Genomic DNA, 57,671 nt, shown 5'->3' with positions numbered 1-57,671 from the left:
CTTGTGCGGGGAGGAATCAGACATGAACGGGCTGCGGTGAGTGTCGATGACTTTGCAACGATTGCAAATAATTCGGTCACAGGCGGCAAGGTGAACTATGATGAAACCTTATTTAATCTGGGTACCGTTTATCGAATTACGCCAGAACTCAGTGCATTTGCTAGTTTTTCTCAAGGCTTCTCACTTGCCGACATTGGACGAGTTTTAAGAGCCGCACCCAACAATTTCCAGTTCGAGCGAGTGCGACCTGAACCCCAAAAAGTGAATAACTATGAAATTGGTCTGCGTGGAGAATGGAGCAACGTTCAAGCCTCGATTTCGGGCTTCTATAGTACCTCAAACCTAGGGACTACATTCGCTGCCAGTTTTGTTGACATCATCCGTGCTCCTGAACAAATTTATGGCGTAGAAGCAACCTTAGATGTGCAGCCCAGCCGAAACTGGAATCTAGGACTAACTGCAAGTTTAGCAGAAGGTCGGATTGATGCGAACAATGATGGGGATTACGAAAACTTCCTAGATGGTTTTCGCATTCCACCTTTGAAGCTCACAGCTTATGTAGAAAATGAAACGCTTCCAGGCTGGCGCAATCGTTTACAACTGCTGTACTCTGGTACTCGCAACCAGTTCAACAATAGTAATGCGTTTGGTCGTCAGGCAGTCAACGATTACATCACTGTAGATTTTGTCAGTCAGATCAAAGTCGGAAGCGGCACTCTACAGGTTGCGATCGAGAACCTATTGAATGCAGATTACTTCCCAGTCGTTTCTCAATTGCAAACGAACGATACCCAATACTTAGCAGGGCGCGGGCGATCGCTCAGTGTGCGCTATGGTTTCACCTGGTAGCAAATTTTGATGCTAGAACGATTGAGTCATTGAACGCTCAGTCGTTCTAGCGACGAAGTGATGCAGGATTATTACGAAAAACATGTGCGATCGCGCTAGAGCTTACGATCGCGCAATATTTTTTGCTTTCTGGCTAATTGGAACACACATGGGCGTTCCTGCGATCGGATCGCTAAAGATCTGGCAGTCTAAATCAAATACCGCCCGTACAATCTCTGCGGTCATCACAGATTGAGGATCTCCGGCTGCAAAAATTCGCCCTGCTTGAACTGCGACGAGGTAATCTGCATACCGACAAGCCTGATTGAGATCATGAAGTACCATCACGATCGTTCTTCCTTCCTGCTGATTTAGGTCATACAGCAAATCTAAAATTTCAATCTGATGGGCTAAGTCTAAAAATGTTGTTGGCTCATCTAGCAGCAGAATTTCAGTATCTTGCGCGAGTGCCATTGCAATCCAAGCGCGTTGGCGTTGTCCACCGGAGAGCGTATCTAATGCACGATCGGCAAATTGGGTTAAATCCGTAATCTCTAATGCACGCTGAACAATCTTTTCATCCTGAGGAGACCACTGTTGCAGCCAATTTTGATACGGATAGCGTCCTTGAGCCACCAGATCTTTGACCGTGAGTCCTTCAGGAGCAACCGGATTTTGCGGCAGTAATCCTAGCTGTTGCGCGACTTCTTTTGTAGGTCGTTGAAAAATTGACTTGCTATCTAAGTACACTGCCCCGCTCACAGGCTTCAACAACCTGGCTAATCCACGTAGAAGCGTGGATTTACCACATCCGTTTGCGCCAATTAAAGCGGTGATCTTGCCAGTAGGAATCGCAAGAGTTAAATCCTGGACAATCACTGTTCCGTCATAAGCAAGAGAAAGATCGCGAGCTATCAGTGTCGCAGGATTTGACATGAGAAAAATTGTCATTAAATTGAACTAAGTCTGATTTAATCAGAATTTTGCTCTTTTGTGAACCCGGTCAATCAGGCAAGTGCTCGGAGCGCCTGATTATAATTTTACCCCTGTATACTTGCCATTAATTCTTAGCTATGGCAGCGCGCATGTGTCGAGTTATCACAAAAGCTCAAGAATAGAGCCTGTCCTGTTTGACATAGATATATTGTTTGATGTGGGTTGTAAGAGTCTGCGGCAAATTCATCGACTTCATGCTGAATCGTTCTAATTCGCGCTCATCCTCAGCAAGCGAGCAAATCGTGAGTGCGCTTGCTGGGTTAACGTTTCGCGATCGCCATATTCGACAATTTTTCCTTGTTCCAGCATCAAAATCTGATCTACGCGTTGGAGTGTGGGTAAGCGATGCGCAATAATGATTCCTGTCCGATGTTCAAGCAGTCGATCCATTGCTCCTTCAATCATTTTTTCAGTCTGCGGATCTAGCCGAGAAGACGCTTCATCTAGAATTACGAGACTAGGATTCTTCAGAAAAACACGCACTAATGCAAGTAACTGCGCCTGTCCTGCGGATAGACCTGTGCTATCTGCTCCCAATTGAGTGTTTAGCCCATCCGGCAGCGATCGTAACCATGGTGTTAATCCTAATAATTCAAGCGTTTCTAAAATGTAGGCATCTGAGATTTGATCATTGAAAAAAGTAAGATTATCCCGTACACTCGCTTGAAAGATCTGCACATCTTGTGTTACTAATCCGACTCGCGATCGCAGGTCTGAAAGTGAGAGATCAGCGATCACACAATCTCCCAAACGAATCTCACCGGATTGAATGTCATATAGTCTTAGCAGCAACCGAGCGATCGTACTTTTACCGCTGCCTGTATGCCCTAATATTCCAAGGATTTTCCCGGCTGGAAGGTGAAATGATAGATTGTGCAATGTCCAATTCTCAGACTCATATCGAAAGTAGACTTGCTTAAAAGAAATCGCACAAGCACCGGAACTTAAAACAGCCTGCCCACAATGTTTTAACACTGCCTCTATGTTGAGCAACTGATGAATCCGCTGAATACTTGCTTCAACCTGTTGGAGTTGCTCAAGTTCTTCTCGAATTCGTTCGATTGGCTTTGCGAGAAGGTTTGTATAGTGAAAAATGAGATAAGCTGTTCCGATCGTAATCGCATTTCTCGACCAAAGATAAGCAGAGAGAAATAGCGCGATCGCATTGCCAATCGTAAATAATCCCACGCTGGTAAACCATAGGACTGTGCTAGCAAATCTCGCTTTTTGATAAACCGGAAGCCAGCGTTGCAGCAGTTCATAAAAGCGAAACATCACATAATTCACAGCCCCATTTGCGCGAATGTCTTCTCGTCCAGCAATGTGTTCTCCAATCGTGCCATAGTACTCAGCACTAATTTGGCGATACTCTGCCCAGGGCGCGATCGCGATTGATCTTTGTGCCAATAGCGCAATCAGAGCCACGATCGCAAAAGCCGTCAAGCTCATTCCTGCTAGCTGATTCTCAAAACACAAAACAATGAGAATTCCAAACAGAAGTAGACTGTTACCGAGTACATGAATTACTAGCTCAGAAAAGAATTTAGAAAGTAGATTCACATCCCCATCAATTCTTTCAAGCATTTCTCCGGGCGTGTGTGCTTTGTGAAAAGATAGATCCAATCGCAGACAATGTTCTGCTAAATCCACTCGAAGTGCATTTGTTGCCGTCCATGCGACAATTTCGCTGAGAAAGGTTGCCGCGATCTCAGTGCCTTGCGTGAGAAGCGCGATCGCAATAAACGCGATCGTTGCAGTCAGTAAAGCTTGCTGCGATCCGCCTTGCACAGCAGTATCAATAAAGTAACCCAGAATTTGAGGATTGATGATTTGGAGTGCAATACTGGTGAGCAGTGCGATCGCTAATCCCAAAACGCGCTTCCATTGAGGCATGAGATAGTCAGCGAGCAGGAGTTTGTATTGTTGAAGAGCATTCTGCATCGTCGCACTAACGGAACAGCCAAAAAGAACACAGCATAGTCTACCGTGTTGAGATCGCGACAGAAAGATGATTTTGACTGCTAACGGGAGTTTTTTGGCTCCTAAACGGATTTTCTAAACCAGATTTAGGAGAACTGCCTTATACGAGTTATGCATTGAGTATGATCGCAATTGGGCTTTGTGTCTATTTCTCCCTCAGATTTTTTCGACTGCAATCGCCGCTACTTTGCAGTCTTTTTCTGACAAACTATTTGACAATAATTTGCATTTAACTCTACACTAACCTGTACAAATTCTGCTGACTGTTTCAAACCTACAGACGTTCACTGCGGTTTAGATTCATGCCTCTGCTCATTTCTGCTGATGATGTACCTCTCATTAGTCCAACGACCCGCGAATTAAGCCTTGACAATCCTGAATGTGGCAGGGTTTACCGATGGGATAGTAATTTATGCGAAGGACTCAATCTGTTAGTAGATGACTATCAACTGGTCGAGGATTTGGTTGTAGAGTATTCCGCCAGCGATCGCAGTGCTGAACCGGAGTTGGAATTGAGCTTTTGCTTACTGGGAACGAATCGAAATGAAGGAATTCGGGCTGGACAAAATTTTTTGAGTATCTCCTGGGATGTCTTTGATGGCAGCATGATGCGGTGGAAAGGGGGCGATCGCATTCTCAAGTTTGACATCCATTTTAGTTTGACATTCTTGCAGCGTTTGGTAGAAGAAGACTTTGGCTTGCTGCCGATCGATTTAGTGCAAGTCTTGCAAGAACCGAGCGATCGCGAGTTTTGGCAGATGGGGAAGACGACTCCTGAAATGCAGACGACACTGCGGCAAATTCTGGATTGTCCGTATCAGGGCGTAACGCGCAAAATGTATTTGGAAGCCAAAGCGATCGAACTGATTGCAATGCGTCTCGCAACACTAGGTGAGCCATTGAAGCCGATCCCCCAAGCTCCCCTCAAATCAGACGAGATTGACCGAATCTATTGGGCAAGAGATATTCTGCTAGAACAACTGAGTGATCCTCCTTCGCTGCTGGAGTTAGCTCGTCAAGTTGGGCTGAATGACTATAAATTGAAGTCCGGGTTTCGAAATTGTTTTGGTACAACGGTCTTGGGCTATTTGCAAGCGGAGCGGATGAAATTAGCGCGATCGCTGTTGATTGATTCTGCGATGCGGGTGAAGGATGTCGCAGAGGTTCTGGGATATTGCAAAGCAAGTCAGTTTTCAGACGTGTTCAAACGGCATTTTGGCAGCACTCCCAAAGTGTATCAGCAGCAGTGTGGAGTCGTCAGTCTAGCCCGCTGATCCGGATTTGGGTCGAAAATAATCCGAATTTGGGAGTTTTTTGCTTTCGGCATAAACTCCTACTTCGGTATGTTATTGAGAGTGATTCCTGCTAAAACGAGTTCAGGTGCAGCAGCGATCTGACATGTTCTTATGGTGTGAGTTATGAAGTTACAGTTATTGGCGATCGCTGGGTGGAGTGTTGTTTCAATCTTGGCAACACCTCAGTTTGTTCGTGCATCCGAGAAAATCGATCCGAATCCACGTCAACCTGCACAAAGTGTGATGGAGTGGATGGCTCAAATTGAAGCGGCGACGGTGCAGGTGAATGCGGTAAAACTAGAGCGCAGTGAGAATGAACTTGATATTATCCTCGAAACCGCAGAGGGGGAACCGTTTCAAATCGGTGCGATTCGTGCAGAGCGCGATCGCTTAATTGCTGAAATTCCGAATGCAATCTTGGCATTACCAGAAGGACAGAGCTTTCAAGCAGAAAACCCAACAGCAGATATTGCCTTGGTTCAGGTTATCCAAGAGAGTAATCAAATTCGAGTGTTCGTCATCGGTAAGAATGCTCTGCCTCAAACGCTCGTTACTTTGAGAACAGGACAGCAGAGCTATGCCCTGAACGAAGAAGAAGAATCCGAAGAAGAAGAAGTGGTCGTGACCGCCACTCGGACAGAGGAAGGGGTGCAGAATGTTCCGCGATCGGTCACAGTGGTCACTCGTGAACAAATTCAGGCACAGTCTAACGTCAATCGAGATTTGACTTCGATTCTTGGCACCTTAGTTCCGGGCTTAGGGGCAAGTTCCGAAGCTCAGCAAAGTTTTACGCAAACGCTGCGGGGCAGGCAGCCGCTCGTTTTGATTGATGGTGTGCCAATTAGCTCGAACATTGATAACGATACTTCTGTTGCGAACCTTCGCCGGATTGACATTGCCTCAATCGATCGAGTAGAAGTTGTGCGCGGACCTAGCGCAATCTATGGAGATGGCGCAGCCGGTGGTGTAATCAACATTATTACTCGACGCGCGGGTCAGAATCAGATTGTCTCGACTGCGGAAATTGGAGTGCGTTCTGTCGGCAATCTGCGATCCGGGAGTTTTGGCAACCTGCTTCAGTACGGCTTCTCTGGACAACAGGGTAAGGTCGATTTTGCAGCTTCGATTACTCGCGATAGTTTTGGGACACCATTTGATGCAGAAGGCGATCGTCCACCAATCTTTGCAGACTCCGAAGCGAATAGTACTTCGGTGAATCTATTTGGAAAATTAGGAGTTCAGATCGATCCACAACAGCGCTTCCAGATTACAGCGAACTACTTCAACGATGCCCAAAGCCAGAATGGAGACTACGATCTGACTGTCGGCGAGATCCCTGGGATTCAGAAGGCGCGGTTTCTAGATAGACCTGTTGAGTTTATTGATTCTACCGATCCATTTAATCGGGGAACGCTCTTTCAATTTGACTATCGCCACGATCGAGTGCTGAATAGTAAATTGCAGGCGCAAGTCTACTATCGAGAAACCAAAACCGCAGCCTCTCTGTTTGATAACCGCGTCTTTGATGCAGATAGTCCATTAGCACTTGGGCGATCGGTGGTCACATCAGAGCGATTTGGCGGACGATTGCAGCTAGAAACGCCCTTAGCTTCTAATCTAAGTCTGCTTTGGGGTGCAGACTACTCTAGCGAAGATAGCGAAGGAAATTACGATGTCTTTGATGTCGATGAGTTTGATAGCAGTGGCGGGAGAAGAGCGCGGAGAATTGGCTCAGCGATTCGGATTGCACCCTTTACGATTAAAAATCTGGGACTCTTTTCTCAACTTCAATGGGATGTGAGCGAAAAGCTTTCTCTCAGCGGTGGCGTGCGCTACGACAATTTTAATGTTTCTGTCGTCGATAATTGGATTGATGGCGAAACTGGATTTGCAGCCCAAGGTGGAGACAAGACGCTCAGTGATGTTGTGTTTAATGCAGGGATTGTCTATAAGCTCACTCCGCAAGTGAGTTTATTTACGAACTTTGCTCAAGGGTTTTCTCTTCCAAATCTGTCCCGAATTTTACAGCAACCCGCAGCAGGGTTTAATTTTGCTGAAGATGTAACGTTATCTGCACCGCAAAAAGTCGATAGCTATGAACTAGGAATTCGCGGTCGGTGGAGGAATGTTCAAGCCTCTCTGGCTGGATTTTATAGCTATTCGAGTTTAGGGACAACCGTCGAATTTACAGATATTGGCGACGAGTTTCGAGTGATTCGTTCTCCTCAGCGCAACTATGGGGTAGAACTCGCGGTGGATTGGCAGCCTAGCGATCGCTGGAAACTGGGTGGCACGTTGACCTGGAGTGAAGGAGAACGCGAAGATCCAGAAACACGAGAATTCTTTGCCATTACCGGATACGAAGTCTCGCCGCTAAAGCTCTCTGCTTATCTTGAGAATGAAACTTTACCCGGCTGGAACAATCGACTTCAGGCAGTCTATATCGGTCGCCGTAACCGCGCCTTTAATGCAGGCATTGATCCAGTTGGGATCGAGAGCTATCTAGTCGTTGATCTGATCAGCAGCCTCAAATTAGGCAATGGAACGCTGAGTTTGGGGGTGAAAAACCTCCTCAACAATCAATATCTCAATATTGGAAATCAACTCAGTGCAGGGTTTGATGATTCTTTTGGGGCTGCTTCTAGAGGACGAGCGTATACGCTAACCTATCGCTGGAGTTGGTAATGCGTCATATTCTGCGATCGCTGGGATTGTTTTTTCTGGTCGCAATGCTGATTGCCTGCCACCCTCATGTTCTGCACAATGCACCGCAGTCGGTAATTTCAAACAATTGTCGTAACGTCGAACATGAGGGTGGTCGGACTCAAATCTGTGGCAAACCTCAGAAGGTCGCCATTCTTGAACCCAAGTTACTGAGTATGGCGTTAGCACTCGGCGTTCAGCCGATTGCTTATGCTGATTACTATCTTGTACGATCGCCCCGGTTCGATAATCCGAGCCAGCAAATCCCCTATGCGGGTCAATTTGTGACCAGTCAACCGATCAACCTAGGCAATCGCGATACGCCTTCTCTAGAACTTCTGAAGTTACTCAAACCGGACTTGATTTTGGATGTCAGTTGGCGGAAAAATCCATTGCTGTCAACGATCGCGCCAACCATTTCGATCGACATCGAAAAGACTTGGCAAAGTAATCTCAAAATCGTCGCTCAAGCGCTCGATCGCGAGAAAAACGTTGAAGCTGTTTTAACTTCCCATCAGCAAGCCCTCGATCGAGTCCGAACTCAATTGTCTTCATTGGTTGAAACTCATCCCAAGGTTTTGAGTGTGATCACCAGTCCGACGATGGATCACATCAGTCTGGATTACGAAGGTAACGCGATCCAGTTGCTACAAGAAATCGGCTTTCAACCTGTGGCTCCCTCCACGATTGATCCCTCATCGGCAGAACGGAGCCAAATTGATTTAGAAACCCTCGCTCAAATTGATGCGGATATCATTTTTGTCAATAGTTGGCTACCTTGGGATGGTCGATCGACCTATAACGTCTCTTTCCAAAATCTCCAGCGCAGGTGGGCAAATCAACCTCTACTCCACGCTTCGCAAGCCTGGAAAGAAAAGCGCATTTACTTCGTAGACTATTACCTCTGGATTGGTACAACAATGCCACCCATCGCTAACTTTCTGATTTTGGAACAACTGCCATCTCTTTTGCTCACCCCGAATCCAAGTCTATGAATTAACGCTCTTTTTCTTCTGCAAAGCCGACAATTTGATTCACTAACGACTTCTCTGTGCGTACTTTTATTATTCTCTGGTTGGGTCAGCTTGTCTCAACGATCGGGACTTACATGACCGGATTTGCTCTCGAACTGTGGACTTGGGAACTCACTGGTTCTGCAACTCCTCTCGCTTTGATGGGCTTCTTTTTCCAAGCTCCTCGCATTCTGATTAACTTGGTTTCTGGCGTAATTGTCGATCGCTTTAACCGCAAATCTCTAATGATTCTCGGAGATACGATCGCTGTTCTCTCTAGCGTGTTTCTCCTTTTACTATCGCTCGCTCACATGTTGCAACTGTGGCATTTATATTTCACAACGGTCATCGTGAGTATTTTCAGCCAACTACAGGAACTCTCGTACTCTGCATCCATTAGCTTACTTGTGCCAGAGCAACAGTATACTCGCGTCAGTAGTATGGGTTCTGCATTGCACTATGGTTCCTTGATTATTGCACCCGCGATCGCAGCTAGTCTTTATCCAATCATCGGCATAAATGGCATTTTAGGAATAGATTGCTTCACGTTTTTGATCGCGCTCGCAACATTACTGCCGCGCCGAATTCCCCAACCCGAGCAAGCTGAGACTCCGGTTGATCTTTGGCAAGATCTGAGTGTGGGCTTTCGGCTTCTCTTGAGTCATCCTCCTTTAAGGAATTTACTACTGCTGACGTTGCCGTTTGGATTTGTGCATGACTTAGGGGAAAATCTCTATACACCAATGGTGCTAGCGAGAACAAGCGGGAGTGCAGCAGTTTTAGGACAAATTGGGATTTCAGCAGGAATTGGCGGAGTCACAGGTGCGATCGCAGTCACACTTTGGGGGGGCTTCCGGCAACCGATACGAGGCGTTCTCGTTTCGATGCTAGGCGCAGGATTGAGCAAAATGACCGTCGGGCTAGGGCGATCGGCGCAGGTTTGGCTCCCGGCGCAGTTCTGCTCGTCTAGTAACTTTCCACTGATGGAAAGCTCCGAAACAGCGATTTGGATGACCAATGTGAAACCAGGAGAGCAAGGCAGAGTGTTTGCTGCAAATTCATTGTTAGGGCAGTGTTTATCCGCGATCGCGGCACTGATTGCAGGACCACTCGGCGATCAGATTGTCGAACCTGCAATGACTTCTTCAACAGGTTTAGTTCGGTGGATGTTTGGTTCTAGCCCTGGATCAGGATTTGCTTTGATTTACACAAGTTGTTCACTAAGTATGATTGCGATCGCACTTTACGGCTTGCACACCCAGTTCAAGGAAGAAGATACTTGAACAGATCGTCGATCACCGCATTTGCCGCTAAAGGACCGCTGCCAATCCAGTAATCTAGAACCTCATAGACCTTTCCCTGCTGTACGGCATGCAGCTTTGACCAGAGCGGATCAGACAACAGGCGCTGGCGGGTTTTACCAATTTTAGAATCAGTCGGGTCAACAATCACAAAAATTGCATCTCCATCGGCTGCATCGAATTGTTCGTTAGAAATTCCGTATTGGATGGGACTGATCCCGCCTTTACGCTGTGTTGCTTCTGTATCAATATCCTGTGAGGCAGGACGAGCGAGGGCTGCGTCTTTGAGAATGCTGCCATTAAAGCCTGAAGTCGTATAGACCGTAATCATTTCAGGATAGAGGTAGACGATCGAGACTTTAGGCGGTTGCGCGTGATCGCCCATTTTCGCTTTGAATTCTGCTAAACGCTGATAGTAGGTCGCCATGACTTGTTCAGCTTGCTGCGATCGCCCCAACGTTCTAGCAACGAAGGTGAACATATCTTTCCACTCACCGCTATGGTTGAATTTGGTTAATACTGTTGGTGCAATGTAAGAAGCTTGGCGGTAAATGGAAGATTGGTAATCATACCCCAGAATTAAGTCAGGTTTCAACGCCAAAATCTTTTCTAGATTCGGTTCACCATTGCTTCCTACACTGAGAATTGAGCCTGCTTGTCGTTTGAGCTGAGGGGATGTTAAATCAACATCGACAGTAGCAATCGGTTGAATCCCTAACGCGATCGCACTCTCCAAACTCAGCGAACCGAGCGTAATCACTCGCTGAGGATGGAGCGGGACACAGGTTTCCCCTGCACTATGTTGGATTAGACGGCACTCTGATGCAGGTTGAGAAGCCGCCAAGGAGCCGCGAGCCTGTGACTGTATCGCAAAGCGATCGGAATTGCAAGCTACAGCCAATACGCTTATAACTAGCCCCAAGCATAAGTAAAAGATACAGTGACCCTGAGGAAAATGCTTCGCAACGCGGTTCATCCAATTCTCCTAGAATACAACAGACAATGAGCCTGTGACTGTGAACGGCTCGCCAACATACACACCTAGACGACTCTCATCTGAACCTGTGAAGTATTTTGTGTTGAACAAGTTGCGGAAGTTAATTGCCGCACGCCATTTATCTTGGTTGTAGAAGATAGCAGCATCTGTGCGAACATAGCTTGGAATTTCGTAAGTATTCGACAAATCACCAAAGCGATCGCCCACAAAATTCATCCCAAAACCAACCCCTAATCCCTTCAAACTGCCGCGCTGAAGTTCATAGGTCGTCCATAAATTCGCTGCATTTCTGGGCGTATTGTCCAAGCGTTTATCCTGGAAGCCTGACTCGTCCTCGCTCACAAACGCATTAGTATGCGCGTAGGAAGCAATCACCTTCCAGCCTGGGACAATCTCCCCAACTAGGTCAAATTCAATTCCTCGGCTGCGCTGTTCCCCAGTCTGTAGCTGGTCGTTCGGATCGCTAGAGGTGGGATCATCGGTAGTCACATTTTTCTTACGCAAATCATAAAATGCTAAGGTCGCTGTCAAATTACGAGCTAAATCAGCTTTAATGCCAGCTTCTAACTGTTGACCTATTTCCGGTTTAAATGGAGAGCCGTCCCCATTGCGATTTGTTCCAGAGTTTGCTTTGAATGCAGTCGTGTAAGAGGCATAGAGTGAAATCGCTGGAACCGGTTGATAGACGATCCCAAATCGAGGACTCAATCGACTGTCACGCTGCTCAAACTCTTGTCTTGGTTCTCCAAAGCCTTCGGTACTTCGGTTTTGAGTGTAGCTATCATAGCGCCCACCGATGAGCAGTTTCAAATTAGAAGCAAGTTCAACTTGATCTTGGACATAAATCCCTAGTTTGTTGATTGTGTCATCGCGGAAGAAGTTATAAAGTTCCTCTTTGGGATATTCCACACCATCGTAGGTGGGATCAAAAATATTGATTGTGCGGTAAGGATCACCGATCGCGAATTTTGGTTTATCCCTCTGTCGTCCGTAGTCTACGCCAACAAGTAGTTGATGATTGACTGAACCTGTCGAAAACCTAGCAATCAAATCCGTCTGAGTCGTGATTGTCTGATATTCCCCTGCAGCAAAATAGGTTGCAAGTTCTAGATCACCCGTTGCTTCATCGAATGAATTGCGGAGCGGAAAATATCGCTCTGGATTGACCCATTGAGCACGAAATGCGTTTCTTAAAGTCAATTGTTCATTAAACTGGTGGGTCAGCAGGTAGCCAACACTAAAATCATTGACACTAAACTCCTGAAAAGGTTCGCCCAGAAATCGACTGCGTGGTAAATCTGTGATCCCAGTCCCGATCGCTAAAAAGCCATCATCCGCAGTGCGACGTTCATTCCGATAGGTTGCGTTCAGCGTTAGCGTTGTGTTTTTCCCGAATGCTAACTGTACGACAGGAGAGAGAAACACCCCTTCACTCGACACAAAATCACGGAAGCTTCCTGCATCTTTGTAATAGCCATTGAATCGGTAAAGAGCTGTTTTGTCTGAGTTTAGCGCACCCGAAAAATCAGCCCCAACTCGAACAGCGCGATAGCTCCCTGCCGATCCCTCTAGCGAATAGTAGGGATTGCGGAGGGGTTGCTTGGAAACGAGATTGATGATTCCGCCCGGTTCTGCTTCTCCAAACAAGATTGAAGCTGGACCTTTCAACACTTCGACGCGCTCTAAATCAGCCGTTTCTAAAGCACCAAAGGTAAAGTATCGAATTCCATCTCGAAAGTAATTACCATCAAAAGCCGAAACTCTAAATCCTCGAATCTTTAAACTATTTTCAAACCCCTGATAAAGCCCTAAATTATTGACCCCACTCACGTTTTGAACTGCATTTCCTAAAGAGTTGCTCGTTGCATTTAACCCCTGATCTCTCAGGATTTCTTGCGGAATGACCTGAATCGATTGCGGAATATCGCGAATCGGGGTGTCTGTTTTAGTCGCAGTTGACGCATTCGGAGCGCGATAGCCGCTAGGCTGCTGATCTTCTGTAATCACGATTTCTTCTTCTAGCTCTTGTTCAGACTCTGGTTGCTGTGCTTGAATCTGTGATCGCCATTCCTGAACTGTAGTGGCAGGTTGCTGCCATTCCGATAACGTTTTAACCTCTGGCTCGACTGCAATTCCAGGAGTTGCGAGTAGAACTATACTTCCAGCCAAAAGAATTGATCGATAGTTTGCCATAACTCTGCCACCACACAATATTGATAGCTATTAACTAAGAACTATTCTCAACAGCATATCGGACGATCGGGGTTGTTTTGTAACCCTGATGAATGGTGAACGGAGTTTTTTTGAATGGTGGACGGAGTTTAGCTAGCACTGCATCGGTTCATGATGGATTGCCGATAGTCTCTAGGATTTACGCCAAACTTTTTGCGAAACGCGATCGCGAAATGGCTGCGATTGCTCAGTCCAACTGCTTTTGCTGCTTCTGTAATACTGAGATCCCCTGACTCTAGTAACTGGCGAGATCGCTCCATTCGATAGTCTTGCAAATAGCCAAAGACCGTCGTCCCAAACACCTGTCGAAAACCGACTTTCAGCTTACAGTCATTGATCCCAACTAGCCGAGCTAACTCAATCAGCGAGGGCGGATTCTCTAATCGAGCAATGAGCAGTTCTTTGGCATAGTGAATTTGCTCAATGTCGGCTGATTTTAACAACTTAGTCTCGCGCTCTGGACTAATCTCGACTGTCTGAGCAAGGTGCAACGCAATGAGTTCCCACACCTTGCCTTCTAAATACATCTGCTGAGTCAATCCCTGAAACGGACACTGCAAAATCTGTTGAAGGGTAGACTGCATCGCGGCTGTCGTCCGGCTGATTTGGCTGTAGTAAGGTTGTTCGATCGGTCGCAACCAATTTCTAATTTCGTCTGGAGTCTGCTTGGGCAGTCCCGACATCCGCTGGCAAAAAACAGAAGGATCAATGTGAATAATCACCTTCAGATTGCGTTGCTTTGCTTGAATATCTAGCACTTCACCTGGAGCCATGCCACTTCCACAAAAGAGGTACTGTCCCGCATTCGCACAGTCTGAATTCGATGCTGCGGTTCCAATCAGCGTATAGTTGAGTTCTAAAGGATGCTCGCGATCGCAAGTGATGATTCTCAAGTCTTCGTGGAAGCAGTCTTCTGCGATCGCGAGTTCAACGCCATCGCGAACCTGAATTTCTCGATAATATCCCTCTCCAACAGCACTACAGTACTGCCAAGTCCGATCTATCTCTCGCGATTGAGACGCTTCTAAGTCATCAGTCTGGGAGATTTCAGGACAGATAAGTTCCCAATAGTCTTGCTGTGAAAGGGTAACAGTCATAAGCTGCAATTCGCGATCGCAAAATTTGAAGGCATCTTACCACAAATGCAATTTATTCTCAATTGCTATTCTAGAACTTGATCGGCTTCCCGGAGGCCAGATGAATTGTCATTGTGCTTGCCTAATTTAGAGGGTCTTGGTATGGGCTGAGGGCAAATCTGCAAAGGTTCCCTCTAATTCGATCCTGCTCTCGTGGAGTAAAATAATGCGATCGGCACGTTCCATCACTAAGCGGCGATGAGATACAACCAGAATAGTAGGGTTCCACGTTGGTGAACTGAGCTGAAATAGCTTTGACCAAAGTTTTTGTTCCGTTTCTACATCTAGAGCACTGGATAGATCATCAAAGACAAGTAACTCAGGTTGCCGAATCAGCATTCTCGCCGCAGCAACGCGCTGAATCTGTCCCCCAGACAGGCGCATTCCTCTAGAGCCAATTTGGGTATCGAGTCCATCGGGCATCATTGCTAAATCTCGATCGAACATCGCAAGCGAGATCGCGGCTAACACTTCTGTATCATCTTTCTGTAGCCCCAGCAAAATATTCTCTCGTAAGCTGGTGCTAAAGAGTTGCGGCACTTGGGAGGTGTAAGCACTGCGAGGCGGGACAAAAAACTGAGCCGGATCAGAGATCGTCTGACCATTCCACAAAATCTCCCCTGATTGCATTGGTAACAGTCCCAATAGCACCTGCAATAGCGTTGTCTTGCCCGACCCAATCGATCCCGTGATCACTGTAAAACTGCCGCGTTGAAGCTCCAAAGAGATGTTAGTAATACCCACCTTGCTATTCGGATAGTGATAGCTCAAATTAATCGCTCGTAGTGCTTCTAAGCGATCGCAGGTTTCGTCCTGACGAGGAACAGGGAACTGCGATTTTCGTCCGGTCAGCGTTGGCAGATAGAGAGGATGGGGATCAACGAGCGTCTGAGCCTCTGCATTGACTAAAGCTTGCATCCGTTCAAACGACACTTCGCTCTGTTTTGAGAGCGCCACAAATCCGCCTAAAAAACCTAGAAAATAGGTGACGTAGGCTAAGTAGTAGACAAATAGCGCAAAGTCCCCAACGCTGAGTGTTTGGCTACTCCGCATCGATTGAGCAGCAAAGAATAAAATCGCACCTGTGCCTAAACTAATGAGATTATCAAAGCTAGAATCTAAGATCGCTGTAAGCAGTTGATCTTTGACGATCGATTGTCGGCGCTGATCGCAGAGTTGCCGAAAGTGAGCCAACACACTTTTTTCGGCTCCCGCTACCTGAATTGCTTGCACTGCGGTAAACATTTCACCAACCATGCCTGTTACTTGTTGGGTTGCCTGACGACTCGCGCGGCGGTAGCGTTTTATGCGATCGCTGACCCGATGTAGAATCACAGCAATCAACACCAAAGGCAGAAAGACAAATAGCGTAATGGTTGCATTCACACTTAAGAGCAACAGCAAAGAAGCGATCGCAAAAACTCCTTCCCCTAAAACCTCATTCGTGCCCACCACATTATCTTCAATCTGGCTAGCATCCTCTCGAAAGAAGCTCATCACTTCTCCCGGTGAAATTGTTTCCGCCCGAGCCATCGTTAAACTCTCAGCACCCGGGCGTTCTAGCACTTTCGTGAGAAGATTGTGCTGGATCAGACTGTTCATCGTGAAGCGATGTTGTGTTTTGGTGATGCGTCCGAGAATGATCGCAACAATTTGCGCAACCCCGATCGCTAAAAATAGCGCAATCCAACCTTGAGCAGAAAACACCGAAGGAGATTGCTGGGTGAGTTGATTAAAAAACTCTCGAATGACGAGTCCCGCCAGCACGGGGAGTCCTGCAATGCAGAGCCAGAGCAAAGTGTCAGTCCAGTACAGCCTTGGAGCATAGCGGATCAGTTTCCAGAGGAGCAACCCAATAGATGCGCGACGAAGTGTTGTCATGAATTTCCTCCTCTTGACGATCGTTCCACTTTAAATGAGAATAAGTTGCATCAATTTCAGCTTGTTGCTGCGAAGTCTATTGCCAAAGTTTATGACAAAACATACTCTCTTTGTGTGCAAATCCTGCCATCGTTCTGAAGAAGAACTCGCAGAAGATCAAGCTTGTGATGGCAAAATCTTGCTAGATACTTTGACAAATTTAGCAGCTCAACAGTTCGCGCCAGAAGACCTAGAAATCAAATCCGTTGGGTGTTTGTGGGCTTGTAGTCGCGGTTGCGTTACTGCTTTTGCTCATCCGGAAAAACAAACTTACTTACTCATCGATCTACCACCCGACGAAGAATATGCTTCCGCATTACTCCAGTTCACTCAGATGTATATCAGCAATCGCAAAGGTGCATTCATCTGGGATAAACTCCCAGAGCAGTTAGAATCTGCGATGTTTGCCTGTATTCCTGCTCTATCGGCAACCGAGCAAAATGCAGATGAAGAGGATGACTTGAGCTAATTGCGCAAGCAGAGGACTACGATCGCTGGCTAGGAGAAACTGCTTGCAACGCATCATCACGACCAGAGAACTTCACAGTGCTCGAACCATTGCCCTGTTCATTGTGCCAAAAACGTTTCATCAGGATTTACAAATTGAGTGTTTTGAGTCAACAGCAGACGATGAAATTCGATCGCTGGATTCGCTCCCTACTGCTCTTTGCCCTCACCGCTTTGCTCACATGGGGCTGTAGCAGAACTATTCTCACCACCCTGCCTCTCACATTGCCCTCAATCCATTGCCAACCGACAGCACCAAGTACAGACTGCGATCGACCTCGCAAAATTGCTGTACTTAGTCCCTATGGATTAGATCTGCTGTTGTCTCTGGGAGAACAGCCTGCTGCCTATGCAGGCGTTTCTGCAAGTCGGCAGCCGTTCAATCATCCCATTGAGCAAGTTCCTTATCTCGGTCGGTATGTGACGACTCAGCCAATCAATTTGGGCGATCGTGCTTCTCCTGCTCTAGAAGCACTCGCTTTACTCAAGCCAGATCTGATTGTGGGTGAAACGTGGCAAGGAAGCCAAGGAAGAGACAAATTGTTTTCTCAAATTGCGCCGACTCTCTTGCTCGATGATCAACAAGGAGGTTGGCAGGCAAGCCTTCAACAACTTGCAAGCATTCTCGATCGCTCCAATATGATTCAGCAAATCATGGCTGCCCGAAACGAGCGAATCACCCAAGCTCGCCAGAAATTAGCTGAGATTGCCAATGCTCATCCCCGTGTATTACTCTTGAGTTCTGGTGATCTAACAAGTAACTTTTATGCGTTTGGGCAAGAGCGCAGCATCTATTCCGATTTGCTAGAAACATTGGGATTTAAGATGGTTCGCTTAGATGAATCGTTGCTAGCAACAAAAGATGCATTTCAGCTTCCTGCTGAAGTGTTACCGCAGCTAGACCCTGATATTCTGATCGTTCTAGGCTGGGATAAAAACGATGCGGACAATCGTCCCTTAAACTGGCAACAGCTTCAACAACAGTGGAACCAAATTCCACTGTTAAAAGCAATGCCGATTTCCCAATCTGGGCGAGTCTATTTTATGGATGCCCACTTAACAATGCTGCGGGGTTCCCTTGCAGAAGCACAGATTCTCAATGACTTGCTTCAACAGTTAGCACCGAATACTTGAAAATCTCAGGTTATTTCTTGCGATCGCGAATCAGCAGATAGAGGAAAAAGGGCGCACCGATCGCGGCTGTCACGACTCCACAGGGAAGCTCGATCGGGGCGAACAGTGTTCTCCCCACAAAATCAGCCAACACCACTAACACCCCCCCAAGCAGTGCAGAAATTGGAAGTAATTCTTCATGTCGATTGCCGACAATCTGCCGTCCTACATGAGGAGCAATCAACCCCACAAATCCGATTGTTCCCGCAGTTGCCACTGATGCCCCCGCTAATCCCACCGCTACAATGACAAGTAAACCCCGCTGCCATTCAACTCGACTGCCTAATCCTTTCGCAATGTCTTCTCCTAAGTTCAACACATTGAGATGTCTTGCTAATCCAAATGCCGCTGGAACAAATACAATGATCCAAGGCAAGAGTGAAAAAACTTGCTCCCAAGTGCGACCGTAGACACTTCCGGCAAGCCACACTAAAGCTTGACTAACATCGTAAATCGAGCCAAAGGTGATGAGTAAACTGGTGAAGGCACTGGCGATCGCAGACAGTCCAATTCCCATCAAAATCAATAAAATCGGCGAACTTCCTTTGTTCCAAGCCAGCCCATAGATCAATGCTGCCATCACTGCCGCACCTACAAATGCAGAGAATGGGAGCGCGTAGATCGGCGCATCTGGAAACAAGACAATCACCGAAACAGCGGCTAGACTTGCCCCAGTATTGATTCCAATCATGCTAGGGTCAGCGAGTGGATTACGGGTTAAGCCTTGAAAAATAGCACCTGAAAGAGCAAGCGCCACCCCAACCATGAAAGCAACCAGCGTTCGAGGTAAGCGCAAAGTGTGAATCACAAACGCATGATCCGGGTTGCCTGTATCAATACCAAACAAGGTTCTTACAATGTCGAATCCTGCGATCGGGTATTCTCCTCGCCCAACATTGAGGATAATCGCTGCAAATCCAATGACAGCAAGCAGAAGCCCGATTGCAGGCACTCGTCGATCGAGGCGAAAAGATAGTACGGGAGAACGCCACTCATTCATTTTTTCACCTTCGTTTTTGCGAGATAGACAAAAAATGGTGCGCCTACAATAGCAGTCATCACACCCACCGGAAGCTCTTGAGGCTTCAGTAATACTCGTGCTGCAATATCCGAGACTAATAGCAGAATCGCACCGAGTACGGCTGAATAAGGCAAAATCCAGCGATAATCTGTTTTGATAAAGAATCGAACCATGTGAGGTACAACTAAGCCAACAAAGCCAATTGGACCTGCGATCGCCACTGAACTTCCAGCCAAGAGAACAATGCTTATTGCGGTCAATCCTTTAATCCAAAGCGTCTGTTGACCCAAGCTCGTTGCGACTTCCTCTCCTAAACTAATCGTTGTGATCTGCCGACCCAGTAAGAATGCAATCAGCAATCCAGCACCTAAGAACGGCAAGACCTGTAAAAACAGGTCAAAATCCCGTCCTGCGAGTGATCCTGCTAGCCAAAATCGAATCTCTTCAAACGTGCGCTGACTCACAATCAAAATGGCAGTCGTGATGGAAGAAATCAAGGCAGACAGCGCGGCTCCAGCGACCGTCAAATTTAAAGGAGTTGCACCGCCGCGTCCCAAGGTTCCTAACAGATAAACAAGTATCGCCGCGATCGCGGCTCCTAAAAATGCTACCCCCGCATAAACTGTTAACGATGAGCTACCAAACAGAAACAAACTCATCACAACCGCTAAAGCACCGCCTGCTTCAATCCCCAGGATTCCGGTTTCGGCGAGTGGGTTGCGGGTTAGACCTTGCATCAATGCACCGGAGACCGCCAGAGCAGCACCGACGCAAAGCGCAATCAGCGATCGTGGCAATCGCACCGTCTGGATTACCAGATGATCAAAGGAGTTATCAAAGGTCGTGAACGATGCCAAAATCGTCGGCAGTGGAATGTCTCTTGCACCCAGTGTGACACTGTAAATCAAAACAATGAGCAGAACGATTGAGCCTAAACCGAGTCCCAATAACAGCGAAATGGGGGATTTAGAAGCTTTAGGGAGAGTAGCAGTCATCGTAAAAGAGGACTCTTAATGCGAATAAATCCTAATTGTATCTGTTTATGGGCAAAAAGCAAGGGCGCTTAGAGTCTCAATTTTGCAATTCTAGAGATGTTGAATTCATGACATTAAGAGAGAAATCCATTCTCTTGGAATGGACTACTTCCAGAACGCCAAATTGGATGATAAATCGACTGGACTTACGCATACTTCCAGTCATCACAGGATTACAGAACAGGAGGTAGCAATGAGTGAAGATGACATTGTTAAGGCGATCGCACTTTGTCTCATTTTAGGATTCTGCTTGATGATCATGTCACAAGTTGCTTGATGGTGCGGCAGATCCAGAATAGTCAGCCCTAATATGTAAAAAATAACATTAAAGTTCTCAGTCAGTGTGTTGATTAGTGTTATAAGAGACTCATTCTACAGGGATGAGTTTTTCAATACAGCACGTCTGATAGGGTTTCTAGCATGACTGTTCGTAAGACTGAAAGCCGCTTGCCCACTAACTTTCAAGCAAGTGATTTAGGGGAGTCCGCTGTCGCGATCGATGGACGATCCGTTCTTGTATCATTTGTGACTGCGCCCTTAGCTGTCGATCGGGAGAACAGGTATATTGTCTTGGTCACTGATGCAGGGCTAGCCAGTGCAGTGCAATCTTTTGAATGGAGCTTTATCGAAAACGGAGGCACGCCTCAAACTCAAACTACCACGATCGGTGAAGTCAACTATCGCCCACAGACTGTCGGAACGTTAGTTGTGACAGTCCGATTGCTCGGCACAGGCAATACAGAGCAAGGCAGTTTGAGCTTGAATCAGACCGTCATTGTCTTGAATGCTGAACTCGAAACTCTGATTGCAGAAGCACAAAATCAGCCCGGAGCAGGTGCATCGAATCCAGAGGTGTTGCGGGAATTAATTAATGATTTAAGTCCTTACTATCAGGCAGTAACTTTAAAAACCTCTGAAAGCGGGGAGGGCTTTGAGAAGTTCGTCTTTAGCTTAGTTCATGATGGCGCGTTGCAGCGTCCAAGCTTAGCGCGACAACAGCAGTTAAATCAGTTAGCTGCTGCTTTGAATGGAACTGGGGATTTTGTAACGCTAGCAGCGTCGGGAGTTGGAGTGTGTGGGATTCGCTTAGCCCTCTTAGCAATGGTCTTACCTCAAACACCGGGAGGCTCGACTCCGATCTTACCCTGGACAGAGTTGCCTGACGTGCCGAATCAACGGGTGCTAGCAGATGAGCAATTACGGCAAGCATTAGCAAACTTAGAAGAAAATCGGCGGATTGATTTGTTTAACTTGGCTCGGTTTCCCAAGAGCAATATCATGCTTTGTGGTCGGATTTTGGAGACATTGCGCGATCGCTATTTTAGCGGCACAAACTTCAACGACGTTCTAACGGGTCTGTCTGGAACCCGTGCCCACTGGATCACGCGCCACTACCGAGAAGGACCACTCGTGAGATCCTGATAACTTCACCATCTGACGCAGTTCGACACAATGAGTAGCAGAATGTATGTGCAAGACTACAACAGGAACACAAACGGCAACCCAAGATCGATATCGCACGATCGAACGAGGTAGCTCTCCAGGCGGATCGGGCGGCAGTAGTCCACCCGATCCAGAAGCCAGTGCGCCCGCTCCCCTCTTTGGTATGCCTGACTATGTTCCTCAGTACACCTTCATTGCTCAAGCTTCGCCCCAAGACAATGGGTTTATCGAACTGGCGAATCGCTATCATGAAAACGCCGGACTCGCACCTAAAACCGTTACTTCGATCGAACATCTCTTAGATTTGTTGAATAATCCCAGTGAAACGGGAACGGGAATCATTAACCGGATCAGAATTGTGTCCCATATCTTTGTAGATAGCCAAAATCTGATCCAGCCCACGAATCTGCTGATTCCATTTGTAGAGAATGGAACTCGGCTCTCTCTAAAACGTCATTTTGAGGGATTTGCTCGCAATCGGATTGCTGCGCTAAAAGCCATGATGAGCTTTGAGGTAGCAGTCCCTCTTGTTGAGACGACTTACTATATGCATCGAGGAGCAGTTGCTCCGATTCTCAATCATTTAAGGTCGAGTCAGGCAACGATTATCAATCAAATTCCGACTGATGCCTCCGGAGAACCGAGCGGAGATTTTCTGGACTTTATCAAGATTGCAGCGAGTCAATGGGCACTGCAACAAAACGTCCTGACAAACGCAGCAGCAGTTACAGCCGCAAATAATGGCTATGACGTGTTACTCGCAGATGTGACGAGTCGATTGCAGAACAATCCTCTGAGCCAAGGTCAGTTAACGACCTTAAAAACTGCGATCGTGGGATTAGGCAATAGTGTGACTCTGAATTCTGCTCTACCTGCCCGACCTGCTGACTACGCGACGAATGTGACCGCAACCTTGGTATCGACAAATGGAAATGCCTTTCAGACCAAACTGATTCAAGCGAGGCAGCGGTTTAATCGCAATAGCAAAATCGATATTCGCGGCTGTCAGGTCGGTCGAGATCAAGATTTTTTACGGGCAATTCAACAGTTCTTTGGCACAAGTGACACTGTTCGACCGACTGTCTCAGGGCCGCGCTGGTTTCAACATTTTAATGAAATTGGTCACATTACCGGACTCACGAACAATGCCGGAGTCGTCGGACTCTACAACTCAGGGTTTTCGCCTTACAGCGCAACACAAGTCCGTCAACAGTTTGAAAATTGGGCAACTGCATTTGGCATTACACAAGCTCATCTGACATTTTGGCAAACGACTCTAGCATTAGGAGCATTAGCGTTCTGTCGTCTACAGTGGCAAGCTAATATCCCTGAAGCTCGAATTCCCATCCATCGCCTCAATCGAATTCGGTCTGCTGGATTTACAGATGTATTTGCTGCGATCGCGAATGTCTTGTTATTCAACACGAATTTGCCGAGTACTGCGCAGATCAGTGCGATGAATGCTCTGTTACCAAATCTTGCAGCGTGGATCACTCAACTGGATACAGCAATTCCTGGTACGGCGACTCCGGCTCAACTCGCAACGCGATTCACGGAATTCAAAGCAATCTATGAAGCAGTCGATCGGCGCTTTGGCAGTGGTGGTGGAGTCAGTGCAGCCCAACGAGTGATTCCGGCGACTGCGCCATCTCCGTTGACGGTAGCAATACTCAGTGGCTATCAAACCCAGTTAAAGACCTTTATTGATAGCAACACAAATTCTAAATTCCAACCTGTACAGCGCTATCTCACAACTGCGATCGCTCAAGTTCAGGGCAATCCAGCCAAGATGCGGTATTACTTGGGGCTGGGATTACCCTTTCTGCTGTATAACCCTGCGGCAACGAATGCGAATCACAATCTCTTAATTGCCTTAACCGATACATCTGGTGCGGCGGCAAATCGACGACAGAATGACGCGATTAAATATTGGATTCGCGCTCAATGGCAAGGCAATATTCCAAGCGGCTTAGGGGCAACGGCAACCTTTGCCCAGTCTCGTCACACCCCTTGGCTTGTCGAAAATCGACAGGCGACGACCGGACTCTCAACTCCGCCTTTTGTGGTCAGCCCTACGACCGAATATCACGCCAAAATTGTCATTGTTCCTGCCTAAAAGATTGCGCCCATGATTGTTTGAAAGTGAGAACTGAGATGCCCCAACAGGATGCCCTGCAATCGATTCTGACCGAGACCAGTTTAGCGATCGCGCCCCTGCGCTCAATCCGAACGCCAGACCAAGCGATCGCGTTTTTTCGGCAACTCGGATTTGAACTTCCAGCCGGGGCGGGAGGCAGTTCACTCACCGCATTAGCGACTCAGGCGGGAGAATTGGTCGAGGCAATTCGACAGTTACTCTCTGCGAGTGGAGAAGGAGCAGTCGCCAGTGCGATCGCGACTGTTTTTGCCAGACTCGGGACGACTGTTGATGCGATCGCTCAATTCAAAAATCAGGTGCAATCATCAGGGGGAGCATCGATTCCTAATATTGATGATTTGCCTCGGCGGCTGACAGATTTTTTGCTCTTAGACTATCTGATGCAGCAGAAGACGCAAGTCCATGAGGCACTGTTATTGTTGGGGCTAATTGAGCATGAACCAACGCCTGCTGCTGGACAAACCATGCGGCGGATTAACTGGGATAGGCTGGGAACGTTTTTTACTGACCCCATTCAGATCGCGAATGCAGTCTACGCTTGGGAGAGCGACTTTGATTCAGATAAGTTTTTAGCTCGGTTGGAGCGATTGATGCGATCGGCATCGCTACCGGGAGGACGATACACTCAATCTGATACCACGCGAACAGTGTTGGGCAATAGTTCAACAACCTTGCAGGATTTGCGGTTTCCACTGTTGCAGAAAGGATTTACAGCAGAGACTTACAGCCAGTTTGGAATTACGATCGCACCTGTCCAGGCGCAAGCAGGTAAGCCAAAAGGCGTGGCACTGTTGCCCTATTTACTCGGAGGAGCAGCGTTTGAGTTTGGGGTGTGCGATCGTGGTGAATTAGTGTTTGAGTCTACAGCCGATATCCAGGGCGTGGGATTGATTGTTCGTCCGCCGCTGAGTGTTGAAGGGATTCTCAATCTGGTTGGAGCTTTTCGCGCCGCCGTTACGATTCGAGAGAAGACCAGTCGTGCAGATGAAATTGTTTTAATCGGTTCGCCCGGAGGTACGCGATTAGCAGTACAAGGATTAGGGGTGTCCTGGTTTGCTCAAAATCCTCGTGGAGAGTTGGATCTGGGCATGGCAGCCGAGATTGGTGCTTTGCGATTGGTCGTGGCTGGGGGCGAAGGAGATGGGTTTCTCCAGCAGATTTTGTCGAGTTTGAATGTGCAGGCGGAAGCGAGTTTAGCCCTGGGCATCACGTTACTTTCAGGGTTTACCTTCCAGGGAGGCGCGAAACTCGCTCTAGAATTAGCTGTGCATTTGGATCTCGGCCCCCTGCAGATTCAGGGATTACGTTTGGCATTAGAACCAGCAGCAGATCGCTTTAAGGTGGAAGCGGGAGCAGTACTGAAGCTCAGCTTGGGACCCTTGCAGGCAGTCGTTGAGAATATTGGGGTGCAGGCGGCGCTGGTGTTCCGGCAAGGGAATTTAGGATCGACGGATTTAGCGATCGACTTTAAGCCTCCCAATGGTGTCGGATTGTCCGTTGATGCTGGCGTGGTGAAGGGTGGCGGGTATTTGTTCTTTGACTTCGATCGAGAGGAATACGCTGGCGCATTGGAATTAGTGTTCAGTGGATTTCTGACGCTTAAAGCGATCGGGTTAATCACGACTAAGATGCCTGATGGCTCAAAGGGATTCTCGCTCTTGATTATCATCACGGCGGAATTTGGGACAGGGTTACAACTAGGCTTTGGATTTACGTTGCTCGGAGTCGGCGGATTGTTAGGACTCAATCGCACGATGCAGTTGCAGCCGCTCGTTGAAGGTGTTCGGACTGGAGCGCTGAATAGCATTTTGTTCCCGCGAGATGTGATTGCTAATGCCCCGCGTATTCTTAGTGACTTACGAACGTTTTTCCCACCGCAGCAAGGTAAATTTTTGATTGGACCAATGGCGAAGCTCGGTTGGGGAACGCCGACGCTGATTTCTCTGTCCTTGGGCATCATTATCGAGATTCCGGGCAACATTGCGATTTTGGGGGTGTTGCGAGTCGCACTGCCGACGGAAGAAGCCGCGTTGCTGGTGTTGCAGGTTAGTTTTATTGGTGCGATCGAGTTTGATAAAAAGCGGATTTACTTCTTTGCCACTCTGTTTGAGTCGCGGATTCTGTTCTTGACGCTTGAAGGGGAAATGGGGCTACTCGTTGCCTATGGCGATGATCCCAACTTTGTCGTCAGTGTGGGCGGGTTCCATCCTCGGTTTAATCCACCCCCCTTGCCGTTCCCCAGTCCGAATCGAATTTCAGTCAATATCTTAAACGAATCGAATGCCCGGATTCGGGTGATGAACTATTTCGCAGTAACCAGCAACACGGTGCAGTTTGGGGCACGTGCGGAATTGTTCTTTGGCTTTAGTGCCTTTAGCGTGGAAGGTCATATTGGCTATGATGCGCTGATTCAGTTTTCGCCTTTTTACTTCATTATTGAAATTTCTGCTTCGGTATCGCTGAAGGTATTCGGAGCAGGCGTGTTCACGATTCGATTGCAGTTTTCTCTCGAAGGGCCAACGCCTTGGCGAGCGAGAGGAACGGGCTATCTCTCGATTCTGTTCTTTGAAATCTCGGCAGACTTTGATATTACCTGGGGTGAGAAAAAGGATACAACGCTGCCCCCTGTGCCTGCGATGCCGATTCTCAAGGCAGAGTTTGAAAAACTGCAAAATTGGCGCGCGATCTTACCGCCCGAAAACAATTTGTTCGTTTCTCTCCGCAAGCTCGATCCGTCTGTAGAACTCGTTTTACATCCAGTCGGTATGCTTCGGATTAGCCAGAAAGCCGTGCCGTTGGATGTGGCGATCGATAAAGTCGGCACTCAAAAAGTGAGCGATGCGAAACGCTTCTCGGTTGAAGTTGCAAGTGGGGGATTAGCCAAGACGGCAGATGTCACAGAACAATTTGCGATCGCACAATTCCAAAATCTAGATGATGCAAGTAAACTGTCTCGCCGCGCCTACGATCCGCTGACGGGCGGACTCGATCTCTCTGCTCCTGGAAAAGCACTGCGCTCTAGTAAACTGGTTCGACGACGAGTGCGCTACGAAGAAATCATCATTGATAGTAACTACAAACGGTTTATCCGCCGCTTCCGCATTTTTAACGGAGTGTTGTTTATACATTTCCTCGGCAGCAATAGCATCAGCCAATCCGTACTATCAAAGGCTTACCGCACTAAACTACAGCCTTTTAAGGACAAAGTTGCTGTTCGAGAAGAAGCGTTTGTTGTGGCATTTCAAGCGAACAATCAAGCCTTTCAAAGTACGGCTCAATTCAACAGTCAGACCCAAGCACTGGCTTATCTGCAACGGCAGGTCAACCAAAACCCTGATTTATACGATCGCTTACATGTGATTCCGCAGCACGAGGTGAACCGATGAGTGATGCCCTTTCTACCTATTCCTTTTTGCCCTGGTTACGGCAGGGCATCGCAAACTATATCCAGTCGGGCAGTTCCAAACTGCGAGCAGAAATCCCCGTGCAGTTGACCCTCAAAGGCGAAGGGATTAGTCCGTCCCCTTTGAGTGATTCTATTAACAAGTCGATTCAAGTTTATGGGCCTGGGGATGTCGTCGGAATTGAGAAACGAGCGATCGTCAAAGTCGAACCGCGTCATTGGATTACGAACTTTGAGCCGAACTATCTACCCTACATTGAGTTCTACGACGAAGATTTTCCCTGGCGCTACACTCCAGCGGCTCCTGATCTTGCTAAGCATCGCCTTACGCCCTGGATCATGCTCGTCGTATTGACAGAATCAGAATTTGAATCGGGGAAGAACATTCAAAATCGACCGCTCTCTTACATTGAGATTGCTCAAGCAGAGACAGTACTTCCTCGATTTGATCAACTCTGGGCGTGGGCGCATGTTCATGTCAATCGAGATCTAGGAGCAACAGGTGAAGGAATGTCATCGACCCAAACCGATGCCTTCTTAGCCAAGTTACAAACGGCGCTCAATGAGAATCCAGACTTTGGCTATTCGCGGATTCTCTGCCCACGCAAGCTTGCTGCTAATACGGCGTATCATGCCTTCTTGATGCCTGTCTTTGAGTCTGGTCGGCTTGCAGGGCTAGGGCTAGATCCAGCAAAAACACCTTCAGTCACAGCCTTTGCCGGAGCAAACTATAGCGGGCGGCTCGATCCCACCGCTTACCCGTACTATCATCGCTGGTATTTTCAGACGGGGAGTCAGGGAGATTTTGAATACTTAGTTCGGCTCTTGCAGCCGAAACCTGTGGATAAAAGCGTTGGTCGGCGAGACTTAGATGTGCAGAGACCCGGTGCTAACCTCCCCGGAATTCTCGATTTAGATGGCATTCTCAAACTCGGTGGAGCGTTACGAGTGCCCTTGGAGAGTTTGAACCCCGAAGAACAAGGAGAAGTGTTGACCTATGAAAACTGGGCACAGCCTTATCCTCACCCGTTTCAGTCGGCATTAGCTTCTTTGATCAACTTGGCGGATGACTATACTGTTCAATCCGCGCTGGATGCAAATCAACAGTTGCCCGTCCCTCCCACAACTCCGATCGAGCTAGAGCCATCGTCTGAACCTGTGCCGGAGACTGAAACAGATGCCGACCCGCTGATTACCCCACCCATCTACGGTCGCTGGCACGCGCTGACTCAACGATTGTTGAGCGATCGAGCATCAAACCCGCTCCCGAACTCAGAGAACTGGGTGCATGAGTTGAACCTCGATCCGCGTCATCGAGTCGCGGCTGGCTTTGGAACAGATGTTGTGCGAACCAATCAAGAAGACTACATGAATGCTGCTTGGGAGCAAGTCGGCGATGTGCTAGAAGCAAACCGACGGATTCGCTGGGCGCAATTAGCAAAAGAAGTGTCTTGGGTTTGGTATGACCGACATTTGCGCCCTTGGCGACAGGTGAGTTTGAACTCTGTACTTGTGTTTACAGCCCCGTTGCATCGTCGAGTCGTCGATCCAGAGCAAGGATTAACAGTTCATCACCAGTTGCAGACAAGTCGAGTCGTGCCTGCGCTGATGTCAACGCCGATGAGAAGAGTATTGCGATCGCGCGGTCGGATCATGAAATCACTGCCTTTCTCTGGAACGATTCAACCGACAACATTGCTCGATCGCGTAAACACAGGAGAAGTTAGCCCTGCTCCACCCAAACAAACGCCTAGTGGAGTTCTCACAGTCGATGAAGTCGCGGACATTGTTGAACCGGATGATATTCCAACCCCGATCAAAGATTTGCTGCGTCGCTTTCCTTGGTTGCCTTTGGTGGTGCTATTGTTGCTCTTTTTGCTCGCAATCCTCGTCTTGGGGCTGAGTGGACCTTTAGTGCTGGTTGCTGCGATCGCGTTTGGGGTGCTGTTCCGGTACTACGATCGCTTACAACGCTGGGCGCAAGGAGTCCAACAGTCGGTTGCGATTCGCGAAGCGGATCAAACCCCCGCATCCGTTGATGAGATTCCCCGCAATCCTAATTTTGAAATTGCAGAACCAGGATCAGAGATTCGACCGAAACTGGGTGATACAGATAGTCCAGAAGCCATCACATTTAAAGCCGCACTCAAAGACAGTTACGAACTGATCGAAGCCAGTCGCGAAGTCGGTCAAACGCCCTACCGAGGATCGGTTAATTTGCCGAACTTAGGAACCACGACTTTCGAGAAAATTAATCCCGAAGTTACGATTCCACGCCGTATAGAATCCACAATCTTCTTTCCAGAACGGCTCAAAGATCTCCTACCGCAACTCGCTGAAACCTTTATCGAGGCAATGGCATATCCAGAGATCGATCTGCCCATGTACAAGCCTTTAGTCAGCATTTCCTCAGAACTGTTCTTACCCAACATCAACAAAATTGAACAAAACAGTATCACGCTGCTCGAAACCAACCAAAAGTTTATCGAAGCTTACATGGTAGGGCTGAATCATGAGTTTGCTCGCGAACTCTTGTGGCGAGAATATCCCACCGATCAGCGCGGGAGCTATTTCCGTCAGTTTTGGGATGTGAGTAGTTTCTTGAATCCTGGCAATCTCAATGATGCAGCACTCAAAGAAAAGCTCCGTGACATTCCTCCGTTACACCGTTGGTCACAGACTTCTAAATTGGGCGATCACGATCACCGAGAAGCTCAGGGTGACAAGGAAGAAGAGGTTGTCCTAGTCATTCGGGGTGAACTACTCAAGAAATATCCTACGGCTGTGATCTATGCTCACAAAGCAGAATGGGCATTGAAGGATGATGGAACGATCGATCTTACGAAAGAACGTCGCCTTGTTTCCCTCAGCGATGCCGAACTTGCCAATCCGCCCCGCACTAAGGTGAAAACGCCGCTATACCAGGCACAAGTATCGCCTGATATTTATTTCTTTGGCTTTGACCTTACGGCTCTAGAGGCGCGAGGGGGTTCGGGAACTGAGCCGGGCGATCAGAACAAAGCAGGCTGGTTTTTTGTGATCAAAGAGCGACCTGGAGAACCACGCTTTGGTCTAGACATTGACCATTCTGGTGCGCCCAATGTTTGGAATCTCTGGAATGACCTCGCGTGGGAAGATGTGCAACCCGCTCCTCCTGGCTCATTTCTGGAGATTAACCGCAGTTTTACGCTGACGGCTCCTAACCCCGGTGCGGATGCCGAAGGACCTGCCCGACTCACTCAGCACAATGAAGATCGCGACATTCGATGGGATATAGATACGAATGCTGCCGATCTGGCTTACATCCTCTATCAAGTTCCGGTTTTAGTTGCAGTTCATGCAGCAGAAATGTTGTCAGCCCCTTAACTGTGAACCCATTCAACCCTTCAGAATCGTCTCTTTTAACAATCACTCAAGGAAGCCCCTATGCCAGAGTTTGAAGATTTTAGAACCGCTCTGAATCAGGCTCGCACCCAGAAGCAGCAGGCTCACTTAGACCTGTTCAAGAGCCAGGAGCGGCAACAGCAAATCCAGGCTGAACTGGATCAACTCGCCCAGATTTTTGATCCACAAAATCAGGAGCATGTGGCTCGGCAACAAAGGCTAAATCGGGCTGCAATCCAAGCTAGAGAAACGGTGCAAGCAAATCAGGAGCGCTACGATCGCAATTTTGAGCTAGAATCTTCAAGCTTTGAGCGGTTCAAAACCTTATTACTTGATCCACGCCAACAGGTAGAACGTCTCTCCGATGACTATCCGATTCTCCTGCTGCCCCTGCGCTTAGAAACTCGCTTCAAAACCATTACGACTAACAATACGACTCGTACAGAACTCTGGGTGCGAGTCTATCCCGATGATTGTGCGATCGACACGTTTGAACCTTTACTATCTCAATCCGAATTAAAAAACGCCCAAACGTATTGGACTCAAAGCTGGCAAGCGGGAGGACGCGAAGATCAAGAGCGAGCGGCTTGGCGCGGGTTAGTCAGCAGTCATGGGTCAGGGCGATCGCGCTGGATTCTCGATCGCTATCGCCCGATGAATCTGGATCAAAAACCAACATTCGACGCTGAAAACACGCCGGCTCTCATCTTGACCATTCCAACCGACAATCTGCCTCCAGAAGCAGACGCACTGAAGGTCTACTGGGAATCGGTATGGCGGCTCAATGGAGAAACTGAACAGACGCGAAATACCTTAAATGGAACAGTCGGCGCAGCGTGGGCGGAAGTTCTCATTCAACAATACATTCCCAATAACTTAAGCGTTACACCTCAGTCTCCCTTAACTAAGGAAAATGCTTTGGTCACTGTGGACTTTGTAGTCTTTCCAAACGCTGAAGATGTCGCAGTCAAACAACTATCCTGGAGTCAGGCTCCCAAAACTACAATTCTGCCTGATTGTTTCGTTCTGATTGGACAAGCTGGCGATATTCGTTTTGAACAAATTGGTCGTCCGATTCCTTCACCCTTAGTTGTCGGCCCCGATCCCAATGCACCTCCAGAACAACAGTTGCGCCAGGAAAATGGCGAACTATTGATCAGTGACGAAATGCGTTGGATGGTCGATTTTGAGCGAGCTGTCGAGTGGGGAATGGGCTTCAAAGTGCCCCTAGATGCTGAGCAGGCACGCAATGGTCTCGATCGCTTAACGGTACTGGGGCTAAAACTCAGTGCAGATGAAAAAGCAGGACAAACCCAACTCGAAACGCTCTTACAGCATCATCACTGGGGACGCAGTGGCTTGAGTATCCTGCCTCAAGGGACACCCACGAACAATACTGATCAGATAGGGGCTGGATTTAGTCGAGCAGAAGATGCTGATGCAAGCTATGACTCCGTGTTTGGCACAACGTCTACTGATGATCCGTTTGCTGAAACCGATATGTTTCGTAAACGAGATGGTCAGTGGTTAGCGGAAGCCCTTGGGATTGATCCGCAGATTTTGAGAACTGTGCCGAATTGCGATCGTACGGATCAAACAGAAGCTCGTGCGATGAATACCGCACTGTGGTCTGCAACCCTGGGCTATAGCCTGGAAACTATGCTGCATCCCGTATTAACAGATAGTGCTGTTGACGATACTCGCTGGTTTTTCAATCGCTTCGTCAGTGGGCGCGGCTCCATTCCTGCTCTACGAATTGGACGACAACCCTACGGAATCTTGCCTACTACTGCTTTTTCGCAAATTCAGTGGGTGTCTCCCGAACGCCTTCCGAAGCTATTAGGAACATCGAAGCTCGAAATTTCTCGCACGTTTTTGAGTCGCTTGTATGAGATTCTTCAGATTATGGATGCTGATTGGGCAGCGCAGGTTGCGAAGGTTTCCTGGGTTGGCAAACCGGGAGATGCTCACAAGACGCTTTTAGATATTGTTGGACTTCATGCTAGCTCTGTAGAATACTACCAGCGCTATGCCGAGAGCTTGCAGCAGTTGTTCAATCGACTCAATTTGCAAGGTGGGCTAGGCGGTCAGTTTTTTGCGGCGTTAATTGCAGCAGGCTATACCCAAAGCGGTCTAGATTTACTCCGAAAACTCGGATATCGCGGTGAGCAGACACCGGATGTATTACAGAAATTTTTCCTCTCCAGCCAAAACCTGATGAAAGGTGCAGTCATTGACGATCGCCCTTTATCAGAAGTCGATCCGATTCGGAGCTATACCGCCGATCGTAAAAACTACATTCAGTGGCTACAAGAAGCAGCATCGACTTCTCTAGAAACATTGCGCCAACAGCAAGGATTTCTCGACAACAAAGCTCCGAATGCCCTCTTATATCTGTTCTTGCGCCATGCGTTGCTCTTGGGTTATTGGGATGTGAGTTGGCGGCTACATCGCGGCGCAGAAGTGCTTTCAGCGAATGAATTAGAGCAACTGCGGCGAGAACCAAATTTTGTGCATGTCAAGACTCAGGCAAATACGAGTGAGAGTCGCTGGCAACTGCTCTATAAGACCGAGGCTCGGATTACGGGAGAAGGCGATCGCACGATCGCAGATTTCATTCCTCAAGCCCTCACGCAATTCGCCTTTGAAACTCGCTATCTCAACGACCAACTTCGCGCACTAGAACACTTAAAAGATGTCCCTACCGCAAGATTAGAGCGCCTCTTTGCTGAACATATCGACTGTTGTACCTATCGACTCGATGCCTGGAAGCTTGGTCTAGTCAATTTTCAATGGATGGAAATGCGGAGTCGGTCTGCACCAACGCCAACGCCAACACCTGCACCTCTTCCTATTCCTCGCTTTCAACAAGAAGCTGTAGCGTCTCAGCCCTCAAATCGTCGAGGTATTTATCTCGGAGCTTACGGCTGGCTCGAAAATATTCGACCTGAAAATAAAGTTCTCACCCCAAAAAACCTAAGTCCAGACCTTGCAAAGATCTTTGATCCCGCACCGGTGCAACAGCCCCCTGTAACGGCTCCTCAGCGGAAAGCGCCAGCCGCGCGGGTCGTTTCTCGATCGACAATTTTGCAAGACAACCAAAATGCTGGCTATATCCATGCACCTTCTCTCAATCATGCTGTGACCGCAGCAGTATTGCGGAATGGCTATCTGTCTACTGCTCAACCCGATCATCGCAAAACTTTAGCAGTAAATCTCTCATCTGAACGAGTACGAGTCGCGCTCGCTGTTCTAGAAGGGATTCGCGAGGGTCAAAGCTTAGGAGCACTACTCGGCTACCAACTAGAGCGAGGATTACACGATCGACATAACATGGCAGAAGTCGATCAATTTATTTTCAAATTACGCAAAGCATTTCCGCTTCGAGCCGATCGACTTTCACCCACTCGTACTGATCCAAACGTGCCGATTGAAGCGATCGAAGCTCGAAACGTCCTAGATGGGCTGAGTTTAGTGAATCACGTTAAACGTCAGACCAATCCTGCCCAACGAGTCTATCCTTTTGGCAAAGCTCTGCCCTCTGCTACTTCTGCTCAAGCGGCTGCGATCAATGCCGAAGTCGATCGACTCCTCAATCTCCATGATGCGGTTGCAGATCTCGCCCTAGCAGAAGGCGTTCACCAAGCGGTACAAGGCAATTACGATCGAGCCGCAGCAACACTAGACACCTATAGCAAGGGAAATTTTCCACCCGAACCCGAAGTTGTGCAAACTCCCCGCAGTGGTATTACGCTCACCCATCGTGTCGGGCTACAATTGCAACCGGGTTTGGATTCTACGACCTCGCCTATCGCTGGTTTGCCGATGACACCTCGCGCTCAGGCAGAACCCGCTTTGAATCATTGGTTAGCTCAGGTCTTACCCGAACCAGAGCGAGTTGCTTGTCGGATTAGCTACCGTCATCCCGTCACGAATGTCGTATCCGCGCCGATTACGGTCACACAGCAAGATCTGGGGTTGCAGCCGATCGATTTGCTTTACCTCAATCAAACTGATAGTCAAGCAGGCATGGGCGAGTTAGACGATCGCTTGCGCCGATGGCTGTTTGATCATCCACCGAGTGGAGCTTTACGACCGGATACAGCTATCACATTGCACTACACAGAACGAATAGAAAACAAAATTAGTTTCTTTGAGGTGTCTGCGCTGCTAAACCATCTGCGATCGCTGATTTTGCGATCGCAACCTCTCAAAGCCAGTGATGTGACTCCTCCGACCAGCACTCAAAGTCAAAGCACTGTCATTGATCAGCGTCCTCGCCTCGAACCGCTCGTCACTTCTCTGCAAAATGAACTCACGAATCAACTTCTGCCATTCCGAAACTTGCTTCAGGGGCTACTAGCCGATTTAGAAGGGAATCGATCGCAAATTCTTAGCCAAATCGATAGCCATTTGAACACCTTTGTAACCCGCATGGCTGCACTCAGCATCTATGGGTTACCGCAAACAGGCTGGGGGCTAGCCTACGATCAGAAACGCCAGATTTTTGAGTCTATCCTTGAGCAAGTGCGATCGCGGGTGAATCTCTGGCAAGAGCGACAGCAGCAGTTCACCTTGCAGTTAGCAGCTTATGATGCACTGCCGCCTGAAACTTCGGATCGCGATCGCATTGATGCCCTGATTGCTCTAGAACGGCTAGTTGCCAGTACACCTAGCTCCACCCTACCTGCTAGCTTAGCGGACTATCGAAGCGCGATCGTGAATCAGTCTACGCTCTTTGCTAATCAACTCAGTAACTTCCAGGCAATTCTAACCACGAGCGAAGTGAATCTCGCACCTCTGCTCAGTAGTCTTCAAGTGTCGATCGCAGACTTCGACGTTTTGCCTCTAGATCTCAGCGTTCCAGAACAGCAAATCATCGCGCTCACCGAAGATCTGCTGCGAATTGTCACAGCCGTTGCCCAAGATATTGTCCTGCGGCTACAAACGATTCAGACCCAATTCACGACCTATGACAACAGCGCCAATCCTGAAACCCGCTTAACTGCTGTTCAAGCTGTTGCTGCTGCTCTGTTCGGCGATGACTTTAAGCTCATTCCTGAATTTACGCTTGCTCCTGACGCTGGCGCGAGTTGGCAAAACGCAATGACAGCTAGCCTCAACCAGGATCTATTCAGTCACCTGAGTGCTGCTGGCATTGACTTCCCCGTCGATGACTGGCTATACGGCATTGCTCGTGTCCGTGAAAAGATGCGCCATTGGGAACAACTTGTTATGCTGAGCGGTGCGTTTGGTAAACCTGAACCCGAACTTCAGCCGATTCAACTCCCTTATCGTTCTGGCGATCCGTGGTTAGGCTTGCAATTTCCTGAAAATTTCCAACTCGGTGAACAGTTAAAAGGCGATCGCTTACTCTATAGCGCCTACTACACTGTGCCATTCAATCCCAATCAGCGCCAATGCGGACTGTTGCTCGATGAATGGACTGAAGTGATTCCGGGTGAGACAGAAACCACCGGAATTGCTTTCCACTACGATCGCCCCAACTGCGAACCGCCCCAAACCTGGTTATTCGTCACACCGCCACGAGCTACGGGCAATTGGCAATGGTCTGACCTGACTGGAGCCTTGATCGAAACCTTAGAGATGGCGAAAAAACGCGCCGTTGAACCCGATCAACTCGACGACACTGCCTATGCCCGATTTCTCCCTGCCACAATCATGGCAGCGACCCTCTACCAGATCTCGATTTCCGCCAACCTTGCTCTCAACAACAAAGTCCATGACTTTCTGCTAAACCGCGACTCATGAACAAATACACCATTGCCAATCTCTCTGAAGCCCTGAGCCGTCGCACCTTTCCCACGATTACCCTATGGAATCGGTTAGAAGGTCGCCCCCGCACTGCAAACTTCGATCGCGCGCTCAAAGCCGAGGTTCGCGATGCCTTGTGGATGCTGACTCGTCAATGGCAGCTTGGAGAATTTCAAGGAGACGATGCGGGTTCACCCGTTTTCGCCAAACTGCACGTTGCGACGACTCGACTGACTCGCTATCAAGCCAAAAATCATCCTCCCACCGACTTTGCCGATCAACATCCCCTAGAAGCCACGGTCGAACGTCGAGCGATCGCTTTAACCCAAGGACAACAACGCCTTTCTCTAGATTTGCGCCTCCTGATGGGGCGGCAATGGCTCAAACTCATTCGCACTCCGCCGTCTGGCACTGACTATCGTTCTGCTTATCAAACCCGATACCCGATCGACTTACCCGATCCAATGAGCCGGACAGATGCCCCGATTTGTGCCGACCTCAACACTTGGCAACAGGCTGCAGCAGTCGCAGGACGACGATTAGATGGCGGTCAGTTGTACCAATATTTAACAACGCCTGCTCCTGCGGGTGAGCCAACGCCTCAAGTTTCTGACGGCATTGCTGTTGCTCCGGGAGACGAGACTTTCCTAGCAGAGCAAGTGGTGAAATTTGTGCAATGGTTTCAGAAGCTCTATGATCAGCCGATCGCAGAAAACGATGCCTGGGATTCTGCACGCTTAGAATATCAATTTGCCTGCTCTGCACCTATTGCAACCAGTGAAACGACCTCTAGAGAACAAGTTCTTGTTGCTGATGAATACTACCAGGGACATCTCGATTGGTACAACTTCGACATTGATCCTGCTGCTGAAAGCCTACTGCCTAAGCCAGAGTCTACTGAACCGCCAGCACGACCTTCAGTTTTACAAACTGATACCCAAACACTGATCCCTAACCCGATTAGCTTTGCCGGAATGCCCAATACGCGCTGGTGGAGCTTTGAAGATCAAAAAACTAACTTTGGAGATATCAAGCCAGATACCACTGACATTGCCAAACTGATGGTGATGGAGTTCGGCTTGGTCTATGCCAATGACTGGTTTTTGATTCCCTATACTTTACCAGTTGGCAGTCTGGCTGAAGTACGTGGGCTAGTTGTCACGAATGTATTTGGAGAACGTACCTGGATCGATCCCTCTGGAGCAGGAACTGATAATGACTGGCAGCGTTGGAGCCTCTTTACGATTAGCCAAAAAGATTCTCCCGACACGCCCTCGATCGTGGGCAAAACTTTGTCAGACCAGCAACCTGCGAGCAATCAATTATTACTCTTGCCAACGGTACCCAAAATTCAAGAAAGCAGTCCGCTAGAGTCAGTCTTGCTCGTCCGCGATGAGATGGCGAATATGGTTTGGGGAGTTGAGAAAACAATTCCGACGGCTAGCGGCATCAGTCAATCTGGCGATGAAGCTGCGATCGCACTTCACAATGTCTATCAACGGCTTCTCGATCAACAACTCGCGGTTGATCCGGTTCCAACTCCTCTCGATCGAGCGAACATTCGGTATCTGGTCATGACCTCAGTCCCCGAAAACTGGATTCCTTTCATCCCCGTGCATCAATCAGGTGACTCTCGCCAGATTCAACTACAACGGGCTGCCCTGCCGCGAATTTTAGCAGGTGATCCCAACCCACCGCTGAAAGTCCGCCCCAGAACCAATCTACTGCGCCCCGGACTCGATCAAAAACAAGCCTACTATATTCATGAAGAAACAGTTCCAAGAGCGGGAGTGCGAGTGACGCAATCTTTCCAACGAACTCGCTGGCGTGATGGTCGGGTAGTGGTTTGGCTAGGCGCACGTAAACAAACTGGACGAGGCGAAGCTTCCAGTGGTCTAGCCTTTGATCGAATCGTTGAAGGACAACCTCCAAGCTAAATGAATCACCAAGGATCGTCAAATCGCATCTAGCATCATCAAGATTCATGTGCCTAGATTTTGGCAGAGCTGCTGTGGTAGCTGCTTCAGCGATCGCTGAAAGATTTCAGGATTATCCAATCCTTGCGCCACAATCAAACTGCCCTGAATTGTAATTACCATATCTTCTCCGCGCTGCTGAGCTGTCGTCAAATCCAGTCCTGCATCTACTAAAACCTGTGCCACTGCACGAATCCAAGCAGAATATCTAGCTTGAACACGATCGTGAAAAAGATCGCGCGCTGACCCTAATAGCAAAGTGGCGGTTATACAAGGCTGACGACCCGCTTCATAAAGTTCGCTCAAGCGATCGCACATTCGCTGTAGTTTTTCCAGAGCAGAATCATCCCCGTGCAATGTCGGTAATACATGCTCTGCCAACCATGCATCCAAATAATCCATCACCGCTTGCACCATCTCATCCTTGCCTCCAGGAAAATGGTGATACAAACTTGCCTTTCCTAACCCTGTCGCTTCAGAAATCCTCGCCAGTGTCGCTCCATCGTAGCCGTAATGCCGAAACAGTTGCAGCAAGCAGGGGATGTAAGTGTCTTTAGGCATGGTTTAGGTATGAAAAGTAACTTTAGAAAGATGCTATTGACATTATACCGAACGAACGGTACAGTTTGACTAGACCGAACGAACGGTACAAATCTTTCTCACTTCGAGGATCAATCATGATTAAGCTCTATGGGCACGAAATGTCTGGCAACAGCTACAAAGTCCGCCTTTTTCTGGAACTGCTCAGTGTTGAGTATGAATGGATCAAAGTAGATCTGATGAAAGCAGAACACAAATCGCCAGAGTATCTAGCACTCAACTCCTTTGGACAGGTTCCCTTGCTCATTGATCATGAAGTCAAGCTCGCAGATGCTCAGGCAATCTTAGTTTATTTAGCGCGGAAGTACGGTGATGAACAATGGTTGCCGCTCGACGCGTTGCCGTTAGCTCAGGTGATTCGGTGGTTATCTACAACTGCTGGAGAAGTCCGTCAGGGACCAGAAAATGCGAGGCTCTACCATCTGTTCGGCACGACAAGCATCAACATTGAACGCGCTGAGCAAAAATCAGACTATATCCTGACTCAACTGAATCAGCACTTAAGTACACGCACGTGGTTAGAGTTTGAACATCCCACGATCGCTGATATTGCTGTGTTTCCTTATGTTGCCTTGGCACGAGATGGAAAAATTGATTTGGATGCCTATCCTCATGTGCTGGCTTGGATTGATCGGGTGAAGCAATTGCCAGGTTATATCTCGATGGCTGGGCTATAGGCTGCTCAACTCAAGTCAAACAGGAGGAACACGATGGCAATCTCAGGCTGGACGCGCACTGAATCTCCTTTCCATGCAGGCGAATTAGCAATTCAAGCCCGTCTGGGAGTCCAGGAACAAATCGATCAACAAGGGCGGCGAATAATTCGAGAATTTCTTCCCGATCAACATCGCCAGTTCTTTGCTCAATTGCCTTACGTGATTGTAGGGACAGTCGATACAGCAGGCAATCCCTGGGCTTCTATATTGGTCGGAAATCCAGGGTTTCTCTCCACTCCCGACGATCGCACTTTGCACATTGCTGCAAAACCTCTGTTTGGCGATCCGTTAGCAACCACTCTTGCAAATGGCATCGATATTGGGTTACTAGGCATCGACTTATCAACTCGTCGCCGGAATCGATTAAACGGAATTGTGACTGCAACTGGAAAGGATAGCTTTGAGGTACAAGTTAGACAGAGCTTTGGTAATTGTCCTCAGTACATTCAAGTTCGTCGATCGCAATTTGCTGAGATTGATCCGACAGCACTCAAACCCGTCCATTCGATCATTCAGTTTGGAGAATCAGAACGATCGATGATCACAGCATCCGACACATTCTTTATTGCAACTGCTTATCAAGCACAATCCGCAGGATCTGCGAGTGGTGTTGATGTTTCCCATCGGGGCGGTAAACCAGGGTTTGTCAGGATTGATGACGATCGGACGCTCACGATTCCTGATTTTGCTGGCAACAATCACTTTAATACGCTTGGCAACCTAGAACTGAATCCTCGCGCAGGATTGGTGTTTGTAGATTTCGAGCAAGGTGATTTGATGTACTTGACAGGAAGTGCTGAGGTTATTTGGGAAGAGACTGAGATACGGGCTTATGAGGGGGCAGCGCGATTGTTACGCTTCCAACTTGAGCAGGGATATCGAGTGGAGGGTAGCCTTCCCTTGCGCTGGTCAGAGCCAGAGTTTTCGCCCTTTCTCGATCGCTAATTTCTCAGCAGTTTCAATCTATTCACCAAGACAAAGACAAATGGTTGCTCAAATCCGTCACAGTGCTTCAAAATGCCTTCAAACTACTTTCTCTCTTCGGCAAGATGTAAATGAGCTTCGGAAGTTTTAGACTATACGGCTTGCTATGTGAATATTGCGATGAAAGAGCCTAAAATCGATCGACAGCGTGAACATCAAGCGAATGAGCGAACCTTTCTCGCGTGGCTTCGCACCTCAATTGCACTGATCGGCTTTGGGTTTGCACTGGCTCGATTTGGGCTTTTTCTCACCCAGTTGAACCTGAGTTTGACTCAACAGAATACGCCCCCACATCCCTTGTTCAATTCGCAAAATTTGGGGCTAAGTCTAGTGGTTTTGGGAATCGTGACGATCGCGCTTGCTGCTTGGCGATATAACCAAGTTTTTTGGCAGATCGAGCGCGGTGATTATCGCCCAGATCGATCGCTGGTGTGGATTATGACCGGAGCAGTGATTCTGTTGGGTGGATTAAGCATTCCGCTGATTATGTGGCGAGATCGAGAACTGCCGCAAAAGCCTATCCCTCAGAAATTGCTGCAACCGAGAATGACTAGGCGGCAGTAGCTTATATTTTTTAATTAACCGTGATGAGATACTGCTGGCGTTCATCGCTCAATAGGTTTCAGAGAACAATTCTCTAGAGGCGTTGACAAATAGTTCGGGCTTCTAAATGAGTTGAAGAGTTAGCAAAGTATCCTTTGAACCAGCCACAGCTTGACTTCATTAAGCGATCGAGGTCTGAATCTAAGCGCCATACTTTCACTGTATTGTCATACCCCGCAGAAACCAATGTTTTACTATCAGCACTAAAACTGAGACTGAGAATCTGATTACTATGTCCTTCTAAGGTTCTCAGAAGCGATCCATCGGATACTTTCCAGAGATTAATCGTGTGGTCACTACTTGCCGATGCAAGCATCGTGCCATCGGGACTAAACTTGAGTCGTCTGACACTTCCACGATGCCCTCGAATTGTATTGATTACGGATTCCGTTTGAATATCCCAAATCTTAATTAGACTATCATCGCCTCCCGTTGCAAGTCGCTGACCATCCATGCTGAAATCGGCGGTGAGAACCTGATTACTATGTCGATCGAAGGTTTTGAGCATTGCCCCCGTTTCAACATCCCAAATTCTCGCAGTTAAAAGATTACAAGCGGCTACAATTCGCTTACCATCTTCACTCATGCCAAGGCTTCCAATGCCACACCGCTTTTTAGAATCATCTTGAATCGTTCTGACAAGCTGCCCAGTTCCAACATTCCACAGATTAATCTTCTTACCGTCTCCACCTCCTGTCGCTAAAAGCTTGCCATCAGAACTAAACCGAACACTACCAAAACGATGATCATCCTGTAGATTGCGAATGATTGTTCCCGTTTTAGCATCCCAAATCTTGACAGTGCGATCGGAACTCGCAGAAGCAATTTTTGTTCCATCTGGGCTGAATCGAACACTTCTCACAGCATCTTGATGTCCCTTCAACTCTTTGATCGGTCTTCCAGTCTCAACGTCCCAAAGCTTAATTGAATGGTCTCCTCCACCTGCTGCAAAGAATCTACTATCTGGACTCAGACTCACGCTGATCAAATTCTTCTGCGAAACCTCGAAAGACTTCGGTTCACTAACCTGTAGCTTCCAAAGTTTGACGACTCCATCGACACCTCCCGATGCTAAAAATTGTCCGTCTGGACTCCAACTCAATGCCCATACTCGCCCATAGTGCCCTTTGAGAATTTGAGGGTGAGTCGTTTCATCTTGAATGTCAACCAAATTCCGTTGCTTGATTGCTCCATCAGAATCTGCTGTTACGATCGACTTGCCATCGGGACTAAATCTCACATTCCAAACTGAACTCGAATTATCAATCTCTTTGATCAGGGAACCATCTGCGACTTTCCATAACCGCACCGATCCGCCTTGACTCGCTGAAACAAGCTGTTGTCCATCAGGGCTGAAATGAACGGCTCTCACGACATCAGGATGACCCGGCAATTGGAGGCGTGCTTTTCCAGTCTGCACATTCCATAATCGCACCGTTCGATCGGCACTGGCTGAAGCGAGAGATGTGCCATCGGGACTAAAGTTGATGCTCGTTACCCAACCCGTATGACCGGAGAGCGATCGCAAAAGCTGTCCATCCGAAACTCGCCATAGCTTGATCAATTTATCAGAACTACTCGTGGCGAGCATTTGACCATCAGGACTAAATCGCACACTTCTTACATTGTCTTGCTCAGTCTTTACGGTCTTGACCAGTTCCCCCGTTTCAACGTTCCAAAGTTTTACAATGCCATCTCGACTCGCGGAAGCCAGTAACTTTCCATCTGAACTAAAATGAACACTCCAGAGGCGATCTGCGTGTTCTAGTGTTCGTATCAGCTTTCCAGTTTGAGCTTCCCAGAGTTTCGCTGTGCCATCTTCACTCGCTGAAGCAATGATCTGACCATTTGGGCTGAAATTGAGTTCTAAAATGCCATTCGCATGTCCTTCTAGGCGATTGTATTCTCGAACTCCATCGACTGCTTGATGTAGTGTTGCAGTAATCTGTTGACGGATTTCTGGTTTGATCGATTGCGATCGCTCTAAAGTTTGAAGTTTATGCCCTGCTTGAATTGCCATGAGCAACGCCTCAAAAGGGCTGGATTCATAAACTCTTTGAGCTGAGAGATTGAGTTGCCTCAGTTCAGCTTCATTCAGTTCATGTCGTGCTTGCTGAACTTGGAAAGCAACCAGACCAGCCGTGAGCAACGATAAACCTAAAATGGCTGAACCAATTGCGATCGTACGTTTCGCTTTCTTCTGAGCAGCGTTTAGCGTCAGATTTGCTTCCGCGAGAATTTGACTCTCTTCTGCTTGGACAGAAAGCGCATATTGAACTGCTTGTTTTTCTAGATCTTGGCTTGCTGCTAGAAAGCGATAGTCTAAAACGCTTAAATCTTGATATTCTGACCATTCCAGCGCATCTTTTAAGGCTTGTCCTCGAAGTAATCGCGATTCATCCTGGCACTCAGAAGCAATCCACGCATTGAAAGCTTCTACGTAAGGGCGGCATTTCTGGAATTGTTTCTCAATCCACTCTAGATTGAAAACTTGAGCATAGATCTTGTTATAGACTCGCAATTTACCTTGCTGTTTAACAACTAATCCTGAAAGCTGGAGTTCTGTTTGTTCAGAGCTGCTGTCTGCGATGAGTTCTCCTTGCTGTAAGATTTGCTGGTAAATTCCTAAAAGGCGGCTGACTCGCTGTTCATTGCGAAACAAGCGATCGCGAATTGTCCTCAAATGTTCTGGTTCGTCCTGTGCTTCCCAGTTGTCAATAATTCGATCTTGAATCAAGCAGCTAATCGAATTAAATTCTGGATGCTGAGTCACAAGTTGGCAGATTTTCTGAGTGAGAAAAGGTTGCCCACCTGTCCAAGCGAGGATTTCTGCTAGTGCAGCTTCAGGATCTTCAAGATGAGACAGTCCTTGTGCTAGCGTTTGAGCTTCTTGAACCTGGAAACCATGAAGTGCGATCGCTCGTCCGATATTAAATGGCGTTTGCGTTTTATCTGCAATCAAGTCAGAAGGCGTTGCAACACCCAAAAGCGCAAACGTGAGCCGATGGTATTTAGGATGATCAACCCGACAATTGTAAAAGTATCGAATCAGCGCAAAGAAGTCATCAAGTGAGAAATCCTGACTGAGAACGCGATCGATTTCATCAATAAAAATCACAATATCAGTGCGAATCTCAGTCAGCAAAATTTCATCAATGAATAGATTGAGTCGCTGAATGGGAGAAAGGAGATCTTGCTGCGATCGCCACCAGTTTCGCCAATTTACTTTATTTCCTAATTGGCAACTACTGACGATCGCATTGACAATTCCCGCATACCACTTTTCAGCCGTCACTCCTTGCGTCCCGATTCCAGTCAAATCAATAAAAGCACAAGTAACCCCATCGGCTTGCAGTCGTTGCATCGTTTGAACTCGCAAGCTAGATTTACCCATTTGACGAGAGTTCAACACATAGCAAAACTCTCCAGCTTTTAGCGCGCGATAAAATTCCGCATCTGCTTCGCGTGTGACATAGCTTGTTGCTGTTGCTGGAAGACTTCCACCAACCTGGTATGCGTAGTGTCGAAGTTGCTCTGCCATAATCTCACCAGACCAATGCTGATTCAATCAATGTACTGTAGTTTTCTGGCACTGAGTTGGATCTCTGCAAAGACCCGACTTTATCCCATCTATTGATTCAATGACCTGACTTTATACAGCAGCCAACACTCGACCAAAGTAATCTCGATACAAATTGCACCAAGGTGTAACAAAATTGCCTCGTCTCTGAACTAACCCCATACTATGCAATTTGTAAATTTGCATTGAAGCGAGTTCCACCGCATTCGGCGAGAGAACAACCGTCTTAAATGCTTCCAATAGTTGCGGTAACTGCTGTAGAACTTCCAAATAATGCCGCAGATGAGCATTATAAACTCCTGACTCTGTAGCAGCTTCCTGCAACAATTGTTCTAATGTCACTCTCCCAGTTGCAACATAATACAGAGCTAACCGCACTAAATAAGGATGTCCGCCTACCGTTTGCATCAAAGCTTCAACCTGTGTTGGGTTCCAACTGAGTCCATGCAATTGTGCCAGAGATTGAATCTGTTCTCGATCGAACTCCGACAATTCTACCGGAACTCCTGCATTAAAGGGAGATTGATTGATATCTAAAGGAATATACGCCTCAGTCGAATGAGCAATCACTAATCGCAGACGTTTCCATAAATCGACAATCTTGCCTTTCTCGTGCCAACTTCTGAGCATTCCAAGGACATCTTCAACCACTGTAGAGTAAGGGAATAACCGATCGACTTCATCAATACCGAGAACTAACGGACAATCGATTTGAGGGAGTAAATATTCTTCAAAGTAAGCTGTGCAGTTATCATTACTTCCCAAAATCTCAGTATCCCAATAGTCATCTAAGCAATTTTTCAGTTTCAACTGCCGACCCACCATGCAGCATAGCCAGCGCAGAAACTTATCTAAATCAGTTAAAATTGCGCGATCGACACTGCTCAAATCCAGATACACAGCTTGACAATTATGATTCGCTGCATAGGATAAAATTCGAGTGAGCAGAGAGGTCTTACCCATTAAATTCGGAGCTTTGACTCGAATCAATGCTCCAGGATTGAGAACAGTCTCATAGCAGAGTAGCTCAACTCCCGTACGCTCAACATACATGGGCGAATCTAATGCCACTGCTCCTTCTGGAAACGGTAAATTTGGAGTAACTTCAATACTTCTACTCGGTTGAGATCTTCTCAGAGCTTCCTTAAAGTTCTTTTTCGTCACTCGCTCCCCAATCGCGATCGACAATTTTCTCCAAAGCTTATTGCCAATATCTTTATTCAAGTACTCTGCACTGTAACCGTAGCTTCTCGCCATATCATCATAGGTTTGTTCTTCCCACGAGGCTTGAAGTACTTTGATTTCAATATCACTTAAATGTTGATTGAAAGCACGAAACACAACATTATCTGCGATCGCTTTAGCGTCAGCCCACAACAGCTCTGATTCTAGCTCCATCATGTCAAGTTTCCCTCTTGTCATAGCTGTTCTTACGCTGACCTTATTTTAAATATGCACTCTGGATTTGACGATTACCCACTCGGCTAATCATTTTCATCTCCTGATTTAATCTGATTTTTCCAGTACAACCCGTCCAAAAAGCCTGATTTTACTCCCCTGGCACTCAACAAATCCTCAGCCGACAATAGCCAGTAACAAGGTCACCAAGCGCAAGCATATTTACAATTCGTTTGCCCTATAGACTTTGCGACACCTATTAATTTAATGAATGAGGACAATCACCATGAAACGTCATCTTTTAATTGCTTTGAGTTCTGTCGCTGCGCTCTCAATGTCTGCTGTTAGCGCGATCGCTGCCACTCCCAATCCTCAGCCGGGTTGCCCCGATGGTTGGGTTCCCCGTCCCCCCGAATTGAATCCTGCTCTCGGTGAATGTATGCCAGGTGAGATTGCGTCCCCTAGCGGAGGTGGAATTCTGAAAAAACAACTTCCTGATCTGAAAATTAGGGGATATCAGTTTTCTGAGCGCGCGCCGCAATCTGTTAGAGTACAAATTATCAATCAGGGTAATGCGATCGCGAAACCAAGTAACCTAAGACTGACGGTTACTCAAATCAAGGGAGTAAAAGTCAATCGAATGCTTGAAGTGCAGCTTCCCGCGTTTAAACCGCATCAATCCTCTAACTTTCTCGTGAATGCAAGTGAAATTTTGCCCAGTGATGTTGATCTCAAAGATACAACATTTCGCTTGAAAGCAGATGCAACACGGCTAGTCAATGAGTCCGACGAGTCTGATAACGTTGCTCTACATCATCCCTAGCTCAGTAAGCTCGCAAGATTTCTAAATCTACTCGTTTAGCTTGATGAGCAATCAGGTTGTATCTTTGCAAAACATTGAGCCATCAAGATACAACCTGACGACTGCATCCTCCACATTGCACAGTCGTGAAGGCTATTCATTTCGACAACACACTTTGATTCTGTAAGGTTACTGACCATGAAACGAATTGCGATCGCTACTTTAACAATGCTAGGTCTTGTATTTCCCCTTGCTAGTAAGACCTTAGCAAGCCCGATTGACGATCCAAATAATATTGATTGGGCATCGATTCGAGGCTATGACAGCAAGGATTTTAACGAATACTTCAACAAGAAAAAAGCAGAAGGATACCGAGTCGTTGATCTCGAAGTCGATGAAATCAATGGCAAAGCAAATTATGCTGCAATCTTTCAGAAAAATACAGATCAAAGAGGCTGGGCAAGCTTACGAGATTTGTCTGACGAAGAGTTCTCCAAACGCTGGAACGATTTCAAAGACAAAGGATTTCGGCTGATTGATCAAGAAGCTTATACCTTAAATGGAAAGCGTTTCTATGCAGGCGTTTGGGAAGAAAACAAAGGAAATTTAGGATGGGTTTCGTATCGGAATGTTGACGGAGAAGAATTTGGCAAGCGCTTCAAGCAGTACAGCGATCAAGGCTTCCGCATGATTGATACAGAAGCCTACTCCAGCGGTGGTAAAACGCTCTACAGTGCAATCTGGGTCAAGAATACAGACAATGTAAACTGGGTTGCGTTTCGTGATATGTCTGAATCCACCTATGCAGAGAAGTTTAAGTCTCTCAATGAGCAAGGCTATCGATCTCTAGATTTTGAATCCTATGTTCGCAATGGTGAGCAACAATATGCCGCGATTTGGGTGAAAAACAATGGGAGAGCCTGGGCATCTCGACGCGATATGACGGCAAATCAATACGCGAACTGGTGGAAAACCTACACCGATGAAGGCTACCGTTTAGTAGACTTTGAAGCCTACAACACCCCCCAAGGAACTCGCTATGCAGGCATCTGGCGGCAAAATGGCGAAAAACTTTCCTGGCAACCGAAAAAGGCTGTTGATAATGCAATTTCAGAATATCAAAAGCAATTCAATATTCCTGGAATTAGCGTCGCGATCGTACAAAACGGCAAACTGGTCTACACTCGTGGTTTTGGCTATGCAGATATCGAACAGCAGAAGGTTGCGCACTCTGGCACAGTTTTCCGAACCGCATCAGTGGCGAAACTCATTACAAGAGCTTTGACGTTGCGCTTGGACGACCAGAATGTGTTGTCGATCGACAAACTGACTCGAACCTATGTGCCCATTCTTCCCCAACATCACACTCACACTGTTCGCCAACTTTTAGAACATCAGTCAGGAATTCGGCACTATCGAGGCAGTAACCGCAAAAATTGCGAAGTTCCCAATAATTCAGCATGGAAGGATTCGAGCAACACTCAATACGCCACTTCAACTCAAGCGACTGAACTGTTCCGTGATGATCCGTTAATGTTCTCTCCGGGAGCTAAAACTTGCTATAGCACCCATGCTTATACAGTCGTAGGCGCGGCAATCGAAGGAGCATCTAAACAATCTTTTACAGGCATCTTCGATCGCGAAATTACTCAAGGATTAGGACTCTCTACTTTACGCCCTGAGCTGATTTCTCAAGCAAATCCGGATCGTGCCACTCTTTACCGCGACAAAACCAGTTCTGCTGCCAAAAACGTTCCCTCAACACGAGACAACATCAGTTGGAAAATAGGCGGCGGCGGACTCGAAACTTCCAGCGTCGATCTTGCTCGATTTGGCATGAGATTACTTCCTGGTCAGTCCTTCCTCTCCCAAAAATCTTATGATGACCTATGGAGAGGGCGCAAAACGATTCAGCATAGCGGTGCTCAGAATGGTGCAAATTCTTATCTCCGAGTTCATTCTGAAAAAGGAACAGTGATTGCAGTCCTCTCGAATCAATCACTTGAGCTTGGGGAGAATGATCCCAACCAAGATGAAGCAGGTGTAGGTAAGTTGACTGATGCAATTAGCAGCATTATCCTGAAGGATTAACAATCCAGAGAGCTGGTTGAGAAGAGAGATTTCACCCTCTCTTCTTATGCTTTGTCTAACGACTTGAGAGGCACGTATGCCATAGAAGCCGATAGAAAGGGCGCAGGGGGTAGAGATCGGAGATTTTGTCTACTTCAACAGAATACGATCGCTGTTGTTCGATCTGTTCGATCTGTTCGATCTGATTGTGCATCGTTTAAGTAGCTAGGCGGAATTAAACTTAAAACGCTCTAGTGCATATCCCCCAAATTGACTGCGGACTTCCATGCCTTGGATCACCGCCTTGGCTAAATCATACTCGTCTTCAAACATCCGTCCCGCAATCTCATGCGCTTTGAGTTGATGCCACTGACCTTCGATCAGATTGAGATGAGCACTGTAGGGCGGCAGAAAAAATAGCAATAATCCCTGAGTCTCCCATCGCTGCCAGTGGGGTTTGACGAGTTCGCATGTTTGAATCTTACAATTGTCCTGCACCACGACCGTTAACCATCCTGTTTCTGCCAAAGTCACCGCTGCTTTGTCCGCAATCCAGTCCATGACTTTGAGATAACTCTCGCCCTCAAACCCACCTTGGGCAAGGGCATAATCGAACTGCTGTTCAGGTTGCCACAGTCCCAGAATACTGATACTGCAAGTCAATCCCAATTTTTGGAAGCGACGAACGACCCAGTAAGTGCCGAGGTCAGACGGAACAGAATCAAACCCACAGCAAGGAATGATCCGCGTACCGCCGAGCGCTCAGCGCTCATGATAGCGATCGATTAACGTCCTGACCCAAGGCGTTTCTCCGGTGATATCGACATAATGGGTTTTGAACCGAACACAGGCATCAACGAGGGTATTGCCGTAAAGGGCAAACGGTCCAGCAGTAGTGAGGATCACTCGTGTTTGAGATAAGATCGCATCGATCTCTGACTGATCCTGACTGTCGGCAACCAGTACATCCACCGTTACACCCACTTCGTCTCGAACAACTTCTAGCTTCTGGCGATTTCGTCCCGCGATCGCCCAACGTAATTGCTCAGAAGAAAAATATTTTAGCAAAGTACTGCACCGTTTGTTTACCAACAAACCCACTCGCACCGTAGAGGACGACATCATAGGGGCGCTCAGACATGACAAAAATACTCTCAACCTAAGCAATTTTGGAGGGTTGAATAAACTCAGACCACTGATCTTGAATGGCATCTGTTGCAGCTTGTCCGACCGCACTCCAATCGTTCGGAGTCAGGAACGAATAGAGCTTGGATTTAACTTGAGAACGAAGTATTAACTCAGCAGGTTGTGACTGGTCTTCCTCAACTAACGCAGCGAAAAATGCTTGTTGCTCCTCGTTGAGTTGGGTTAACTGGTGACGAATTCGTCTTCTCGCTTCGGTGATGGCAGCTTCTGTACCACCCCCAAATTTGCTGCCTGCATCAAACTCTCAAGCTCAGTAAACAAGATTGACTGTAATCGCACTTTTTTCATTGCTTGTTTCCAAAGTGCGGGATCGACGGGTTTAGGATTGAGCGAATAAGCAGAGAAACCAGCGCCAATCGCACCACCACAAGTGTCCTCTGCCTCAATCATTTCTTGCAACACTTCAGAATCGTACAACACATCAAGCAGGTTGCCAGTTGCTTCGTATTGCTGCCGTAGTCGTTGGTCATCCATCGTGGAACCCCTGCTCTTGAATCACATGACTCCAAATTCAAAATAGCGCAGATCCTCTTTGTCTGGATCTTGTTCATAGTCTGGCATATTCTGACGCTGGTAAGATTCTTCTACCTCTGGCAACGAATGCAAGCCGACGCGCCCCTGATAGCCCAAACTAACGCTTCGCTGCCGAGCGAACAGCAACAGGGCGGAGCCAACACCCTTGAGATAGAGCGGGTCTTCTAGATTTTGTCGATTCCAGGGGGCAGAGGTAAGAGCTTCAACGTAAACGAGTCCATGGATAGGATTCGGCCAGGAACGATGCCACTGAGTTTCGAGCCACATCAGCCCTTGTGTGAGTCCTTCGTACTCGATCGCATAGGCTTCAAAGCGAGCGTCATTATTTGAGAGGCGCTTTTTCATCGCCCAACTCCAAAAAGCGTCCTCCTCATTTAATTCCAGCAGCATCCCGCGCCAAAGGTTCTCAAAATCGTCGAGATGACGAGATTGCACGATAGCCGGAACATCCTTCAAGTCGATAATGGGGCTTTTCACAGAGCGAAAGATCTGGTCGTCCTAGAACAGATTTTATTAAGAAGGCGGCACCCAGATTCGAACTGGGGGTGGAGGTTTTGCAGACCTCTGCCTTACCACTTGGCGATGCCGCCGAATTGCATCGCTACTATCATATCACTTTGTGCCGAATAAACGATCGCCTGCATCCCCAAGTCCCGGAATAATATATCCATGTTCATCTAATCCTTGATCGATCGCGGCTGTATAGATGGGAATCTCAGGATGATGCTCTTGAAAATGCCGAATTCCTTCCGGGGCTGCCAAAATGCAGAGAAACTTGATGGATTTAGGATTGGTTTGCTTGAGACGATCGACAGCAGCGATCGCAGAATTGCCCGTTGCCATCATCGGATCAACGACCAACATATCGCGCTCTTCGGTATCGTCAGGCACTTTGAAATAATATTCGATCGGCACAAGCGAATGCGGTTCGCGATAGATTCCGACATGCCCAACTCTTGCCGAGGGAATTAATTGCAGAATGCCATCGAGGATGCCTTGCCCTGCTCGCATAATCGAGACGACGACTAATTTTTTGTCGGCAGCTAAGACGGGAGCTTCCATTTCAGCCATGGGAGTTTGAATCGTTTCGTAGCGCAGCGGTAAGTCGCGAGTGACTTCGTAAGCCAGTAACATGCTGATTTCGGTCATCAGCGATCGAAATTTTGCTGTGCTGGTCGTTTCTCGTCGCATCAAACTAAGTTTGTGCTGAACTAAGGGATGCTCGATAATCGTTAAATTTTCAGCCATAGTCAAAAAACAGTTCCGTCACTAGAAATTTGAATCGGGGGAGTTCCGCCGGGGCGAAGAGCAGCGGCAATTTTGCGTCCGGCTGTCCAGGTTCCGCCTTGCAGAACTTTGACAAGTGGGAGAGACTCAGGCGTTAAACCAAGCTTTTTGCGAATCGTGGCGGCAATGAGATCGAGTAAACAAACCGTTAAAGCTCGCCATTCAACAATCAACTCGGAATCGGCAGCATGGGGAATCTCTGCCAGTTTGGGATCTTTGAGTTGAAGTAGCCCAAGATCGAGACATAAGCCGCCATTTCGGTATTCGGGCAGCCCGGTCATTTGATCGAGATCAATGATTTTCAGCCCTAAGTCTTGCAAGGGTTCGAGTAGAGAATAGGTCAACCATTGTGAGAGCTTGTGAAACGGAACGAGCTGATCTCCTGATAAAGATGAATGTTTCCACACGTCCCCTAAGTTCACGCCCTCGATCGATAATCTCCCTGACCAGATTTCGCCCAATCCGATCAGAACGGCATTCAACACAACGACCGCAGAGAGCTTGCCTTGGTCAGCGTGACCGATGAGATAATCAACCAGATTGCCAGGACGAGGCACATTACCAAACAGATCGGGGGATTGTTCGATCGTGTATCCCAACTTTTGTAGAAGCGCGGATCGTCCTTCCAAGCCGACCAAAGGATTTTCAGAACTGACTTGAAAAAACGCCCCGATCTGCTCAGGGGTAATCTGTTTCAGGGTTTCTGCATCCGCTTGATAAGCATGCTTCGAGAAAGCACCTTGGCAGAATGCATCAAATGAAGCGATCGCTAAACCTTCGGATCGCGCCCAAGTTTTCTGAGTCGTGGCTTCATGATATTTCCAGCGATCGCCTGCGCCTGCATCAAGCAACACGCTCGGAATCACGAGATCGAATTTTGCTTTTGCTTGCTCGATTTTAGACCGTGATTCGATCGCCTGTTCAAGCTGCTGGACACGAGGAATATTGCCGACTTCAAAGTGTCGCCATCGACTATGAAACGGCACATCCAAATCAGGATAATGTTCGCGAATCACCGCGATCACGTAATCGGCAACGGCATCAAGCTGCGTCAGATCGACTCGAAAATAAGGGAGTTGATCAGCCTGGGCTAGCTCGAAGAGTTCGTTGCAGCGCTCTCGAATCGCGGTGGGCGATCGCAAATATTCAACTCGATTAGTCACTCAGTCCTCGTCCTTTAATCTCAGCTAAGGCTTCTTCGGTGAGCACTTCACTTTCGGTGTAGTATCCTGCCGCTTTTTTTGCCTCGATTTCGACCATTGCATCCGCTGGAATCAATTCTTCTGGAATCGGCACGCGCGTCACAATTTCAATGCCCGATCGCGTCACAGCATCGTGTTTCATATCGCTCATCGAAATAAAGCGATCGATGCGCGTAATCCCTAACCAGTGCAGCACATCCGGCATCAGTTCTTGGAATCGCATATCCTGAACGCCTGCCACACATTCGGTGCGGGTGAAGTAAGCATCCGCGCGATCGCCGCCTTCTTGACGTTTCCGAGCGTTGTAAACCAAGAATTTAGTCACTTCGCCGAGGGCACGTCCTTCCTTACGCAGATAAACGATAATGCCTGCGCCACCTTGTTGAGCAGTTTGCACACATTCTTCGATGCCGTGAACCAGATAAGGGCGACAGGTACAAATATCAGACCCGAAGACATCCGAGCCATTGCATTCGTCGTGAACGCGGACGGTAAGCGATCGATTAGGGTCAGTAATCGCGTCAGGATCGCCCACGATATAGACGGTGATGCCGCCAATTGGGGGCAGAAAGACTTTGATATCGGGACGGGTAATCAGTTCGGGGAACATGCCACCCGTTTGCTCGAATAAGGTACGGCGCAGCAGGCTTTCTTCAACATGGAGGCGTTTTGCCAGTCCGGGAAGATACCAAACCGGCTCGATCGCGGCTTTAGTTACGACTAAATCGCCGCCTTTTTTCATGATTTCGCCATCTTCTTGCAGGCGACCTTTGGCGATCGCGTCTTGCAGTTCTGGCATGTTGATGTGCGCTTTGGTAATTGCGATCGTCGGTTTGATGTCGTAGCCTTGCTCATACAGATCGCGATAGACTTCTCCGACAATTGCCCCAAAGGGGTCGAGCGAGACGATTTTATCGGGATCTGACCAAGCGGGGTGGGCGTGAAGCAGGGCAGCCGGAGCCGTATTCGTTAAATCAGCACGATGGTTGGCATCGAGTTTGCCACTGGCGACAGCGAGAGCACGATAGACGGCATAAGAGCCAGAATGCGTTCCGATCACATTACGGTGGGCAGCCGTGGTGAGTGTGCCAATAATTGCACCGCGTTTGATCGGATCGGCTTCGCCCCAGTGGATGGCGATCGATTTAGAAAATTTGGCGGGATGAGATGTGAGAACGATCGGACGTGGCGTTGAACGTTTGGGCTGACTGACCATAGACACTTCGCACCGAGTCGGGGTTTTAAAGTTCTGATCGTATCAAGAGACTCGAACAATGAGTAGTGTCTTAGGTAGCAGACAATCGGATTTTCTTGTAAATGAATTTTTCTCGAAGCTATTGTTTGCCGTAGGTGAAAGGTGTCCCCCAAATTGTCCAGTTTTCTTTGTTAAAGGGAGAACGCCAGCGCTGGATCAGAGCGAGTTCAAGTTTTTGGCGATCGCGAGTTTTGATGGGGGCGTTTGACCAAAAGGCAATGCCGAGTGAGGAGGGGAGTTGATAGTCGTAGTGGGCTTGCCGATAGTTGAGCAAGTAGCGTTTGCAGTCGTGTTCGCCTTTCCACCGTTGATTCGATTTGATCGTTTCACCGATGTAGAGAATGATCGGCAGTTCGTAATCAATCACGAAGTAGAGGGCTGCAACGCCTTCATCTTCGGCCTTTTGTCGCCAAAATTGGGTGTTTTGTTGGGGAAGTTTGAATGGGTCGATCGCGTACGGATCAGTTTCGATCGACTCAAAGAGTGAGACTTGCTGTTGGGGAGTCAGAGCCGTTTGATAGTTGAAAATTCTCTGTTTCCAGTCTTTGAGCACAGACTCGCTGAGGTTTAAATGCTCACGTGAGGCAGATTCGTTTGACCAATCAGCGTTGGTAAACAAAGAGGGCTGTTCAACAATCATAGGGGGCGTGATGATCGACTGCGATAGGATATCACGCTATTGCGAAGTTGAGGATTTCGGTTGAGCAGGTTGCTCAAATAGACTTCTCGGAGCAGCTTTTCGGAAAGCTCCGCAGTAGTGCATGGTCAGAACTGCTTTATATGCCCAATCTTGAGGAGAAACATCGACAAAGGGATTAGGCAGAGTCTCAGCTCGATTTTGGGTGCACGCTTGGTAGATCTCTTCAGAAGTGGGTTGGCGTACAGGAGCCTGGGCAACCGTCGGACGCGAGAGCCATAAGGTCGTGGAGAGAAGTGATTCTAGCATTGTGACGTTGAAGCGCAACGCGATCGATTCTAGCGCTGAAATCCTTGAAGTCGGGCAACTTGCCCGACTCCACCGTTAATCCAGTTGTTTACTTGATGGCTTGAAACCCAGTTGGGCAAGCGGCAGGCTGATTGTTTGGCACATTCAAAGGCAACTTGGGTAGAACTGGCTTGGCTTCTTGACTCACACAAAGACGAGTCATTGATACCTTTTCCTGCGAACCGCGAGACGTCGAAACTAAACCGATATAAGTTTTGAAGCCGCCCGCTTTGGGAACCGCAGCAACGACCGATAAACGAGTGCGATCGCCCTGAGAAAAGACCCGATAGGCATATTGCTCAGAGTCTTCTAATCCCAACTGTAACTCGTCAACTTTAGTAGCAAATTTGGTATGTTCCAGCAAGTAAGCTTGCTGGGCGCGCATCATCGCTTGTACATTCGGAAGCGTCTGGGCTTCGGCTTCCTTTTGTCGGGCATCGGTTTCGTTTTGAAATGCCTCGGCTAAATTGGCATTGCGGGTCTCTTTTAGGCTCGCCCCTTCTAGAATTGCGGCTTTTAATAAGGCAGATTGTAAATCAGCACGATCGAGCACTGCTCCTCTCAAATTTCCTTGAATCAAACAAGCATCCCTGAGGTTTGCGCCCGTGAGATTTGCATTGGTCAAATTGCCCCGAATTAAGACTGCACCCGCAAGATTTGCTCCAGCGAGATTGCTCCCAACCAAATTTGCAGGCACAAATTCTAGCCCCAGTCGCCGAAACTCTTCGTTCTCCTTCTCAGGACTGGGGAAAGGTGCGTTCTGGCAAATTAGGGCAGTAAACATTGCAGGAGAGTACGTAGACCCAAAGAAGGGGATTGCAGTGCTTCGGATCGATCGAAATCCACTGAAGAACACGCCGCTGAGATTTGTCTCGCTTAAATCTGCACCCTGTAAGTTCACACCAATCAAATCAAGATTCTGAAGTTTTGCACCGCGCAGAGTCGCACCTCGAAGTTGCACGCCTGTGGTCGTCGCATTCTTCAAATAGGCTTGGGTCAAATTAGCCTGGGTGAGGTTAGCATTTTCGAGCGTTGCTCGATCGAGATAAGCCTGCTGCAAATTTGCACCACTTAAGTCGGCATCGGTGAAGTTGGCAGAGCCAAGATTCGCACCTTTCAAAATTGCGCCTTTGAGATTCGCATTGGTTAAATTTGCACCGAATAAATTTGCGTCTGTTAGATCAGCGCTACTCAAATCACAATTTGGACATTGATTTGTCTTCAGTAACCGCTGTAAATGATCCGGGTTGGCAGCGTTAGCAGGTGATACGGTTGCAAAGAATGCAATTCCGGGGAAAATGGCGAGAAGAAGTCGTCTCATCGTGAGAAAATGCTACGTTCAAATTGAGTTGACATATGATACTCGAACGATCTCCCGCTCAGCCTACGATTAAAGTCGCGGATTTTCGGCGCGATTTTGAGGCAATTCAAAGCATTCGGATACGTGTTTTTCAAATCGAACAAGGCGTAGATGCTGCACTAGAATTTGATGGATTAGACGCAGATGCCGTACACTTTTTAGCCTGGGTTGGACAAGATGCAGTCGGAACATCAAGAATTCGATTTCTCTCTCCCCAAACTGCAAAAATGGAACGATTAGCCGTTTTACCTGAATTAAGAAAATACGGAGTTGGGCGCAAAATTGTCGAAACCGTTTTAGAATTTTTGGCTAACAAAAATATCGCGACTGTGCAAATTCATGCTCAAAGTGCGGTGGTTGAGTTCTATCGAAAACTTGGATTTATTTCTGAAGGAGAAGAATTTGAAGAAGCAGGAATTCCGCACATCAAAATGAGCTATACATTTTAGAGAATTGGGATAGGTGTGAGTGTTCGCAAAACAGCAATCTTCGGCTTGGAGAAATGGAATTCCGATCGTGGTCACGGTCTGGGCAATCGGCTTTGTTGTCGATCGCGTTTGGTTTTGGGTTGATCGATCGGTTCCAGCGTGGGATCAAGCTGAGTATTTAACGGGTGCAATGAATTTCTGGCGAGCCTTCCAGCAACCAAGCTGGTTTTCGCAAGAGTGGTGGACAAGCGTTTGGCTTTTGACTTCTAAGATTCCACCGCTTGTATATTTAATCACTACTCCTTTTATTCAGATATTTGGCACCGGGGAAACGCAATCTACGTTAGTCAATTCATTGTTTAGTGCGATTCTACTCGCATCCGTTT

The 57,671-nt window shown here is 47.8% G+C and carries 41 protein-coding genes and 1 tRNA gene (2 of these 42 cut by a window edge); 20 read left to right on the top strand and 22 right to left on the bottom strand.

Annotated features, from left to right (window positions below; all coding sequences use genetic code 11):
• Positions 1–849: the end of a TonB-dependent receptor domain-containing protein gene (locus tag OU814_RS12055; RefSeq protein ID WP_017286192.1), read on the top strand. The gene continues 1,695 nt to the left of window position 1, outside the view; only the last 849 of its 2,544 coding nucleotides appear in the window; its start codon lies off the left edge, out of view; its stop codon occupies positions 847–849.
• 102 nt (positions 850–951) lie between these two features.
• Here OU814_RS12055 and OU814_RS12050 read toward each other — a convergent pair whose 3' ends face one another.
• A complete protein-coding gene (locus OU814_RS12050) occupies positions 952–1,764 on the bottom strand; it encodes an ABC transporter ATP-binding protein (RefSeq protein ID WP_268183082.1) in 813 nt (270 codons plus the stop codon).
• A 267-nt stretch (positions 1,765–2,031) separates the two neighbouring features.
• The gene (locus tag OU814_RS12045) at positions 2,032–3,765 is read right to left on the bottom strand and encodes an ABC transporter ATP-binding protein (protein WP_268183080.1); all 1,734 of its coding nucleotides are present in this window, start codon (positions 3,763–3,765) and stop codon (positions 2,032–2,034) included.
• Between the two features lie 341 nt (positions 3,766–4,106).
• Here OU814_RS12045 and OU814_RS12040 point away from each other — a divergent pair, with 341 nt between their 5' ends.
• From OU814_RS12040 to OU814_RS12025, 4 genes are all read left to right on the top strand, one after another.
• Positions 4,107–5,078, top strand: a complete 972-nt coding sequence (locus tag OU814_RS12040) for a helix-turn-helix transcriptional regulator (protein ID WP_268183077.1) — start codon at positions 4,107–4,109, stop codon at positions 5,076–5,078.
• A 144-nt stretch (positions 5,079–5,222) separates the two neighbouring features.
• Positions 5,223–7,784, top strand: coding sequence for a TonB-dependent receptor domain-containing protein (locus OU814_RS12035; protein ID WP_268183075.1), 2,562 nt, complete (start codon positions 5,223–5,225; stop codon positions 7,782–7,784).
• Positions 7,784–8,797, top strand: coding sequence for an iron-siderophore ABC transporter substrate-binding protein (locus OU814_RS12030; RefSeq protein WP_268183073.1), 1,014 nt, complete (start codon positions 7,784–7,786; stop codon positions 8,795–8,797). Before OU814_RS12035 ends, OU814_RS12030 begins: the two co-directional genes overlap by 1 nt.
• Positions 8,798–8,853: 56 nt before the next feature.
• Positions 8,854–10,098 carry an MFS transporter gene (locus OU814_RS12025; protein ID WP_268183071.1) on the top strand — a complete coding sequence of 415 codons (1,245 nt, stop codon included), beginning with the start codon at positions 8,854–8,856 and terminating at the stop codon, positions 10,096–10,098.
• On the opposite strand, the gene OU814_RS12020 is transcribed toward OU814_RS12025, so the two are convergent.
• From OU814_RS12020 to OU814_RS12005, 4 genes are all read right to left on the bottom strand, one after another.
• Positions 10,079–11,092, bottom strand: coding sequence for an iron-siderophore ABC transporter substrate-binding protein (locus tag OU814_RS12020; protein ID WP_268183068.1), 1,014 nt, complete (start codon positions 11,090–11,092; stop codon positions 10,079–10,081). The genes OU814_RS12025 and OU814_RS12020 overlap by 20 nt on opposite strands.
• A 9-nt stretch (positions 11,093–11,101) precedes the next feature.
• The gene (locus OU814_RS12015; protein ID WP_268183066.1) at positions 11,102–13,306 is read right to left on the bottom strand and encodes a TonB-dependent siderophore receptor; all 2,205 of its coding nucleotides are present in this window, start codon (positions 13,304–13,306) and stop codon (positions 11,102–11,104) included.
• A gap of 128 nt (positions 13,307–13,434) precedes the next feature.
• A complete protein-coding gene (locus tag OU814_RS12010) occupies positions 13,435–14,442 on the bottom strand; it encodes an AraC family transcriptional regulator (protein ID WP_017286183.1) in 1,008 nt (335 codons plus the stop codon).
• 126 nt (positions 14,443–14,568) lie between these two features.
• The gene (locus OU814_RS12005; RefSeq protein WP_268183063.1) at positions 14,569–16,362 is read right to left on the bottom strand and encodes an ABC transporter ATP-binding protein; all 1,794 of its coding nucleotides are present in this window, start codon (positions 16,360–16,362) and stop codon (positions 14,569–14,571) included.
• Positions 16,363–16,453: 91 nt separating this feature from the next.
• Between OU814_RS12005 and OU814_RS12000 the strand changes: the two genes are divergently transcribed.
• Positions 16,454–16,870, top strand: coding sequence for a DUF1636 family protein (locus tag OU814_RS12000; RefSeq protein WP_017286181.1), 417 nt, complete (start codon positions 16,454–16,456; stop codon positions 16,868–16,870).
• A gap of 143 nt (positions 16,871–17,013) precedes the next feature.
• Entirely contained in the window at positions 17,014–18,042 is a 1,029-nt protein-coding gene (locus OU814_RS11995; protein ID WP_268183058.1) for an iron-siderophore ABC transporter substrate-binding protein, read from the top strand.
• 10 nt (positions 18,043–18,052) lie between these two features.
• Here OU814_RS11995 and OU814_RS11990 read toward each other — a convergent pair whose 3' ends face one another.
• Positions 18,053–19,081, bottom strand: coding sequence for a FecCD family ABC transporter permease (locus OU814_RS11990; protein WP_190652420.1), 1,029 nt, complete (start codon positions 19,079–19,081; stop codon positions 18,053–18,055).
• Entirely contained in the window at positions 19,078–20,097 is a 1,020-nt protein-coding gene (locus OU814_RS11985; protein ID WP_268183055.1) for a FecCD family ABC transporter permease, read from the bottom strand. The genes OU814_RS11990 and OU814_RS11985 overlap by 4 nt, the downstream gene beginning before the upstream one ends.
• A 459-nt stretch (positions 20,098–20,556) precedes the next feature.
• On the opposite strand from OU814_RS11985, the gene OU814_RS11980 reads away from it, so the two are divergent.
• From OU814_RS11980 to OU814_RS11955, 6 genes are read left to right on the top strand one after another with little or no spacing between them, the layout of a single operon-like run.
• Entirely contained in the window at positions 20,557–21,558 is a 1,002-nt protein-coding gene (locus OU814_RS11980; RefSeq protein WP_268183053.1) for a hypothetical protein, read from the top strand.
• 46 nt (positions 21,559–21,604) lie between these two features.
• Complete coding sequence (locus tag OU814_RS11975) at positions 21,605–23,695, top strand: hypothetical protein (RefSeq protein WP_268183051.1); 2,091 nt, start codon at positions 21,605–21,607, stop codon at positions 23,693–23,695.
• A 38-nt stretch (positions 23,696–23,733) separates the two neighbouring features.
• The gene (locus OU814_RS11970; protein WP_268183049.1) at positions 23,734–27,123 is read left to right on the top strand and encodes a DUF6603 domain-containing protein; all 3,390 of its coding nucleotides are present in this window, start codon (positions 23,734–23,736) and stop codon (positions 27,121–27,123) included.
• Positions 27,120–30,506, top strand: a complete 3,387-nt coding sequence (locus OU814_RS11965) for a hypothetical protein (RefSeq protein ID WP_268183047.1) — start codon at positions 27,120–27,122, stop codon at positions 30,504–30,506. Before OU814_RS11970 ends, OU814_RS11965 begins: the two co-directional genes overlap by 4 nt.
• 60 nt (positions 30,507–30,566) lie before the next feature.
• Positions 30,567–36,296 (top strand): hypothetical protein, encoded by a 5,730-nt coding sequence (locus tag OU814_RS11960; RefSeq protein ID WP_268183045.1) that lies wholly within the window; start codon positions 30,567–30,569, stop codon positions 36,294–36,296.
• A complete protein-coding gene (locus OU814_RS11955; protein ID WP_268183043.1) occupies positions 36,293–38,236 on the top strand; it encodes a hypothetical protein in 1,944 nt (647 codons plus the stop codon). Before OU814_RS11960 ends, OU814_RS11955 begins: the two co-directional genes overlap by 4 nt.
• Positions 38,237–38,281: 45 nt before the next feature.
• On the opposite strand, the gene OU814_RS11950 is transcribed toward OU814_RS11955, so the two are convergent.
• Complete coding sequence (locus OU814_RS11950) at positions 38,282–38,836, bottom strand: TetR/AcrR family transcriptional regulator (protein ID WP_268183040.1); 555 nt, start codon at positions 38,834–38,836, stop codon at positions 38,282–38,284.
• A 116-nt stretch (positions 38,837–38,952) separates the two neighbouring features.
• Here OU814_RS11950 and OU814_RS11945 point away from each other — a divergent pair, with 116 nt between their 5' ends.
• The 3 genes from OU814_RS11945 to OU814_RS11935 all read left to right on the top strand — a co-directional run bounded on the left by OU814_RS11945 (position 38,953) and on the right by OU814_RS11935 (position 41,139).
• Complete coding sequence (locus tag OU814_RS11945; RefSeq protein WP_017286168.1) at positions 38,953–39,552, top strand: glutathione S-transferase family protein; 600 nt, start codon at positions 38,953–38,955, stop codon at positions 39,550–39,552.
• A gap of 33 nt (positions 39,553–39,585) precedes the next feature.
• Positions 39,586–40,536 carry a pyridoxamine 5'-phosphate oxidase family protein gene (locus OU814_RS11940; RefSeq protein ID WP_268183037.1) on the top strand — a complete coding sequence of 317 codons (951 nt, stop codon included), beginning with the start codon at positions 39,586–39,588 and terminating at the stop codon, positions 40,534–40,536.
• Between the two features lie 159 nt (positions 40,537–40,695).
• Entirely contained in the window at positions 40,696–41,139 is a 444-nt protein-coding gene (locus OU814_RS11935) for a YidH family protein (protein ID WP_036044364.1), read from the top strand.
• A gap of 73 nt (positions 41,140–41,212) precedes the next feature.
• Here OU814_RS11935 and OU814_RS11930 read toward each other — a convergent pair whose 3' ends face one another.
• Positions 41,213–44,719 carry an AAA-like domain-containing protein gene (locus OU814_RS11930; RefSeq protein WP_268183032.1) on the bottom strand — a complete coding sequence of 1,169 codons (3,507 nt, stop codon included), beginning with the start codon at positions 44,717–44,719 and terminating at the stop codon, positions 41,213–41,215.
• Between the two features lie 111 nt (positions 44,720–44,830).
• Positions 44,831–46,159, bottom strand: a complete 1,329-nt coding sequence (locus OU814_RS11925; protein ID WP_268183029.1) for an AAA-like domain-containing protein — start codon at positions 46,157–46,159, stop codon at positions 44,831–44,833.
• 283 nt (positions 46,160–46,442) lie between these two features.
• Between OU814_RS11925 and OU814_RS11920 the strand changes: the two genes are divergently transcribed.
• Positions 46,443–46,979, top strand: coding sequence for a CARDB domain-containing protein (locus OU814_RS11920; protein WP_268183027.1), 537 nt, complete (start codon positions 46,443–46,445; stop codon positions 46,977–46,979).
• 177 nt (positions 46,980–47,156) lie between these two features.
• Positions 47,157–49,049 carry a serine hydrolase gene (locus tag OU814_RS11915; RefSeq protein ID WP_268183025.1) on the top strand — a complete coding sequence of 631 codons (1,893 nt, stop codon included), beginning with the start codon at positions 47,157–47,159 and terminating at the stop codon, positions 49,047–49,049.
• 204 nt (positions 49,050–49,253) lie between these two features.
• Here OU814_RS11915 and OU814_RS11910 read toward each other — a convergent pair whose 3' ends face one another.
• From OU814_RS11910 to OU814_RS11860, 11 genes are all read right to left on the bottom strand, one after another.
• Positions 49,254–49,691, bottom strand: coding sequence for a transposase (locus OU814_RS11910; RefSeq protein WP_268183023.1), 438 nt, complete (start codon positions 49,689–49,691; stop codon positions 49,254–49,256).
• 99 nt (positions 49,692–49,790) lie between these two features.
• On the bottom strand, positions 49,791–50,153 hold the full coding sequence (locus OU814_RS11905) for a saccharopine dehydrogenase NADP-binding domain-containing protein (protein WP_268183021.1): 363 nt from the start codon (positions 50,151–50,153) through the stop codon (positions 49,791–49,793).
• Positions 50,154–50,396: 243 nt separating this feature from the next.
• The gene (locus OU814_RS11900) at positions 50,397–50,708 is read right to left on the bottom strand and encodes a hypothetical protein (RefSeq protein WP_268183019.1); all 312 of its coding nucleotides are present in this window, start codon (positions 50,706–50,708) and stop codon (positions 50,397–50,399) included.
• A gap of 21 nt (positions 50,709–50,729) precedes the next feature.
• The gene (locus tag OU814_RS11895; RefSeq protein WP_268183016.1) at positions 50,730–51,245 is read right to left on the bottom strand and encodes a hypothetical protein; all 516 of its coding nucleotides are present in this window, start codon (positions 51,243–51,245) and stop codon (positions 50,730–50,732) included.
• A 42-nt stretch (positions 51,246–51,287) separates the two neighbouring features.
• Positions 51,288–51,358: transfer RNA gene (locus OU814_RS11890), tRNA-Cys, on the bottom strand.
• A gap of 22 nt (positions 51,359–51,380) precedes the next feature.
• Positions 51,381–52,016, bottom strand: coding sequence for a uracil phosphoribosyltransferase (gene upp / locus OU814_RS11885; RefSeq protein WP_017286157.1), 636 nt, complete (start codon positions 52,014–52,016; stop codon positions 51,381–51,383).
• 2 nt (positions 52,017–52,018) lie between these two features.
• Entirely contained in the window at positions 52,019–53,218 is a 1,200-nt protein-coding gene (locus OU814_RS11880; protein WP_268183014.1) for a URC4/urg3 family protein, read from the bottom strand.
• Positions 53,211–54,473: a GTP cyclohydrolase II gene (locus tag OU814_RS11875; protein ID WP_017286155.1), complete on the bottom strand. Its 1,263-nt coding sequence runs from the start codon at positions 54,471–54,473 to the stop codon at positions 53,211–53,213. The genes OU814_RS11880 and OU814_RS11875 overlap by 8 nt, the downstream gene beginning before the upstream one ends.
• Positions 54,474–54,591: 118 nt before the next feature.
• Positions 54,592–55,152: a GIY-YIG nuclease family protein gene (locus OU814_RS11870; protein WP_268183011.1), complete on the bottom strand. Its 561-nt coding sequence runs from the start codon at positions 55,150–55,152 to the stop codon at positions 54,592–54,594.
• 36 nt (positions 55,153–55,188) lie between these two features.
• Positions 55,189–55,458 (bottom strand): hypothetical protein, encoded by a 270-nt coding sequence (locus OU814_RS11865; protein WP_017286153.1) that lies wholly within the window; start codon positions 55,456–55,458, stop codon positions 55,189–55,191.
• A gap of 88 nt (positions 55,459–55,546) precedes the next feature.
• Entirely contained in the window at positions 55,547–56,818 is a 1,272-nt protein-coding gene (locus tag OU814_RS11860; protein ID WP_268183008.1) for a pentapeptide repeat-containing protein, read from the bottom strand.
• Between the two features lie 35 nt (positions 56,819–56,853).
• Between OU814_RS11860 and OU814_RS11855 the strand changes: the two genes are divergently transcribed.
• Together OU814_RS11855 and OU814_RS11850 are read left to right on the top strand one after the other, a co-directional pair.
• Entirely contained in the window at positions 56,854–57,306 is a 453-nt protein-coding gene (locus OU814_RS11855; RefSeq protein WP_268183005.1) for a GNAT family N-acetyltransferase, read from the top strand.
• Between the two features lie 19 nt (positions 57,307–57,325).
• Positions 57,326–57,671, top strand: partial view of a glycosyltransferase family 39 protein gene (locus OU814_RS11850; RefSeq protein ID WP_268183002.1) — the beginning only. The gene runs 2,315 nt beyond the window's last position; only the first 346 of its 2,661 coding nucleotides appear in the window; it begins with the start codon at positions 57,326–57,328; its stop codon lies off the right edge, out of view.

Origin of the sequence: Leptolyngbya sp. GGD, from assembly GCF_026735145.1 — a bacterium.
In the GTDB taxonomy this organism is placed as follows: domain Bacteria; phylum Cyanobacteriota; class Cyanobacteriia; order Leptolyngbyales; family Leptolyngbyaceae; genus Leptolyngbya; species Leptolyngbya boryana.
This window is presented reverse-complemented; position numbering and strand designations above follow the sequence as displayed.

Bases quoted from the DNA above. Each gene is read 5' to 3' on its own strand.
- OU814_RS12040 (WP_268183077.1), top strand. From the start codon at position 4,107: ATGCCTCTGCTCATTTCTGCTGATGATGTACCTCTCATTAGTCCAACG.
- OU814_RS11865 (WP_017286153.1), bottom strand. From the start codon at position 55,458: ATGCTAGAATCACTTCTCTCCACGACCTTATGGCTCTCGCGTCCGACG.
- OU814_RS11920 (WP_268183027.1), top strand. From the start codon at position 46,443: ATGAAACGTCATCTTTTAATTGCTTTGAGTTCTGTCGCTGCGCTCTCA.
- OU814_RS11875 (WP_017286155.1), bottom strand. From the start codon at position 54,473: ATGGTCAGTCAGCCCAAACGTTCAACGCCACGTCCGATCGTTCTCACA.
- OU814_RS11950 (WP_268183040.1), bottom strand. From the start codon at position 38,836: ATGCCTAAAGACACTTACATCCCCTGCTTGCTGCAACTGTTTCGGCAT.
- OU814_RS12010 (WP_017286183.1), bottom strand. From the start codon at position 14,442: ATGACTGTTACCCTTTCACAGCAAGACTATTGGGAACTTATCTGTCCT.
- OU814_RS11975 (WP_268183051.1), top strand. From the start codon at position 21,605: ATGTGCAAGACTACAACAGGAACACAAACGGCAACCCAAGATCGATAT.
- OU814_RS11925 (WP_268183029.1), bottom strand. From the start codon at position 46,159: ATGATGGAGCTAGAATCAGAGCTGTTGTGGGCTGACGCTAAAGCGATC.
- OU814_RS11915 (WP_268183025.1), top strand. From the start codon at position 47,157: ATGAAACGAATTGCGATCGCTACTTTAACAATGCTAGGTCTTGTATTT.
- OU814_RS11980 (WP_268183053.1), top strand. From the start codon at position 20,557: ATGACTGTTCGTAAGACTGAAAGCCGCTTGCCCACTAACTTTCAAGCA.
- OU814_RS11935 (WP_036044364.1), top strand. From the start codon at position 40,696: ATGAAAGAGCCTAAAATCGATCGACAGCGTGAACATCAAGCGAATGAG.
- OU814_RS11860 (WP_268183008.1), bottom strand. From the start codon at position 56,818: ATGAGACGACTTCTTCTCGCCATTTTCCCCGGAATTGCATTCTTTGCA.
- OU814_RS11960 (WP_268183045.1), top strand. From the start codon at position 30,567: ATGCCAGAGTTTGAAGATTTTAGAACCGCTCTGAATCAGGCTCGCACC.
- OU814_RS11955 (WP_268183043.1), top strand. From the start codon at position 36,293: ATGAACAAATACACCATTGCCAATCTCTCTGAAGCCCTGAGCCGTCGC.
- OU814_RS11870 (WP_268183011.1), bottom strand. From the start codon at position 55,152: ATGATTGTTGAACAGCCCTCTTTGTTTACCAACGCTGATTGGTCAAAC.
- OU814_RS12045 (WP_268183080.1), bottom strand. From the start codon at position 3,765: ATGCAGAATGCTCTTCAACAATACAAACTCCTGCTCGCTGACTATCTC.
- OU814_RS11945 (WP_017286168.1), top strand. From the start codon at position 38,953: ATGATTAAGCTCTATGGGCACGAAATGTCTGGCAACAGCTACAAAGTC.
- OU814_RS11940 (WP_268183037.1), top strand. From the start codon at position 39,586: ATGGCAATCTCAGGCTGGACGCGCACTGAATCTCCTTTCCATGCAGGC.
- upp (WP_017286157.1), bottom strand. From the start codon at position 52,016: ATGGCTGAAAATTTAACGATTATCGAGCATCCCTTAGTTCAGCACAAA.
- OU814_RS12015 (WP_268183066.1), bottom strand. From the start codon at position 13,306: ATGGCAAACTATCGATCAATTCTTTTGGCTGGAAGTATAGTTCTACTC.
- OU814_RS11900 (WP_268183019.1), bottom strand. From the start codon at position 50,708: ATGGATGACCAACGACTACGGCAGCAATACGAAGCAACTGGCAACCTG.
- OU814_RS12050 (WP_268183082.1), bottom strand. From the start codon at position 1,764: ATGTCAAATCCTGCGACACTGATAGCTCGCGATCTTTCTCTTGCTTAT.
- OU814_RS11905 (WP_268183021.1), bottom strand. From the start codon at position 50,153: ATGATGTCGTCCTCTACGGTGCGAGTGGGTTTGTTGGTAAACAAACGG.
- OU814_RS11970 (WP_268183049.1), top strand. From the start codon at position 23,734: ATGCCCCAACAGGATGCCCTGCAATCGATTCTGACCGAGACCAGTTTA.
- OU814_RS12030 (WP_268183073.1), top strand. From the start codon at position 7,784: ATGCGTCATATTCTGCGATCGCTGGGATTGTTTTTTCTGGTCGCAATG.
- OU814_RS12020 (WP_268183068.1), bottom strand. From the start codon at position 11,092: ATGAACCGCGTTGCGAAGCATTTTCCTCAGGGTCACTGTATCTTTTAC.
- OU814_RS12035 (WP_268183075.1), top strand. From the start codon at position 5,223: ATGAAGTTACAGTTATTGGCGATCGCTGGGTGGAGTGTTGTTTCAATC.
- OU814_RS11990 (WP_190652420.1), bottom strand. From the start codon at position 19,081: ATGAATGAGTGGCGTTCTCCCGTACTATCTTTTCGCCTCGATCGACGA.
- OU814_RS12005 (WP_268183063.1), bottom strand. From the start codon at position 16,362: ATGACAACACTTCGTCGCGCATCTATTGGGTTGCTCCTCTGGAAACTG.
- OU814_RS11985 (WP_268183055.1), bottom strand. From the start codon at position 20,097: ATGACTGCTACTCTCCCTAAAGCTTCTAAATCCCCCATTTCGCTGTTA.
- OU814_RS11965 (WP_268183047.1), top strand. From the start codon at position 27,120: ATGAGTGATGCCCTTTCTACCTATTCCTTTTTGCCCTGGTTACGGCAG.
- OU814_RS11930 (WP_268183032.1), bottom strand. From the start codon at position 44,719: ATGGCAGAGCAACTTCGACACTACGCATACCAGGTTGGTGGAAGTCTT.
- OU814_RS12000 (WP_017286181.1), top strand. From the start codon at position 16,454: ATGACAAAACATACTCTCTTTGTGTGCAAATCCTGCCATCGTTCTGAA.
- OU814_RS11855 (WP_268183005.1), top strand. From the start codon at position 56,854: ATGATACTCGAACGATCTCCCGCTCAGCCTACGATTAAAGTCGCGGAT.